The following is a 53,431-nucleotide window of genomic DNA, read 5'->3' on the forward strand; positions in this document are numbered from 1 at the left end:
CCGCGGTGACCACCCCGCCGGGGGTGAGGGTGGGCAGGCCGGCCATCTTCTCCAGGGTGGTGTCCCGGCGGGGGCCCTCGTCGTGGGAGACGCCGGCGATCGGCTCGATCTCCCGGGCGAAGCGCCCGGCGTCGATCGCGGCCGCGGCCCGCCGGTGGCTCTGCAGGGCGTACCCCTCCATCTCGGACCGGCTCAGCGCCCACTTGGCGGTGATGAGCTCCGCCGCCCGGAACTGGCTGATCTCCTGCTCGCCGTAGCGGGCCTGCCACCCGGCGGAGCCGCGGAACGGGTCGTCGAAGCCGTACTGCCGGCCGGCCAGCATCGCCGCCGAGATCGGGATCGCGCTCATGTTCTGCACGCCGCCGGCCACCACGAGGTCCGCCGTGCCGGACAGCACCGCCTGGGCGGCGAAGTGCACCGCCTGCTGCGACGAGCCGCACTGCCGGTCCACGGTCACGCCCGGGACGTGCTCGGGCAGGCCGGCCGCGAGCCAGCTGGTGCGGGCGATGTTGCCGGCCTGCGGGCCGAGCGTGTCGACGCAGCCGAAGATCACGTCGTCGACCGCGGCGGGGTCGATGCCGCTGCGGCGGACCAGCGCGGTCAGCACGTGCGCGCCGAGGTCGGCCGGGTGAACGCCGGCCAGCCCGCCACCGCGCCGGCCGACCGGGGTGCGGACCGCCTCGACCAGGAATGCCTCCGTCATACCAGGACCTTACCAAGCGAGCGCTTGATTGGTAAGGTGCCCTCCATGGATGCCGTGATCGTCTCAGCCGTCCGATCGCCGATCGGCCGCGCCTACAAGGGCTCGCTCGCCGGGGTGCGGGCCGACGACCTGGCCGCCCAGGTGGTGGCCAAGGCCCTCGCGAAGGTGCCCGGACTCGACCCGGCCACCCTCGACGACCTCATCCTCGGCTGCGCGCAGCCGGCCGGCGAGCAGGGCCACAACCTCGGCCGCCAGGTCGCCCTGCAGCTCGGCCTGGACATGGTGCCCGGCACCACGGTCCAGCGCTACTGCGCCTCCTCGCTGCAGGCGATCCGGATGGCCTTCCACGCCATCCGGGCGGGGGAGGGCCACGCGTTCGTCGCCGCCGGCGCCGAGGTCGTCTCGCACTACCCGGCTGGCAAGGCCGACGGCATGCCGGGCACCCGCAACCCGATCTGGCCCGAGCGCTCCTCCACGCGGCCGTGGCGCGACCCGCGGGAGCGCGGGGAGCTGCCCGACGTGTACATCGCGATGGGCGACACCGCCGAGAACGTCGCCGACCTGTGCGGCATCACCCGCCGCGAGCAGGACGAGTTCGCCGTGCGCAGCCAGAACAACGCCGAGAAGGCGCAGGCCGACGGCTTCTGGGAGCTCGACATCACCCCGGTGACCCTGCCCGGCGGCGGCGAGCTGCGCCGCGACGACGGCCCGCGGGCGGGTGTGACGCTGGACAAGGTCAGCGCCCTCGCCCCGGTGTTCCGCCCCGACGGTACCGTCACCGCCGGCAACTGCTGCCCGCTCAACGACGGCGCGGCGGCGGTCGTGGTGATGAGCGCCGCCCGGGCCCGGGAGCTCGGCCTGACCCCGCTGGCCAGGATCGTCTCGACCGGCGTGTCGGCGCTCAGCCCGGAGATCATGGGCCTCGGCCCGGTCGAGGCGAGCCGCCGGGCCCTGGCCCACGCCGGGATGGCCGTCGGCGACGTCGACCTCATCGAGATCAACGAGGCCTTCGCGGCCCAGGTGATCCCGTCGGTGCGGCAGCTGGGCGCCGACCCGGAGCGGGTCAACGTGCACGGCGGCGCGATCGCCCTGGGTCACCCCTTCGGCATGACCGGCGCCCGGATCGCCACCACCCTGCTCAACGGCCTGGTGCACCGCGACGCGACGATCGGCCTGGAGACCATGTGCACGGCCGGCGGGCAGGGCATGGCGATGGTCGTCGAGCGGCTGTCATGAGGCTGCGCGGCGGCTCAGGCCGTCGAGGAACAGCGAGGTGCAGTCCTCGGCCAGCCGGGTGATCGGGTAGGCCGGCGTGGGCTTGAACCAGCGCACCGACAGCCAGACCGCGTCGCGCATCAGCCGGTAGAGGATCTTCGGGTCCAGGTCGTCGCGGATCACGCCCTGCTCGATGCCGGCCTCGATGACCTGCAGCCAGGTCGCCTGGACCTCCTTGCCGGCGTTGCGCAGGTAGCCGAACCGCTCGATCTGGGCCAGGTAGTTGACGTCGTTCTGGTAGATCTCGGTGGCGTGCGGGTGCGCCTCGACCACCTCCAGGGAGGCGACGATCAGGTCGTGCAGCCGCGCGCGCGGATCGGTGTCGGCGGCCATCACCCGCTTGTAGCGGGTCCGCAGGTCGTCGAGGTACGAGCTGACGATCTCGTCGACCATCGCCTCCTTCGACTCGAAGTGGTGATAGAGGCTCCCGGAGAGGATGCCGACCTCGTCGGCGATCTCGCGCACCGTGGTCGCCGCCACGCCCTTGTTGGCGAACAGCGCCGCGGCGCTGGCGAGGATCCGCTCGCGCCGGTCCCCAGATTCCCGCGCCATTCCGTGTCCTTTGCAGAGAAGGTGATGTATCCCGCCGACCCAAGCACGGAGTGTACTCACCCGGTGAAAAACCGAGTGTAGCGTAATCAAGCAAGCGCTTGGTACGGTCATGGAGCAAGTCAGCCTGGGAGTGAGGCGGCCAATACAGCGATGGCGAACAAGCAGATGTCCCCGGAAGATGTCGTGGCGCGGTTGCGCTCCGGCATGACCATCGGGATCGGCGGATGGGGGTCACGGCGCAAGCCGATGGCCCTGGTCCGGGCGATCCTGCGCTCCGACCTCACGGACCTCACCGTGGTGAGCTACGGCGGGCCGGACGTGGGTCTGCTGCTGGCCGCGAAGAAGGTCCGCCGCCTGGTGTACGGGTTCGTGTCGCTCGACTCGATCCCGCTCGAGCCGCACTTCCGGGCGGCCCGGCAGGCGGGCGCGGTCGAGGTGACCGAGTACGACGAGGGCATGCTGCGCTGGGGCCTCTACGCCGCCGCCTGCCGGCTGCCGTTCCTGCCCAGCCGGGTCGGGCTCGGCTCCGACGTGCTGCGGGTCAATCCGGACCTGCGCACCGTCGCCTCGCCCTACGGCGACGAGGAGCTGGTGGCCGTGCCGGCGCTGCACCTCGACGCGGCCCTGGTGCACCTCAACCGGGGCGACGTGCACGGCAACGCGCAGTACCTCGGGCCGGACCCGTACTTCGACGACCTGTTCTGCACCGCCGCCGAGCAGGCCTACGTCTCGGTCGAGCGGATCGTGCCCACCGCCGAGCTGACCCGCGCGGCGCCCGTGCAGACCCTGCTGCTGCAGCGCTGGATGGTGCACGGCGTGGTCGAGGCGCCCGGGGGCGCGCACTTCACGTCCTGCGCCCCCGACTACGGCCGGGACGAGGCGTTCCAGCGCGAGTACGCGCAGGCCGCCGCCGACCCGCAGCGCTGGGACGCCTTCTACGAGCGCTACCTGGCCGGCGACGAGGCCGCCTACCGCAGCGCGGTCGAGCGCCGGGAGGTCGCCGCATGAACGCCACCGCAACCCGGGCCGAGGTCTGCGTCGTCGCCTGCGCCGAGGCGTGGCGCGGCGACGGGGAGATCCTGGCCAGCCCCATCGGCATCGTGCCGAGCATCGGCGCCCGGCTGGCCCGCGCCACCTTCGAGCCCGACCTGCTGCTCTCCGACGGCGAGGCGCAGCTCGTGCAGGGCACCTGGGCGATCGGCGCCGACCCGCCGGTGATCGAGGGCTGGATCCCGTTCCGCGCCGTCTTCGACCTGCTCTACGCCGGCCGCCGGCACGTCATGATGGGCCCGAGCCAGATCGACCGCTACGGCAACGCCAACATCTCGGCCATCGGCGACTACGCCCGCCCGACCCGCCAGCTGCTCGGCGTGCGCGGCGCCCCCGGCAACACGGTCAACCACCCGACCAGCTACTGGGTGCCGCGGCACGGCCGGCGCGCGTTCGTGGCCGCGGTCGACATGGTCAGCGGCATCGGCTACGACCGGGCCGCGGCGGACCCCACGGCCGGGCGGTTCCACGAGCTGCGCCGGGTGGTCAGCAACCTCGGCGTCTTCGACTTCGCCACCGACGACCACCGGATGCGGATCGTGTCGGTCCATCCGGGCGTGACGGTCGCGGAGGTGCTCGACGCCACCGGTTTCGATCTGGTGGTACCGGCGGAGGTGCCCGAGACGCGCCTGCCGACCGTCGCCGAGCTGACCCTGATCCGCGAGGTGCTCGACCCCGCCGGCGCCCGCGACCGGGAGGTGTCGGCATGAGCGAGCGGAGCGAGCGAATCATGTTGCAGCGCGTGTCGTGCCTCATGGCGACGCCGAGCGCCAGCGAGGTGTCGGCATGAGCGAGCGGAGCGAGCGAATCATGTTGCAGCGCGTGTCGTGCCTCATGGCGACGCCGAGCGCCAGCGAGGTGTCGGCATGAGCGCGGCGGCGCTGCACACGCGGATCTGCGACATGTTCGGGGTGCGGTACCCGATCGTGCAGACCGGCATGGGCTGGGTCTCCGACGCCCGGCTGACCGCCGCCACCGCCAACGCCGGCGGGCTGGGCATCCTGGCCAGCGCCACGCTGTCCTACGACGAGCTGGCCCGGGCGATCGCCGACGTGCACGCCCGCACCGAGGCGCCGTTCGGGGTCAACCTGCGCGCCGACGCGCCCGACGCCGCCCGCCGGGCCGACCTGCTCATCAAGGAGCGCGTCCGGGTCGCCTCGTTCGCGCTGGCGCCCAAGCCGGAGCTGATCGACAAGCTCAAGTCGGCCGGGCTGGTCGTGGTGCCCTCGGTCGGCGCCCGCCGGCACGCCGAGAAGGTCGCCGGCTGGGGCGCCGACGCCGTCGTCGTGCAGGGCGGCGAGGGCGGCGGGCACACCGGGCCGGTGCCGACCTCGCTGCTGCTGCCGCAGGTCGCCGACGCCGTCGACATCCCGGTCATCGCGGCCGGCGGCTACCGCGACGGCCGGGGCCTGGTCGCCGCGCTCGCCTACGGCGCGGCCGGGATCGCCATGGGCACCCGGTTCCTGCTCACCACCGACAGCCCGATCGCCGAGGCGGTCAAGCGCCGCTACCTCGCCGCCACCGTCACCGACACGGTGGTCACCGAGGCGCTGGACGGCGTGCCGCAGCGGGTCCTGCGCACCCCGTTCGTCGACGCCATCGCCCGGCCCGCTCTGCCCGGGCGGCGCCTGGTGCGCGCGCTGGGCAACGCCCGGGCGTTCCGCAAGCTCTCCGGCCGGTCCTGGCTGTCGCTGCTGCGCGAGGGCCGGGCGATGCGCGGGCACGGGCTGCGCTACGACCAGGTGCTGCTCGCCGCCAACACCCCGATGCTGATCCGGGCCGCCATGGTCGAGGGCCGCCCCGACGCGGGCGTGATGGCCAGCGGGCAGGTCGCCGGGCTCATCGACGACCTGCCCAGCTGCGCCGAGCTGATCGAGCGGATCATGGCCGAGGCCGAGGCCGTGCTGGAACGGCTCGCCTGATGCCCGCCTACTCGATCGAGGGCGTCGTCCCGGTCGTGCACCCGACCGCCTTCGTGCACCCGACCGCGGTGCTCATCGGCGACGTCCACGTCGGCGCCGGCTGCTACGTCGGGCCGCTGGCCAGCCTGCGCGGCGACTTCGGCCGGATCGTGATGCTGGAGGGCGCCAACTTCCAGGACTCGTGCGTCTTCCACACCTTCCCCGGTACCACCGCCGTGCTCGGCCGCGACGGGCACGTCGGGCACGGCGCGATCCTGCACGGCTGCACCACCGGCACCGGCGTGCTGATCGGCATGAACGCCGTGGTCATGGACGGCGCCGAGATCGGCGACGGCGCGTTCGTCGGCGCGCACGCGTTCGTCAAGGCCGGGTTCGCCGTGCCGCCGCGCACCCTCGCCGCCGGCTCGCCGGCCCTGGTCGTGCGCGAGCTGACCGCGCAGGAGCTGGCCTGGAAGGCCAACGGGACCAGGGTGTACCAGGACCTCGCCCGCCGCAGCCGGGACTCGCTGCGCGAGGTGACGCCCGTGCCCGGGGCCGAGCCCGGCCGGCCGTCCCTGCCGACGTCGGCGGAGATGGCGGTACCGCTGGACACCGCCCGTACCATCGCAGCAAACAAGCGCTTGGTAGAGTGATCGCATGCTGACCAGGACCCCCGGACACGGGCTGCTGGCGGGCCGGACCGTGCTGGTCACCGCCGCCGCCGGCACCGGCATCGGCTTCGCCACCGCGCAGCGCTGCGCCGAGGAGGGCGCCACCGTCGCGATCAGCGACCGCCACGAGCGCCGCCTCGCCGAGGCCGCCGAGCGCCTCGGCGCCCTCGCCGTGCCGTGCGACGTCACCGACGAGGAGCAGGTCCAGCGCCTCTTCGCCACCGTCACCGAGCGGCTCGGCGGACTCGACGTGCTGGTCAACAACGCCGGCCTGGGCGGCACCGCGAACGTCGTCGACATGACCGACGAGCAGTGGAGCACCGTGCTCGACGTGACGCTCACCGGCACCTTCCGCTGCACCCGGGCGGCGCTGCGGCACATGATGCCGCGCGGCCGGGGCGTGGTGGTCAACAACGCCTCGGTCATCGGCTGGCGGGCACAGGAGGGGCAGGCGCACTACGCCGCGGCCAAGGCCGGGGTCATGGCGCTCACCCGGGTGTCGGCCATCGAGGCGGCCAAGGCCGGGGTGCGGGTCAACGCCGTGGCGCCCAGCCTCGCGATGCACCCGCACCTGGCCAAGGTCACCACCGACGAGCTGCTCACCGAGCTCGCCGCCCGCGAGGCCTTCGGCCGCCCGGCCGAGCCCTGGGAGGTGGCCAACGTGATCGTCTTCCTGGCCAGCGACTACAGCTCCTACATGACCGGCGAGGTCGTGTCCGTGAGCAGCCAGCACCCCTGAGGAATCCCATGGTTGACGACAGCGCCGCCGGCCGGACCGGCGAACCGTTCACCCTCGACGTCGAGCGCGGCAAGATCCGCGAGTTCGCCCGGGCCACCGGCTCGGCCAACCCCGACTACCTCACCGCCGACGCGCCGGTCATCCCGCCGACGTTTCTCACCACCGCCTTCTTCTGGCAGGACGGGCCCGCCGACCCGTGGGCGGCCGTGGCCATGGACCAGCACCAGGGCCTGCACGCCGAGCAGGAGTTCGTCTTCCACGGCCCGCCGCCGCGGGCCGGCACGCGGCTCGTCGGTCAGTCCCGGATCGAGTCGGTGACCCGCAAGGAGGGCCGCTCCGGGCCCCTGGCCTTCGCGGTCATGGTCACCGAGTTCCGCGACGAGGCCGGCCGGCTCGTCGCCACCGCCCGGATGACGGGGGTGGAGACCGGATGAGCGCCCTGGTCGTCGGCCCGCTCACGCGCACCGACCTGGTCCGCTACCAGGGCGCGTCGGGCGACTTCAACCCGATCCACCACGACGAGGGCTTCGCCCGCGAGTCCGGCCTGGACGCCCCGCTGTCGCTGGGCATGCTGCAGGCCGGGTTCCTCGCCACCTGGGCCACCGACCGCTACGGCGCGCCGAATGTGCGGTCCTTCCGGGTCCGCTTCGCCGCCCGGGTCTTCCCCGGCGACACCCTCACCTGCGACGGTAGCGTGGTCGCCCGGCGCACCGGCGACGGCGGCGAGGCGCTGCTGGACCTGGAGATGACCTGCACCAGACAGGACGGCACGGTGGCCGTGTACGGCTGGGCCAGCTTCGCGGAGGACGTTGCATGATTGACGTTGTGATCGACGAGCGCGGCGTCGCCGAGATCGTCATGAACAACCCGCCGGTCAACGCGCTGCCGGTGCGGGGCTGGTTCGACCTCGCCGAGGCGCTGCGCGCGGCCGGCGCCGACCCCGCCGTGCGGGCCGTCGTGCTGCGCGCCGAGGGCCGCGGCTTCAACGCCGGCGTCGACATCAAGGAGCTGCAGGCGGCCCGGGACTTCGGCGCGCTGGTCGGGGTCAACCGGGGCTGCGCCGCCGCGTTCGCCGCCGTCTACGACTGCCCGGTGCCGGTCGTCGCCGCCGTGCAGGGTTTCTGCCTCGGCGGCGGGATCGGCCTGTGCGGCAACGCCGACGTCATCGTCGCCGCCGACGACGCCACCTTCGGGCTGCCCGAGGTCGACCGGGGCGCGCTCGGCGCCGCCACCCACCTGTCCCGGCTCGTGCCGCAGCACAAGATGCGGGCCATGATGTACACCTCGGCCACCGCGACCGCCGCCGAGCTGCACGCCTACGGCTCCGTGCTGCGCGTCGTGCCCCGCGCCGAGCTGCGCGGCGCCGCCCTCGCCGTGGCGCACGACATCGCCGCCAAGGACCCGGCCGTCATCCGGGCCGCGAAGGAGTCCCTCAACGGCATCGACCCGTGGGACCCCAAGCGCAGCTACCGCTACGAGCAGGGGTACACCTTCGAGCTCAACCTCACCGGCGTCGCCGACCGGGTCCGAGACGACTTCGGCCGGTGACCCGCCCATGACCGGCGTCGACCTCACCGACACCCCCGCCGAGGCCGCCTTCCGCGCCGAGGCCCGGGCGTGGCTGCGGGCCAATGTCCCGGCCACCCCGCTGCCCTCCGGCGACACCCGGGAGGGCTTCGCCGCCCACCTCGACTGGGAGCGGCGCCTCCACGCGGCCCGCTGGGCGGTCGTGTCGTGGCCGCGGGAGTACGGCGGGCGCGGCGCCTCCCTGTGGGAGTGGCTGATCTTCGAGGAGGAGTACTACGCCGCCGGGGCGCCGCAGCGGGTCACCCAGAACGGCATCTTCCTGCTCGCCCCGACGCTGTTCGAGTTCGGTACCGCCGAGCAGCGCGACACCCTGCTGCCCCGGATGGCGGCCGCGCAGGACCTGTGGTGCCAGGGCTGGTCCGAGCCCGGCGCCGGCAGCGACCTGGCCGCGATCGCCAGCCGCGCGGTCCGCGACACCGGCGGCGACGGCTGGCGGCTCTCCGGTCAGAAGACGTGGACCACCCGCGGCGCGTTCTGCACCCACCTGTTCGGGCTGTTCCGCACCGACCCGGATGCGCACCGGCACCGCGGCCTCACGTACTTCCTCGTCCCGCTCGACACCCCCGGCGTCACCGTGCGCGGCTTCGGCCGGCTCGACGGCGACGAGGGCTTCGCCGAGGTCTTCTTCGACGACGTCCACGTGCCGGACACCGCCGTCCTGGGCGGCGTCAACGAGGGCTGGCGGGTCGCGATGGCCACCACCGGCTCCGAGCGCGGCCTGACCCTGCGCTCGCCGGGCCGGTTCCTGCACACCGCCGAGCGGCTCATCGCCCTCGCCGTCGCCCGGCGGGACCGGCTGCGCCCGGCCACCCGCGAGCGGGTCACCCGCGCCTGGCTGCGCGCCCGCGCGTACCGCCACTTCACCCTGCACCAGGTGACCGGCCTGGTCGAGGGGCGCCCGCCCGGGGCCCGGGCCAGCCTCAACAAGCTGTACTGGTCGCAGCTGGACATCGACCTGCACGAGGTCGCCCTCGAGCTGCTCGGCGCCGAGGCGATCCTGGACACGCCGTGGACCCGCGGCTTCCTGTTCTCCCTGGCCGGGCCGATCTACGCCGGCACCAACGAGATCCAGCGCAACATCGTCGCCGAGCGGGTGCTCGGCCTGCCCAGGGCCTGAGAGGGGGCTCCGCCGTGCGCTTCGCCCCGACCGACGAGCAGCTGGCGCTGGCCGACGCCGTCCGCGCGCCGCTCGCCGCCGCCGACTGGGACGCCCTGGCCGGCATGGGCGTCTTCGGCGCGCTCGTGCCCGCCGGCCGCGGCGGCCTCGGGCTGGCCGAGACCGACCTGGCCGGGGTCCTCGAGGCGGCCGGGTATGCCGCCGTCGCCCTGCCGTTCTCGGCCACCGCGTTCGTCGCCGCCCCGCTGCTGGCTCTGGCCGGCGACCCGCGCGCCGCCGACGTCGCCGCCGGCCGGTCCCGGGTCGCCCTCGCCGGGCCGCGCGGCCTGGCCCCGTTCGGCGGCCACGCCGACTGGATCCTGCACCTCGACGGCGGCGTCGCCCGGCTCGGCGCGGCGGCCGGCGGGCCCGAGGCCACCGTCGACGCCACGCTCGACGCGGTCGCGTCCACCGGCGCCGAGGTCATCACCGACGACCCCGGGCTCGTCGGCGTGGCCCGGCTGCGGGCCGGGCTGGCCCTCGCCGCCGAGCTGGTCGGGCTCGGCCGCCGGATGCTCGACCTCACGGTGGGGTACGTCACGCAGCGCCGCCAGTTCGGCGCGCCGGTCGGCAGCTTCCAGGCGGTCAAGCACCACCTCGCCGACGCCGCGCTCGGCCTGGAGTTCGCCGCCCCCGAGGTGCTCGCCGCCGCCTGGGCCGTCGAGCACGGCACGGACGAGCGGCGGGCCGTCGACGCCGCGGTGGTGCTCGCCGCCGACGCCGCGCACGACGCCTCCCGGGCCGCGATCCAGTGCCACGGCGCCATCGGCTACACCGTCGAGTACGAGCTGCACCGCTACGCCAAGCGGGCCTGGGCGCTGGTCGCGCTCGCGGACACCGGCGCCCGCCTGGACCGCCTCGCCGCATCCCTCGGCCTAGGAATCGGAGACCTGCCATGAGCGACGACGACGTGGTGCTCTACCGCACCGAGGGGCCGGTCGCGGTCGTGACGATGCACCGCCCGCAGTACCGCAACGCCCAGAACTCGGCCATGACCTACGCCCTGGACGAGGCGTTCTACCGCGCCGCGGACGACGACGAGGTCAAGGTCGTCGTGCTGGCCGGGTCCGGCGAGCACTTCTCCGCCGGCCACGACATCGGCACCCCCGGCCGGGACATCGACACGACGTTCCCGCGCCGGGCCGGGCTGTGGTGGGACCACGTCGGCAAGCCCGGCGCGGAGAGCCGCTACGCCCGCGAGTCCGAGGTGTACCTCGGCATGTGCCGCCGCTGGCGGGAGCTGCCCAAGCCGACCATCGCCATGGTGCAGGGCGCCTGCGTCGCCGGCGGGCTGATGCTCGCCTGGTGCTGCGACCTGGTTGTCGCCGCCGACGACGCGTTCTTCGCCGACCCGGTGGTGCGCATGGGCATCCCCGGCGTCGAGTACTTCGCCCACCCCTGGGTGATGGGCCCCCGCTACGCCAAGGAGTTCCTGTTCCTCGGCGAGCGGGTGCCGGCCGGGCGCGCCCTCGCCCTGGGCATGGTGAACCGGGTCGTGCCGCGCGCCGACCTGGAATCCGCCACGATGGACATCGCCCGCCGGATCTCGGCCATGCCCCGCCTCGGCCTCGCCCTGACCAAGAAGGCGGTCAACCAGGCCGAGGACCTGATGGGCCTGCGCGCCGGCATGGACTCGGTGTTCGGCCTGCACCACGTCGCCCACGCCCACAACGCCGAGGTCGGCGCCGACTCCCTGGCCGGCCACGACGCCCGCTCCATGCGCGACGCCCAGCGCTAGCGCCTGTATCAAAGTCAGTCACAGCCATTCGTTGATCGCGGCGATGTACACCGCGGCTTCGTAGCCCCCCAGCCCGCCTCGCCGGCCGCGCGCGGCGCTGGTGGCCCCTGCGACCGGTGCGGCGCGCGGGAGGTGCGGCGTTTTGCGTTTTGCTTCCGCGATCATGCATTGGGGGCGTCCACTGGCTGGGATCCTCATGATCGTGGAGTGATAGTGCCGCTCCTGGTACATCATCGCTCCACGATCATGGAGATCCCGCCATTCGGGACGCTCCTCGGCATGATCGCGGAGAGAAAGCGCCGCCGGGGGCCCCTCGCGGTTCTTGGTCGTTCGGCCAACGACCGCCGGACTCTGGGGCCCGTTCGCCTTGAGCGGTCCGTTCCCCCTCGGGCGGTCCGCTCGCTTCGGCCGGTTCGCTTGCTTCGGCCGGCGCCGAGGGCGTCCTCGTGCATGCATCCGGCGGCTCCTGGCTCTTGGCGCCGCGGGCCTGGCAGGGCCGGGGCGCCCGTTCAGGGCAGGCCCGGCCCGGTGTCTGGCGGGAGCAACGGTCTTCAGGTGACGCGGCCCGAGTCAGGAAAAAGGCATTTTATCGGGCGGTCCGTGCTGAAGCGGCGGCGAAACTCGCGGCGAACGGCCGCGCCGACGGTTCGCTGAACCCGGTGCTGTGGGAAGGCTGAGCGCGAACTGCCCGACCCAGCGGACCGGACCGGCCGTTAAGGTGATCCACCCGCCCGCCGCCGCTGGTGATCATTAGCCCGGCGCGCACGCCGCCGCCCGTCGGGAGGGGCCATGGACACCAACCGCGCCGTCGCGTGGGTCTGCTGCAGTCTGCTGTGCCTGTTGCCGGTGGTCGCGGTCGTCCTCGCCCTGATGCGGCGCGGCCAGGGGACGCGGTCGCCGTCCGGGCCGATGAACACCGGCGGAAACCAGGGCTGGACGCCGCCGGCCGCCCCGGCCCACGTCCCGTGCCCGACGTGCAACGCCACCGGCAGCGTGCCGTGCAGCTGCGGCAACGGCCTCGTCTACGAGAACGGCCAGCCGCGCAACCACCACCTGTGCGGCGGCAGTGGCAAGATCAAGTGCATGATGTGCCTCGGTGCCGGCTACCGCTCGATGTGACCCCGGCCGGTCGGCCGGGGCCACCCGGGAGCCGTGTTACTCGACCCAGAGCTCGTAGAGGCCCGGCCCGGTCGCGCCGGACGGGACGACCGTCACGCAGTAGTAGTACGTCCACTGGCCTTGCTGCTTGCCGTAGTAGCCGACGCCGAGGCACTGGTCGCCCCAGTTGTAGACACCCTGCTTGTGGTACGCCTGAGCGGAGGCCTGCGCGGCCGTGCCGAGCCCGACCGAGCCGACGACAATGGCGGCGGTCAATGCCAGTCCAGTGACGAGACGCTTCATGTAGGAAAGTTAACTATTACGTCCGTCGATCCGCAAGCCCCCTGCCCGACGAGCCCGCGCTCCCATGCTCAGGCGGCGATCTCGATTCGGTTGCGGGCGCCGGCTTGGGCCGGACGGCGCCGAGGCGGGTCTTGACCGTGCCGAGCGAGATGAAGCGCCGCAGTGTCGCCGCGTCACGTCTGTGGCCGGCGGTGATCGATCCGGGGTGAATCATGGCTCGGCTCTGCCGGTTCTGCCGGTCCCGCCGGCTTTGCCGGCTCTGCCGGTTCCGCCGGTCCCGCCGGGCGGACCGGTGCGGATGTCTCACGCGTCGGGCGCGCCATGTGATCGGCGTGGCCGGGGCGGACGTATGTCTCCGTGATCATGCGTGGTGTCGCGGCCGAACCGCGGGTTTGTCATGATCCTGGAGACTTGTGGTACACGGGGGTACATCAGCGCTCCGTGATCATGAGAAACCGTTGGTGTCGGTGGCGGGTGCGGCATGATCGCGGAGACTTTCGGTCGCTGCGGCGTGGTTCGCGGCGTGCGGCGGCCGCCGGGTGGGACGTGATCGCCGATCGTGCCCGCCCCGCGACCCGGTTCACGTCGGCGGGCTCGGCGTGAGTCGAGTCCGCTGCCGCGGCGAGGCGGGTGGCGGTGATCGGGTCAGGCGGTCAGGCGTTCGCTGAGGTCCCACAGGCGGGCGGCGGCCTCGGGGTCGCGGGCCAGGGGGCTGGGGTCGCGGCGGCGGCCGCGGACGTAGTAGCCGCCGGTGGTCTCGGCCGCCTCCGGGGCGCTGGCCAGGTACACCGACGTGGCGGCGCCTTCGGCGACGGGGGACTGGAAGGGCGTGCTGAGCGCGACGAGCACGCGCATCGCGCCGGTCACCTCGCGGCCGAGGGCGGTACGGACCAGGCCGGGGTGCAGGCAGTTGGCGACCACGCCGGTGCCTGTCAGCCGCCTCGCCAGTTCGGTGGTGAACAGGATGTTCGCGAGCTTGGACAGGCCGTAGTCCGGGTTGCCCGCGGGCAGGGTGTCCCAGCGGATCGAGCGCACGGAGGCGTGGGCGTTGGATGAGACCGTCACCACCCGGGCGGGGGCGCTGTGCAAGAGGCGGTCGCGGAGCAGCTTGGTGAGCAGGAACGGGGCGAGGTGGTTGGTGGCGAACATGCTCTCGTAGCCCTCGCGGGTTAGGCGGCGCCGCGTGGCGATCACGCCGGCGTTGTTGACCAGCACGTCGAGGCGGTCGTGGCGGGCCAGGACCTCGGCGGCCAGGCGGCGTACCTCGGCCAGGCTCGACAGGTCGGCGGTCAGCAGGTCGGCGGCGGCGCCGGGGGCGCGGGCGTGAATTTCTTCGAGGGCCGCCCGGCCGCGGCCGGGGTCGCGGCCGGCGACGAGCACGGTGGCGCCCAGCTCGGCCAGGCGGGCGGCGGTCTCCCGGCCGATCCCGCTGGTCGCGCCGGTCACCAGGCACACCTTGCCGGACATGCTCGTCATGCGGACAACGCTGCCGGACCGACGAGCGCGATTCAACCGCCGTAGCGGTCGAGGAACTGCTTCGTGACGCCGTAGGCGGTCTGGCCGCCCCACGACGAGCCCCAGAACGGCGATGCCCGGCACGCCCGAGTTCCGGTCGGTGAGGGCGTAGGCGGCGATCACCGTCCGCATCGGCTGCTCGGGGCACGCCGCGCGAGGGCGGGAAGGCGCCGGTGGCGGCGGTGTGGGCGCCAGCAGCGCGAGGTTGCCGCGGGCCGAGTAGCCCGCCGGGCCGAGCTGGGCGGCCACCGGGCCGAGCTGGGCGGCCACCGGGCCGAGCTGGGCGGCCACCGGGCCGAGCTGGGCGGCCACCGGGCCGGGGTCGGCCGCGGCGGCGAGAGCCTCGCGTCCGGTGCGAGCGAGGCCCTCACCGCCGCGGTCGCGGCCAGCCCGGCCGCCGCGCGCGATCCGGTCGCCGCGGTGTTGTACGCGGCCGTCGCCCTGGCCGCCGTACTGCGCCGGGCCGCCGACCGGGACCCGGTGGAGCAGGCCCGGACCGGCCACGCGCTCGCCCGGAACCTCCTGCGCATGCTGGGCATCGACCCGCCGTGCATCGCAGAGCTCCTCGCGCGGCCGCTGTCTACGGGATCGTGACCGTGACCCGCGGGCCGCCCTTCGGGCGCGGCGTTGCTCTACGGGATCGTGACCGTGACCTGCGGGCCGCCCTTCGGGCGCGGCGTTGCTCTACGGGAACGTGACCGTGACCCGCAGGCCGCCCTCCGGGCGCGGCGTTTGTGACCGTGACCCGCGGGCCGCGCTCCGGGCGCGCCTTCTCTCTACGGGAACGTGACCGTGACCCGCAGGCCGCCCTCCGGGGGCGCCGCCGCGGCGACCGTCGCGCCGTGCGCCTGGGCGATGGCCCGCACGATCGCCAGGCCCAGGCCGTGGCCGTCGGAGGCGGCGCGGACGCGATCGGCGCCGAGGCGCTGGAAGGGCTGGAACAGCCGCTCCACCTGATCTGGAGGTACCACCGGACCGGTATTGGCCACCGTCAGCGCCGATCCGGCCGTGGTGACCGCGATCCGGCCGCCGTCGACGTTGTGCCGGAGCGCGTTGTCGACCAGGTTGGCGACCAGGCTTCCGGCGAGGCTCTCGTCCCCGGCGATCGGCACCGGGGACAGGTCGGTGGTGACCGTGATGCCCCGCCCGGACGCGGCGGCGGCGCGGGACGCGACCACCCGGCCGGCCACCGGAGCCAGGTCGAACCGGTCGGGGCGCTCGATGCCCTGCTCGCCGGTGGCCAGGGTGAGCAGCGCGTCGATGAGCCGGGCCTGCCCCGCGCCCAGGTCCAGGACCTCCCGGGCCGCCGCGCGCACGCTCTCGGTGGAGGCGTCCGGGTCGGCCAGGGCCACCTGTAGCAGGGCGCGCTGCGCGGTCAGCGGCGTGCGCAGCTCGTGCGAGGCGTTGGCGACGAACCGGCGCTGCGCGGCGAACGCGGCCTCTAGTCGGCCGAACAGGTCGTCGAGCGTGCTGGCCAGCTCGGCGAACTCGTCACGGCGGCCGGTCGGGCCGAGGCGGCGGTGCAGGTTGGTGGCCGAGATGTCCCGGGCGGTGTCGATCATGAGCCGCAATGGGCGCAGGAACCGGCCGGCGACGATCCAGCCCACGACGATCGAGACCAGCACCGTCACGACGAACGCGGCGGCCGAGAGACCCAGCGCGCGGGAGCCGTTTTCGACCGCGGTGGGTGGCTGCGGCGGCATGTCAGCCGCCGGCACGGTGTCGCGGATGCTGAGCAGCGGCACGAACGCCAGCAGGGCCGCGGCCGTGACCAGGAACGGGCCGGCGTAGAGCAGGGTCAGCTGCCCGCGCAGGGTCCGCCGCCGGGCCATCAGGCCGCGCCGATCCGGTAGCCGGCCTCGCGCACGGTATGGATGACCGGCGGGTCGCCCAGGCGCGCCCGCAGCCTCCGCACCGTCGTCTTGACCGTCGTGGTGAACGGATCCGCCGCCTCGTCCCACACCCGCTCCAGCAGCTCCTCCGCGGACACCGGCCGCCCGCTTGCGGCCATCAGGCACTCCAGCACCCCGAACTCCTTCGGGCTCAGCTCCAGTGGGCGCCCGGCCCGCTCGGCGGTGCGCCGGGCCGGGTCGAGGGTCAGGTCGCCGGCGGTGAGCACCGGCGGCAGAGCGGTGGCCGGCCGCCGCCCCAGCGCGCGGACCCGGGCGACCAGCTCGTCGAAGTCGAACGGCTTGGGCAGATAGTCGTCGGCGCCCAGGCCCAGCCCCTCGACCCGGTCGCGGACGGTGCCGGACGCGGTCAGCATCAGCACCCGGCTGGCCGGGTGCTCGGCCACGACGTGCCGGCAGACGTCGTCGCCGCCGACGCCCGGCAGGTCGCGGTCGAGCACGACCACGTCATACCGCGTGACGGCCAGCCGCTCCAGCGCGTCGCCGCCGTCGAGGACCACGTCGACGGCCAGGCCCGCCCGGCGCAGCCCGGTGCCCAGGGTGCGGGCCAGCACCTCGTGATCCTCGACGACGAGCACTCGCATGCCTCCACCATGCCAGGGTCGCGGTGACACCGGGGTGTCACCGGGCGCCGCGTAGAACAGGTGCCATGCACGACGCCACCATCACCGTCGAGGGGCTGCGCAAGCGCTTCGGCCGCACCCTCGCGCTGGACGGGATGACGTTCACCGTCCGGCCCGGCCGGGTCACCGGGTTCGTCGGCCCCAACGGCGCCGGCAAGTCCACCACCATGCGGGTCGTCCTCGGCCTCGACGCCGCCGACGCCGGCCGGGCGCTGGTCGGCGGGCGCGCCTACCGGAGCCTGGACCGGCCGCTGTGCCACCTGGGTTCGCTGCTGGACGCCGCCGCGCTGCAGCCCGGCCGCACCGCCCGCAACCACCTGCGCTGGCTCGCCCACTCCCAGGGCCTGCCCGCCCGCCGCGCCGACGAGGTGCTGGAGCTGACCGGTCTCGGCGCCGCCGGGCGGCGCCGGGCCGGCGGCTACTCGCTCGGCATGCGCCAGCGGCTCGGCATCGCCGCCGCCCTGCTCGGCGACCCGCCCGCGGTCATGCTCGACGAGCCGTTCAACGGCATGGACCCCGAGGGCATCATCTGGATGCGCACGCTGCTGCGGGACCTCGCCGCGCAGGGCCGGGCGGTGCTCGTCTCCAGCCACCTGATGGGCGAGCTGCAAGGCTGCGCCGACCACGTGGTGGTGGCCGGCCGCGGCCGGGTCATCGCCGACGCGGCCGTGGCCGACCTGCTGGCCCGCGCCGCCGACGGCAGGATCACGCTGCGTTCGCCGGCGATCGCCGATGCCGCGGGGGTGCTGCGCGAAGCCGGCGCGGCCGTCACCCCCGACGGCGACGGCGCGCTCACCGTCGCCGCCCTCGACCCGGGGGCCGTCGTCGCCGCGCTCACCGCCGCCGGGGTGCCGTTCTCGGAGGTGTCCGGCCGCCGGGCCACGCTCGAGGACGCCTACCTGGAGCTGACCCGCGACGCGGCCGAGTTCCGCGCCCAGGCGCCGGGGGAGGGGCGATGAGCCTCCTGCGGCTGCTGCGCGCCGAGTGGACCAAGCTGCGCACCGTGCCCGCCTGGGTGGCCGCCCCGCTCGCCGGCGCCGCGATCATCCTCGCCTTGGGACTGACCCCCAGCCGGCAGGGCTCCTGCGGGCAGCACGGCCCCGGCTCCGAGTGCGCGCCGCTGCGCGGGCCGGGCGGGCAGGAGGTCACCGACGGCCTCACCCTCGTGCACCGCACCCTCACCGGCGACGGCACGCTCACCGCCCGGGTCGCCGCGCTGACCGGCCGGCTGCCGGACGACGGGCCCGCCACCCGCGACGGCCTCGCGCCGTGGGCCAAGGCCGGCCTGATCGTCAAGGACGGCACCGCACAGGGGTCCGCCTACGCGGCGGTCATGCTCACCGGCGAGCACGGCGTGCGGCTGCAGTATGACTACGTGCACGACGAGGGCCAACCGGCCGACGCCAGGATCGCGCCAGCGCCGGTGTGGCTGCGGCTGACCCGGACCGGCGACGTGGTCACCGCCGAACGGTCCGCCGACGGCGTGGCGTGGACCGGCGCCGGCACCGCCCGGCTGCCCGGCCTGCCGCGGACGGTGACGGCCGGGTTGTTCGTCACCTCGCCGCAGTATGCCGCCCAGGTCAACCAGGCCGTCGTGCTCTCCGGCACCCAGGGCGGCCCGAGCCAGGCCATCGGCACGTTCGATCACCTCGCCACCGCCGGCGCCTGGTCGGGCGAGTGGCAGGGCACCGTCATCGGCGCCCGGGGCGGCCCCGCCGCCGGCCCGCGCACCGGCTGGGCACCGACCGCCGACGGGTTCGCCCTCACCGGCTCCGGCGACATCGCCCCGTCCGTCTCGGGCGGCGCCGGCCTCGGCGTCACGATCAGCCAGACCCTCGCCGGCACCTTCCTCAGCCTCGTCGCGGTCGTGGTCGTCGGCGCGCTGTTCGTCACCGCCGAGTACCGCCGCGGCCTGATCCGCACCACCCTGGCCGCCGCGCCCCGCCGGGGCCGGGTCCTGGCCGCGAAGGCCGCCGTGCTCGGCGCCGCCGGGTTCGTCCTCGGCCTGGCCGCCGCCGCACCGGTGGTCGCGTTCGGCCCGGGGGTGCTGCGCGGCAACGGCGTCTACGTGCACCCGGCCACGCTCGGCACCGAGCTGCGGGTGGTCGCCGGCACCGCGGCCCTGCTCGCCGGGTGCGCGGTCCTCGCCCTCGGCCTGGGCACGCTGCTGCGCCGGGGCGTCGCCGCCGTCGTCGCGTCGATCGTGCTGGTCGTCCTGCCGTATCTGCTGTCGGTCACCGTGCTGCCGCTGCGCGCCGCCGACTGGCTGCTGCGGGTCACCCCGGCGGCCGCGTTCGCGCTGCAGCAGAGCGAGCCGCGGTATGCCCAGATCGACAACGTGTATTCGCCCGTCGACGGCTACTTCCCGCTCGGCCCGTGGGCCGGCCTGGCCGTGCTGGCCGGGTGGGTCGCCGTCGCGCTGGCCGCCGCCTGGTATGCGCTGCGCCGGAGGGACACGTGAGGCGGGCCCTGCACGCGGAGTGGACGAAGCTGCGCACCGCGCGCGGGCTGCTGTGGCTGCTGCCCGCCATCGCCGCGGCGACGGCCGGGCTGAGCGCGGCGGCGGCCGCAGCCGTGTCGTGCGGCACGCCCTGCGCGGCCGACCTCACGAAGCTCAGCCTGACCGGCGTCCAGCTTGGCCAGGCGGTCGTGGCCGTCCTGGCGGTGCTGGCGATCGGCGACGAGTATGCCACCGGCACCATCCGGGTCAGCCTTGCCGCGGTGCCGCGCCGCACCGCGCTGCTGGCCGCCAAGGCCCTGGTCACCACCGCGGCGGTCGGCGCCGCCGCGACCGCGGGCGTGGCCGGCTCGCTGCTGGCCGGCGGGCTGCTGCTGCCCGGCCACGGCGGGCTGTGGCGCCCGGCGATCGGCTCGGTGCTGTACCTGATACTGATCGGGCTGCTGAGCCTCGGCGTGGCGACCGCGGTGCGCAGCTCGGCCGCCGCGGCCGGGATCGTGCTCGCGCTGCTGTATGCGTGGCCGGTCGCCGCCCGCGCGGTCACCGACCCGGCCTGGACCCGGCGGCTGGACCGGATCGGCCCGATGACCGCCGGCACCGCGATCCAGGCCACCCGCGACCTGGCCGCCCTGCCGATCGGCCCGTGGCCCGGCCTGGGCGTGCTCGCCCTGTGGGCCCTCGCCGCGCTCCTGGCCGGCTGGTTGCTACTCCTGCGCCGCGACGCCTGACCCGGTCCGGGAGTCCTGGGCCGCGGCGCCTGGCCCGGTGCGGGAGTCCTGCGCTGCGATGCCTGGCCCGGTCCGGGAGTCCTGCGCCGCGATGCCTGGCCCGGTCCGGGAGTCCTGCGCCGCGATGCCTGGCCCGGTCCGGGAGTCCTGCGCTGCGACGCCTGGCCCGGTCCGGGAGTCCTGGGCCGCGACGCCTGGCCCGGTCCGGGAGTCCTGGGCCGCGACGCCGGACCCGGTCCGGCGCCGGACGGCCGTGGCGATCACCCGCAGGCCGCTGCGGACGGCGCCGCTGATCGCCAGGGCGGTCGGCAGGACCGCGACCGCCAGGGCGGCCAGGCCTTCCCAGGCGGCGACGGTGGTCAGGCCGTCGGCCCGGATCGGCGCCACGCACAGCGCGACCAGGTGCGGCAGGCCGGGCAGGACGAACGTCACGAGGTAGTACAGGGCGACCGCGATACCCGGCACGTAGAGCCACAGGTAGCGCCGCGCCCAGGTCACCTCGCGCGGATCGGTGTCCGCCAGGTGCCGCTCGTCGGCCTCGCTCGCCCGGCGCAGGTACCGGCGCAGCAGCGCCCCCTTGGTCGCCCACAGCGTCTTGCCGCCGGTGGCGTTGACCAGCAGTGCGTAGACGTCGGTGCGCATGAACACCATCGCCTGGGCGATCAGGGCGGTGAACTGCAGCAGCACCAGCGTCCGCAGCAGCCGCACGGCGACCGGGCCGAGCCAGCCGCTCAGGGTGGCCGCCAGCGCCAGCGCCGCGGTCAGGACGACCACGTCCCAGGCCATCCCGGCCAGCAGCGGGCCGTAGCGGGCCCGCCGGGGCACGCTCCACAGCCGGGTCAGGTCGGCCTGGAAGGTCAGGAAGTACAGCCGCCGGCTCACCGACAGCCGGGTGCGCAGGCCGTGCGCGGCCGTCGCCAGCACGTGCGCGCCCTCGTGCACGGCCACCGCCACCATGCCCAGCACGCTCACGACGAGGATGTTGAGCAGCTGCGTGTCGAACGGGAACGCGTCGCGGTACGACGGCCGCAGCCGGGGCAGCGCGACCAGCAGCGCCGGCGCGGCCACCACGACGGCGGCGTAGACCGCCCAGGCGGCCCGGCCGAACAGCAGCGCGCCGGCCCGCCGCGCCGCCGTGCCCGAGTGCTCCCGCGGATCGGGCTCGCCGAGGAGGCCCTCATCGGAAAGTACCGTCAAGAAATCGACGACATCGACCGGCTCGCCGGCCAGCTCCGCGGCGCGGCGCTCGCACTCCGCCACGTCGAGGCCCTGCCGCAGCCACTCGATGATCCGCACGCCGAGCTCGGGGACCTCGACGTACGCGCCGGTGTGCGGGCTGCCCACCACGAAGCCATCCCCGTCGGCGACCACGGTCAGGGCCGCGATCCCGGACAGCGGCGGCAGCTCAACCGTCTGCGTCACGGCTCACGCCCCCCGGGTGCGGTCGCACAGCGGGCAGCGCGGGTGGCGCGTCCACGGGGCGCGAGTGGTGCGCATCCCGTCGGCCAGCTCGATGGTGTGGTACACCCCGGCCGCCACCGGCGGGTCGGTGCGGGTCAGGTAACGGCCGGCCTCGAGCGTGACGAACCCGGCGAGCAGCTGCGCGACCGGCCCGGTCGCCCGGTTGACCCGGCCCGCGGGCAGCACCACGGCCTGCGTGCTCAGCTCCGGCATGGTCTCGCCCTCGTCGGCGCGGTTGAGCTCCAGGCACATCCGGCACGGGCTGACGCCCGGCTCGACCGACCAGTAGAACAGCATCGAGTACTGCAGGCCGCCGGTGACGAACGGCACGCCGAGCTCGAAGCAGGCCTCGTTGACCAGGAGGTGTACGTCGTTGGGTGAGTCGATCGCGCAGACCACCAGCGACGCGCCGGCGCCCAGCCGGACCAGCGACGCCACGTCGGATACCCGCTCGTGCACCGCCTCCACGACGGTGCCGGGGGAGTAGCGCGCCGCCCAGTCCCGCGCCGCGTCGACCTTGTTCCGGCCGATGTCGTCGCGGCCGTAGGCGAACTGGCGGGCCAGGTTCTTCTCCTCGACCGCGTCGAAGTCGACCAGCCGGATCCGGCCCACGCCCAGGCCGAGCAGCGACTGCAGCACCCCGCTGCCCATGCCCCCGGCGCCGAGCAGCAGCACGTCGGCGGCGGCCATGGCCCGGTGGAAGTCGGCGCTGGTGCGCTCCAGCCCGGCGAACAAGTCGTAGAAGCGCAGGTTGCTCTCGTGCCGGCGGCGCGTGGCGGCGTCCAGCCCGGCGTCGGCGCCGGCCCGCAGCAGGACGCCGACCTCGTCGAGCGCGCCGACCGCGGCGCTCATGTCGGCCTCGGTCACCTCGAAGCCGCGCTCGCGCATGGCGGCCGGCAGTTCGGCGACGGTGCGGGAGCCCTGCGCGAGCACCTGCAGCAGCGTCGAGACGCTGCCGTCCTCGTCGTCCAGGTAGGTGGCCTCGAGCGCGTGCCCGAGGAGGATGACCTCCGCCGGCCGCTGCACGACGGAGATGGGCTTGAGTTGGGGCCGCATTGCAACGCTCCTGTCCGCGCCGTTGATCCGCGTCTTCGACAAAAAAGAGCCGGCCCGGCGGAGGCCGCCGGGCCGGCCGATCTATGGACTTACACGGCACCCTGGGGCGCGTCCGGGTCCAGGTGGATCCGGGTGGCCTCGATCTGCTCGACCTTCTTGACCTTGATCTTCACGTTCGCTCTCCCATCGATGAGGGACTTTGCGTTATGTACCGGGCGGTTGCCCGGCCGGGAAGTAACTTATTCGCTGCGGACAATGGGAAACAGTCACCGATGCGACCCGCGCCAGGTCAGGAACCCTACGTATCAGAACAGGCCGGAGCCCGGTCGCGGCTGCGACCGGGCTCCGGACGTCTGTGTGTGCTGCGGTCGGCCGATCAGGCGTCGACCAGCTCCTTCGCCTGCTCCGGGACCGCGAAGCCCTTGCTGTTCGGGGTGCGGGCGGCGTGGAGGAGGCCGGCGGCGCCGAGGATGAACAGCAGGCCGGCGGCGAGGTAGGCGACCAGGGAGGCCTGTTCGGCCTTGGTGCCGAACTCGCTGAAGCCGTAGGAGGTCAGCAGCATGCCGCGCAGGCTCTCGCCCTTGAAGACGGTCTCCCGGTCGGTGTTGCTGGCGGTGAGCTGCTTCTGCAGGTCGGCGATGGCCGGGTCGTCGGGGTTGGCCTTCTGCGCGGCGGCGATCTTGGTCTTCAGTTCGGTCTGGACGTCGCCGAGCTGGGCGTAGGTCTTGCCGCCGCCGATGGACTTGAGGTGCAGTCCGATGAACTCGTTGGCGTAGCATTCGGCCTGCTTGCCGGTGGTCAGCTGCTGGCCGGCGTACTTGACCAGGCAGGCGGACTCCTTCTCCTCGGGGGTGAGGGTGTCGGCGGTCTTGAAGCTGATCTGCTGCTGGCTGAGCTGGTCCTTGACGTAGTTCTTGGCGAAGTTGGCGTTGCTGGTCAGGACCAGGCCGGCGACCAGCAGGAGCCCGGCCAGGATCACCAGGCCGGCGCCGACGATGATGTCGAGGGTCTTGCGCTTCATGGGGGCCCTCCCTGGGCTCGGGTCTCTGCTGCGGTGGTGCCATCAGCATGCTGGCGATACCCCACCGCCCCACAGAGGACTACGGCCCGCCGTCGGGGGACCTCCGTCGTCCCGCCGGGGCCGGAGGTCCTGCCACGGATGCCCTGGACACAGGTAAGGTGCCAGAAACGCTGTGATCGACAGGACTGGGACGTGGACAGACGCGCACTGTTTCGAGGTGGTCTGCTCGTGACCGCCGGCGCGGCCATCGGGGCGGCCGCCGCCACGATCCCGCGCGTCTGGCCGCGGAACCATCTGCCGTTCGACGGCGGATACGCCCCGGCCGCCGACCGGGTCGACGACTACGACGTCCAGGGGCGCATCACGGCCACCTGGCACGTGGAGACGTCCGAGCCGGTGGTGGCGTTCACGTTCGACGACGGGCCGGGCCCGAAGTGGACCTCCGAGGTGCTGGACGCGCTCGATCACTACCAGGTGCCGGCGACGTTCTTCCTCGTCGGGCAGAACGTGGCGGCCCACGGCGACCTGCTGCGCGGCCGGCTGGACCGGCACGAGGTCGGCAACCACACGTGGTCGCACCCCGACCTGGCGACGATGGACGCGCCGGCCGTCGGCAAGCAGTTGGCCCGCGCCCACGACACCATCCAGGCGGTGACCGGGCGCGCGCCGAAGCTCTTCCGCCCGCCGTACGGCCACATCGGCGGGTCCACGCTCATGGCGGCCGACAAGGCCGGCTACAGCCTGGTGCTGTGGTCACGGAAGATGAACGAGGACAAGTACGTCCAGGACCCACCCGGGCAGGCGCAGGACATCGTCGAGCACGCCCGCCCCGGTCAGATCATCCTGGCCCACGACGTCGGCCCCGCCAACCGGTACGTGGCCCTCAGTCAGCTCGGCGCCATGTTCACCGGGCTGCGCCAGCGCGGCTTCCGCTTCGTCACCGTGTCCGAGCTGATAGCGCTCGGCCGGCCGGCCTCCGACGCGGGCTGATCCCCCCGCCACGCCCCAGACCGTCGCCGTGGCGGTGCCGGTTCGCGGGCGGTGTAGGGCGCGGGCGGTGGGGTAGTCGCCCCGCGTGCCTGTGGGGCGGTGGTTGCGGGAGCGGGAGCTGGCCGGGGAACTGGCGGCCGAGTTCGCCGGCACGATGGTGCTCATCCTGTTCGGGTGCGGCTCCGTCGCGCAGGTCATCGCGGCCGGGCTCGGTGGGCACGACAGCATCGCCTGGTCGTGGGGGCTCGGGGTGACGTTCGGCGTGTACGTGGCCGGGCGGCTCAGCGGCGGGCATCTCAATCCGGCGGTGAGCATCGCGATGGCGATGTTCAGCGGGTTCGAGTGGCGCAAGGTGCTGCCGTACTCGCTGGCGCAGACCGCCGGCGCGTTCATCGGTGCGTTGCTCGTGCGCTGGAACTACAACTCGATCCTGGCCGCCGCCGACCCGCGACATACCGAGAAGACGCAGATCGTCTTCTCCACGCTGCCGGGCAACGGCACGCTGCCGGTCGGCTGGCCCAACGCGTTCCTCGACCAGATCATCGGCACGGCGATCCTGCTGTTCCTCATCATGGCGCTCACCGACCCGCGCAACCTGCCGCCCCGGGCCGGCCTGGTCCCGCTGCTGGTCGGGCTCGTCGTGGTGGTGATCGGCATGGCGTGGGGCGCCGCGGCCGGATACGCGATCAACCCCGCCCGTGACTTCGGCCCCCGGCTCGCGTCGTTTTTCACCGGGTACGGCGGCGCGTGGGTCGACCGGACCGGCTACCCGTACTTCTGGGTCCCGATCGTCGCGCCGGTCCTCGGCGGCGCGGCCGGCGCGGGCCTGTACCGGCTGGCGATCGGCCGCCGCCTGCCGGTCGCGGAGCCCGAGGTGGGAAGGGCGAGCGTGCACCATGGCTGACTACATCGGCGCCATCGACCAGGGCACGACGAGCACGCGGGCGATGGTCTTCGACCACCGCGGCGCGGTCGTCGCCCGGCACCAGATCGAGCACAAACAGATCCTGCCGCGGGCCGGCTGGGTGGAGCACGACCCGGCCGAGATCTGGCGGCACACCCAGGACGTGATGCGGGAGGCCTTCCGGGAGTACCACATCCGGGCTCTCGGCATCGCGAACCAGCGCGAGACTACCGTGGTCTGGGACCGGCGCACCGGCGAGGCCTTCGGCAACGCGATCGTGTGGCAGGACACCCGCACCGACCGGATCGCCGAGGCGCTCGAGCGGGACGGGCGCGGCGAGGTCATCCGGCGCAAGAGCGGGCTGCGGCCGGCGACCTACTTCGCCGGCGGCAAGCTGCGGTGGATCCTCGACAACGTCGACGGGGCGCGGGCGGCGGCCGGGCGCGGCGACGCGCTGTTCGGCACCATGGACACCTGGGTGCTGTGGAACCTCACCGGCGGCGCGGTCCACGCCACCGACGTGACCAACGCCAGCCGGACCATGCTCATGGACCTGGAGACCCTGGACTGGGACGACGAGCTGCTGTCGTTGTTCGGGGTACCACGGGCAATGCTGCCGCGGATCCGCCCGTCCGCCGACCCGGGCGGCTACGGCACCACCGCCGCCGGGATCCCGGTCACGGCCGCGCTCGGCGACCAGCAGGCGGCCACCGTCGGCCAGGTCTGCTTCGCCCCCGGCGAGGCCAAGAACACCTACGGCACCGGCAACTTCCTGCTGCTCAACACCGGCACCAAGCCGGTGCGCTCCGAGCACGGGCTGCTCACCACCGTGGCGTACCGGTTCGGCGAGCAGCCGCCGGTGTACGCGCTGGAGGGGTCGATCGCGGTCACCGGCGCGGCCGTGCAGTGGCTGCGCGACCAGCTGCGCATCATCGACACCGCCGCGCAGAGCGAGGAGCTCGCCGCCCGGGTGCCGGACAACGGCGGCATGTACTTCGTGCCCGCGTTCTCCGGGCTGTTCGCGCCGTACTGGCGCGCCGACGCGCGCGGCGCGATCGTCGGGCTGTCCCGGTTCGACACCGACGCGCACCTGGCCCGCGCCACCCTGGAGGCGATCTGCTACCAGTCCCGCGACGTCGTCGAGGCGATGCAGCAGGACTCCGGCGTGACCCTCGAGGTGCTCAAGGTCGACGGCGGGGTGACCGCCAACGACCTGTGCATGCAACTGCAGGCGGACATTCTGGGGGTACCGGTGAGCCGGCCCGCGGTCGCCGAGACGACCGCGCTCGGCGCCGCCTACGCCGCCGGGCTGGCCGCCGGCTACTGGAACGACACCGACGAACTGCGCGCGAACTGGAACGAGTCGCACCGCTGGATGCCCGGCTGGCCCGCGAGCCGGCGCGACGAGGGGTACGCGGACTGGCAACGGGCGGTGGCGCGCAGCCTGGACTGGATCGAGATCGGAGCCTGATCGTGCACACACCGGCGTTGTCACCGCAGGCCCGCGACCGTACCGTCGCGGCCCTGTCCGGCGCGGAACTCGATGTCGTGGTCGTCGGCGGCGGCGTGGTCGGGGCCGGCTGCGCGCTCGACGCGACCACCCGCGGCCTGTCCACGGCCCTGCTGGAGATGCGCGACTGGGCCAGCGGCACGTCGAGCCGCTCCAGCAAGCTCATCCACGGCGGCCTGCGCTACCTGGAGATGATGGATTTCCGGCTGGTCCGCGAGGCACTGCGCGAGCGGGGCCTGCTCCTGCGCCGCCTGGCACCCCACCTGGTCCGACCGGTGCCGTTCCTCTACCCGCTCACCCACCCGGTGTGGGAGCGCGGCTACGTCGGCGCCGGCGTGCTGCTGTACGACACCATGGCCAGCGGCCCGGGCGCCCTGCCCCGGCACCGGCAGCTGACCCGCCACGGCGCGCTGCGGGCCTGCCCGGCGCTGCGCCCCGACGCCCTCACCGGCGCCGTGCAGTACTGGGACGCGCAGGTCGACGACGCCCGGCACACGCTGTTCGTGGTCCGCACGGCCGCCGCCTACGGCGCGCAGGTGCTGTCCCGGGCCCAGGTCGTCGGCTTCCTGCGGGAGGGCGGCCGGGTGACCGGCGTGCGGGTGCGCGACCTGGAGCACGACCGGGAGTTCGAGGTCCGCGCCCGGCAGGTGATCAACGCGACCGGCGTGTGGACCGACGACACCCAGGCGATGATCGGCGAGCGCGGCCAGTTCCGGGTCCGCGCCTCCAAGGGCATCCACCTGGTGGTGCCCCGCGACCGGATCCGCTCCACCACCGGCATGATCCTGCGCACGGCGACGAGCGTGCTGTTCGTCATCCCGTGGGGCCGGCACTGGATCATCGGTACCACCGACACCGACTGGACCCTGGACAAGGCGCACCCCGCGGCGACCCGGGCCGACGTCGACTACCTGCTGCACGAGGTCAACCAGGTGCTGGTGACCCCGCTGCGCCGGGACGACGTCGAGGGCATCTACGCCGGCCTGCGCCCGCTGCTGGCCGGCGAGTCGGAGCCGACGTCGAAGCTGTCCCGCGAGCACGTGGTCGCCGCGCCGGTGCCCGGCCTCGTCGCGGTCGCCGGCGGCAAGTACACGACGTACCGGGTGATGGCCGCCGACGCCGTCGACGCGGCGGTCCACGGCCTGGACAGCGCCGCGCCCCCGTCCTGCACCGACCGGGTCCCGCTGGCCGGCGCCGACGGCTTCGCGGCGCTGTGGAACCGGCGGGAGGCCCTCGCCGCCGGCAGCGGCGTGCACGTGGTCCGCGTCGAGCACCTCCTGGGCCGCTACGGCACTCTCGTCGACGAGGTCCTCGACCTGGTCCGGGCCGACGCGAGCCTGGCCGGGCCGGTGCCGGGCGCCGACGACTACCTCCTCGCGGAGGTCGCCTACGCGGTGCTGGCCGAGGGCGCCCGCCACCTCGAGGACGTGCTGACCCGCCGGACCCGCATCTCGATCGAGACCTTCGACCGCGGCCTGTCCGCGGCCCGCCCGGTGGCCGAGCTCATGGCCCAGGCGCTGGAATGGCCGGCCGAGCAGGTCGAGCGGGAGGTGGACAGCTACCGGCGCCGGGTGGAGGCGGAGCGGGCCTCGCAGGAGGAGCCCGACGACCTGGCCGCCGAGCACATCCGCCTGGAGGCCCCGGACGTGGTGCCGGTCGTGCCGGTCGCTTAGGAAAGAGTGCCGGCCGGGCGCCACGGCAGAATGCCGGGGGGAGTGGCGCCCGGCCTGGAACCCGGCAAGGGGGGTTCGCCGGACCTCCAGATTGACGCTCATCGCCCGATCCGGGAAGGGCCGAAGGTCCCGTTCCGGTCGCCGGCCTACCGGCGCGGACCGCGGTGCGGGTGGGCCGGTTGCGCGAGGGCGAGGAGTGCGGCCGGCCACTCGCGCTGGCCGGGGGAGTCGGGGACGGCGAGGCCGCGGGCCCGTTCGATGCGTTGCCAGGCGTGCTCCGGCGCGAGGCCGTCGAGGACCAGGATGCCGGCGGCGAGCAGTGAGGCGCGGCCGATGCCGAACCGGCAGTGGGTGACGATGTGGTCGCCGGCGCGGAGCCGTTCGGTGAGCCGTCGCAGGCCGGGCAGGACGGCGGCCGGGTCGGGGACGCCTCGGTCGGCGATCGGGATCGACACGAATTCCAGGCCGGCGCCGGTGGCGGCGCGGGGTTCGCCCGCGAGGTCCACCTCGTCGAGCTCGGCGGCGGGGAGCGCGCAGACGAGGATGTCGACGCCCGCCGCGCGCAGTGCGGTCAGCTCGTCGGTGAGCCAGTCGCCGCCGCGGGGTTTGGCCATGGTGCTGAGCCGGCCGGGGCCGGGCCGGTCGATGGTGAACAGGGTGGGGCGCATCCGCTGCGGCACCTACCTTTCCGGGGTCGTCATGCCTCGCCGGTGGTGGCGAAGCCGCGGAGCATCGCGGTGAGGCCGGCGTCGAACCAGGCGTCGTAGAACGGGGCGGTGGCCGGGTCCGGGGGCTCGCCGCCGACCTGGGCCAGGACGTGGCCCAGGGTGAACACCGCCACCGACTGGACCACGGTGATCGCGTGCTCCTGGTCGATGCCCTCGGCGGCGAACTGCTCGAACAGCGGCGCGACCAGCCCGAGGCCGGTGCCGGCGTCGATCGGGTGGGTGGCCAGCAGCGCCACCGCGCGGGGGTGGTCGAGCAGCATCCGGCGGTAGGCGACGGCGAAGGAGCGCAGCGACACGGCCCACGCGTCGCGCACAGCGTAGCTCGTCGACGTGGTGAGGCGGGCGACGACGCCGGACAGTACCGCATCCCGGTTGGGAAAGTGCCGGTAGAGCGACATCGCGGCGACGCCCAGCGCCGCGCCGAGGCGGCGCATGGTGAGCGCCTCCAGGCCCTCGGCGTCGATGACGGCCACCGCCGCGGCCAGGATGTCGTCCCGGTGCAGCAGCGGTGGCCGGCCCGGCTTGCGCGGCAGCGTCACACCGACATCGTGGCAAGCAGCGTCGTGGCGGCCATGGCCAGGGTCAGCCCGCCGACGACCATGTGCTGCACGTCGATGACCACGGCGTGCCCGGCGGCCGGCAGGATCTTCCAGGTGCGCGCGTAGTCCCGCTCGTAGCCGGCCTGGACCGAGGGCAGCTTGACGCCGAGGTACGGCAGCCACCAGCTGTACAGGTGCCCGGCCAGCACCAGGGCGCACAGCCCGAGCGCCAGCCACGCCGACCACGGCCGGCGCAGCCCGATGAGCACCGCGATGAGCAGCGGGAACGGGTAGTTGATCGTGGCCGCCAGGGCGCGGTGGCGCAGGTTGGTCACGGACAGGTCGTTGAGCGGGAACATCGGCACCCACTCGGTGAGGATCAGCCAGGCGAGCCAGACGAGCGGGACGAGGACGGCGAGAGTGGTCACGACAGTTTCCTTACTTTGTAAGCTTACCTTGTACGCAAATGATGGCGCATCGATGCGGGGCTTCGCAACGGAGAACACCGTCGGGTGGGCTACAGCAGGCCGTGGTCGCGGGCGTAGACCGCGGCCTGGGTGCGGTCGCGCAGGCCGAGCCGGCCCAGGATGCGCGAGACGTGGTTCTTCACCGTGCCCTCGCTGAGGTACATCCGGGCCGCGATCTCCCGGTTCGTCGAGCCGGTCGCGACCAGCCGCAGGATGTCCAGCTCCCGGGCGGTCAGCTCGGCCGGGCCGGCCGCGGGCAGGGCGGCGGCGAGCCGCCGGGCGACGGCCGCGTCGAGCGGGGCGACGCCGCGGTGGGCCAGCCGCACCGCGTCCGCGAGCTCGGCGGCGCCGAGGTCCTTGAGCAGGTACCCCTCGGCGCCGGCCCGCAGGGCCAGGGTCACGTAGGCGTCGTCGTCGAACGTGGTGAGCATGACGACCCGGCAGGCCGGTTGCGCCCGGCGCAGCGCGCGGGTCGCCTCGACGCCGTCCAGGCCGGGCATGCGCACGTCCATGAGCACGACGTCGGGGGCGAGCTCGGCGGCCCGCTCGAGCGCCTCCCGGCCGTCGGCGGCGGTGCCGACCACCTCGATGCCGGGCTGGATGCCCAGCAGCGACGCGATGCCGTCGCGGACCAGTTGCTGGTCGTCGACGACGAGCACCCGCACGGGCGCCGGCGGCGGCTCAGCCACCGGGGATCCGGACGGTGACGGTGACGCCCCGGTCGGCGTTGGCGACGGATACGGTACCGCCGAGCAGCCGGACCCGCTCGCGCATGCCCTGCAGCCCGAACCCGTCGCGGTGCGGCTCGGCCAGCCCGACGCCGTCGTCGGCGACGACGAGGCTGGCCGCGCCCGCGCGGAAGTCGGCGACGATGGACACCGCGCCGGCCGCGCCGTGCCGCCGGGCGTTGGTGAGCGCCTCCTGCGCCGCCCGGTAGACGGCCATGCGCACCGGCGGGTCCAGTGCCTCCTCGTCGCCGTCGACGGCGAGGCTGATCCGCATCCGCTCGTCGGCGGCGTGCCGGGCCAGGTCGTGCAGCGACAGGGGTGCGTCGCGCAGGGCGCGCACGGAGTCGCGGACCTCCTCCAGGGCGCGCCGGGCCGACCAGCGGGCGTCGGCGATCGCCCGGTGCGCGGCGGCGGCGTCGCGGTCCCGGAACGCCTCGGCCTTCTCCAGCTGTACCGTGATCGCCGTCAGATGGTGGCCGAGGCTGTCGTGGATGTCGCGGGCGAGGCGGTTGCGCTCCTGGGCGGCGGACAGCCCGGCGACGTCGCGCATCGCCGCCTCCAGCTCGGTGCGGGCGTGCAGCTCGCCGACCGCGACCGCGGCCATGGACAGCGCGAGGACCAGCCCCACCGCGTACATGAGCAGGTCGGAGCGGTGCTCGCCGCCGATGAGCGCGTAGTAGCCGGCCAGCGCCGCCGCGCCGCCGAGGCCGAGGGCGAGGGCGACGCGGCGGCCGAACGTGAAGTACGCCCCGAACGGCACGACGATGAACAGGGCGCCGGTCAGCCCGCTGCGGTCGAACGCGGCCACCACCAGCAGCAGCGCCAGCCGCGCGGCGAGCAGCACGCGGCGGGGCCGGTGCCGGTCGAGCCACTCGACGCCGGCCAGGCCCAGCACGCCCGCGGCGAACCCGGCCGCCTGCGCCAGCGGCGGCCGGGCGGCCAGGCCGGCGGCGAGGACCGCCGCGCACAGCAGGAACGGCACCCACTGGACCGGGCGGGCGGGTGCGGGCATGCCGTCAGGCTACTTGGGTGACGGCTCGGGAGGGCGCGGCGGCGATCGACAGCCAGATCACCGACGCGGCCGCGGCGATGTGCACCAGGCTGGTCCAGGGCGTGTCGTCGAGCGGGGCGAGCGCGGCGAGCAGGGTCAGCCCGAGGCCGTAGCCGGCCGCGGGCAGCCGCGGGAACACCCCGGCCCGCAGCATGGAGACGCTGAACAGCAGCGTCCCGGCCACGAACACGCCCGCGCCGCCGAGCAGCACCGGCCCGGCGGGCCCGGCCCGCAGCGCCGCGGCCGCGGCGTCGTCGAGCTGGAACACGACCACGTTGAGGGCGAACGCGACCCCGGTGAACAGGCCCAGGCCGAGCAGGTTCAGGGCGTAGGCGACCGCGCCGAAGCGCCCGGCGCGGTCGCGCTGGTGCAGGTAGAGGGCGGTGACGGTGGGCGCGGCGAAGGCGACGCCGAGGCCGAGCACGAGCGAGGTCGGCTCGGTCTCGCCGGTGAACGCCTCGATCGCGCCGGGCACGCCGATGGACAGGCCGAGGACGACGCCGCACCCGGCGCCGAATCGTTGCAACCACATGCCCGGGGACGCTATTGCCGGTGACCCGGGCGGGGGCAGTGCCGGCCGGCCAGACCCGCGCCGCCGCCCGGCACGTGCCGCCCGGCCTACATCGCGGCGATCTGGATGAGGTTGCCGCAGGTGTCGTCGAACACGGCGGTGGTGACCGGCCCCATCTCGGCCGGCGGCTGGGTGAACACGACGCCGGCGGCGAGCAGCCGCTCGTACTCCTTGTGCACGTCCTGCACCGCGAACGACGTCCACGGGATGCCGTCGGCGGTCAGCGCCTCGCGGAATGGCCGCACCGCCGGGTGGCCGGCCGGCTCCAGCACCAGCTCGACGCCGTCGGGCTGCTCGGGCGAGACGACGGTGAGCCAGCTGACGCCGTCGCCGAGCGGCATGTCGGTCTTCTGCACGAACCCGAGCACGTCGGTGTAGAACCGCAGCGCCTTGGCCTGGTCGTCGACGAACATGCTTGCCAGATTGATCCTCATCGGTCCTCCTTGGGGCGCCAGCGTTCGGCGATGGCCCGCAGCGGGCCGGTGTCGATGTGGTGGAACTTGTACCGCCCCTCCCGGCGGGTGCGCACCAGCCCGGCCGCCTCGAGGACGTCGAGGTGCTGGGAGATCGCCTGCCGGGACGAGCCGATCGCGTGCTTCATGGCCAGCCGGGCGCACAGCTCGAACAGCGTCTGGCCGTCGCGCTCGGCCAGCTCGTCGAGGATCGTGCGCCGGGTCGGGTCGGCGAGCGCCCGGAAGACGTCGCCGTCCGCCACGCCGCCCAGCATAGGCAAGTGACCGCTTGCCTATCAACCCCCGGCGCGCCAGGGTTCACCCGGTCGCAGTGACGCAGGGCCCGCCGGCCCAGGACCGAAGACCCTTTCGCGAGTCGCCTCGCGCGGAGTGTGCTGGATCCAGCGCACACGGCGCCCGGCGGCGGAGGTGACCCGATGATCACGGCTCTGGACCTGTTGATCGAACAGCCGTTCACGACCGGAATCCCCCAGCAGTTCCTGGCCCGGATGGCGCACTACTCGCACCGGGTCAGCTTCCGCGCCGGGACCCGGATCTTCAGCGAGGGCGGCCGGGCGGGCCACTTCTGGCTGATCCGGGACGGCTTCGTCGAGCTCGACGCCAACCTGCCGGCCCGCGGCTCCGTCACCGTCGACACCCTCGGCCCCGGACAGCTGCTCGGCTGGTCGTGGATGTTCGCGCCGTACCGCTGGCACTTCGGCGCCACCGCCGCCACGCCGGTCCTCGCGATCGGCTTCGACGCCCCCGGCATCCGCTCCCTGTGCGACGCCGAGCCCGAGTTCGGCCTCGCCCTGACCCGCCGCCTCTCCGAGGTCCTGGTCGAGCGGATGCAGGCCACCCGGATGCGGCTGCTCGAGCCCGCCTGAGACGGCCGGCCGCGCCGCCGCCGAGGGGCGGCGGCGCGGTCACCGGCGGCGGCGCGTGCCGGGGTCAGTCGTTGTGGGCCTGCCGCCAGTCACGGACCGCGTCGCGCATCCGGTCGAACACGGCCACCGGCGGGCCGAGCAGCAGGTTGCCGACCGGGGACTCGCCCGCGCCCGGGTGCGGCCGGGTCGGTGCCACGGACTCGGCGGCCCGCACCGCGCCGGTCATGCGGCGCAGCCGTTCCGGGTCCTCGTGGCTGCGCAGCTGCGGGAACTCGTCCCGCTCCTCGTGCGTGGCGTGGGCGAGCACGTCCCGCTCCAGCCGCGCGAACTTCGTGTCGAACTCGGGCGCGTCGACGCCGAGGTCGTAGAGCTCCGACAGTGCGTGCTTGGCCTCGCTCTCCTCCTGCAGCCGGGCGTCGACCACGGCGTCCCCGGCGTCGTTGCGGGCCACCGGGTGCACCACCTGCTCCTCGGCGCTCTCGTGGACGGCGAGCAGCCGGACCAGCCGCTGGAACGCGTCCCGCCGGGCGTCGCCCCGCGCGCCCTTCACCTCGGCGAACAGGGCCTTGACCTGGTTGTGCTGGGCGAGCAGCAGGTCGATGACGTCCTGTTCCTGCTGGGTCGTGGTCATCACGTACCTCCAGGGTGCTCCAGTACACGGACCCTCTGCCCATACCCCGCGGGCGGCCGGGCAAGCGGGAAACGCGGCCGCGGGTAGGGTGTGCCCGGCGGTACGACAGGTGGCTGGGAGCCCGCATGGACACTTCGATCGACCGGTACCTGCGGCGCGCCGACGGGGTGCCCGCCGAGATCTGGGTCGCGCCGAGCCGCGGCCAGCTGTTCTGGCTGCGGCACGCGCCCGCGCTGTTCGCGCCGCCGGTGGAGGGCGGCAGTGCGCCGGTGCGCTGGTGGGGGATCGCCACCGTGACACCCAGCACCAACGTGACCGTGCTCAACCTGCGGTACCAGAGCTATCTGAACCTGATCTTCCATCGGACCGCCCTGGCCCGGATCGGGCACGCGGTGTGCATGCCGCTGATCGTCGCCTCGATGCTCGCCGCGTGCCACGCCGTGCCGTTCGGGGCGCCGGCCGCCGCGGCCGGGCTGGCCGTGTGGTGGGTGTGGTGGGCGGTCAGGGAGCGCGACGCGCTGTGGGGCGCGAGCGGCGTGGCGCTGGTCGCGGTGCTCTACGCCCTGGCCGAGGTGGCCCACCGCGCGCTCGCCGGGCCGGCCCCGCTCGCCCAGCCCCTGGCCTGGGTGGTGCTCGGGTCGCTACTGCAGGCCGGCTCGCACGTGCTCGAGCCGCTCCCGCCGCGGGTGACCCGCTCGCCGCGCTGGGTGCCGGTCGGGGAGTACGTGTTCGGCGCTCCCGGCCGCCGCCACCGGCCGGGGACCGTGCTGCGCCGGCTCGGCCACCTCGCCGCGCAGACGGTCTTCGGCACCCTCGACGAGCTGGTCGCCTCGCCCCGGCTGCTGCCGGTGCTGCTGCTCGGCCTGCTCTGGCGGCTCGGCCACGACCGGGACCGCCGGGCCGCCTGGCGGGCGCAGGCGGCCCGGGCGATCGCCAGCGGCAACCCGGGCCTGGACTTCATCGGCATCGGCGGCAGCACGCCGCTGCGCATCCCGGCCTGACCGTTACCGGCCGCGCTCCTTGGCGACGGCCTCGCGCACGGCCGGCGCCACCTCGGCGGCGAACCGCTCGGTGGCGGTGATGTCGTCGCCGCCGACGATGAACCCGGAGATGCCGTGGTCGAGGGCGAGGCCGGCCAGCCGCTCCACCGACTCGGCGGGCGGCCCGTCGAGGCGCATGAAGTTCAGCAGCCGCCGCACCGCGGCCGGGGAACGCCCCGCCCCGGCCGCCGCCTCGTCGATGCGGGCGTTGAGCCCGGGCAGCGAGCCGGCGCCGTCGGGCAGGTACTCCAGCGTCGGTAGCCAGCCGTCGCCGACCGCGCCGGTGAGCGCCAGGATCTTCGGCTTGTAGGCGCCGATCCAGATCCCGATGTCGTGCGCCGGCTTCGGCCCCCGCTTCGCGCCCGCGACGCTGTAGAACCGGCCGTCGTGGCGCACCCCGCCGCGGGTCTCGGTGTCCCACAGGTCGCGGATGATCGCGATCGCCTCGCCGAGGGCCTCGATGCTCTGCCCGGCGCCGAGCCGGCGCCCACCCATCGCGGCGATGGCGTCCCAGAAGCCGCCGGCGCCGATGCCGAGCTCGAACCGGCCGCCGCTGAGGATGTCGAGCGTGGCCGCGGCCCGGGCGAGCACGGCCGGCGGGCGCAGCGGGAGGTTGAGGACGTTGCCGCTGAGCCGGACCCGCTCGGTGCGGGCGGCGGCGTAGGACAGCAGCGTCCACGTGTCCAGGAACGCCGGCTGGTAGGGGTGGTCCTGGAAGGTGACCAGGTCCAGCCCGGCCCGGTCGGCGGTGGCGGCCAGGTCGAGCGCGTGCCGCGCGCCCTGGGCGCTGGGCGTCACGAAGCTGCCGAACAGCAGGTCGTGTCCGTAGTCGGTCATGCCGGAGCCTCCTCGAGGCGCGGGTCGATGTTGAAGTTGTCGCGGAAGAGGTTGTCCGGGTCGTACCGCCGCTTGAGCTCGCGCAACCGCGCCAGCACCGGCGGCGGGAACGCGTCGTGCAGGCGCTCGGGGCGCGGGTCGGTCTCGAAGCTCAGGTACAGCCCGTCGAAGTGGTGGGCGAGGGCGTCCCAGGCCGCGTCGAGCGCCGCCCGGTCGGTGCCCATCGCGGCCACCTGGAACGCCGGCGTGCGGTGCGCGAACGCCGTCTCCCCGGCCGGCGTGTCGGCGATGGCCCCGCCCATGGCGCGCAGCTCGAAGAAGTACACCCGGCCGCTGCGCAACAGCATGGCCGCGTCCCGGGCGAACCCGGGGGTGAGCGCCGGCAGGAACGCCGACCGGGCGACCGGCTCACCCGCGCCGTGGTGCCCGTCCGGGCCGACGTCCTCGGCCAGGGCCATGACGTCCCGGTACCGCGTGAGCGCCACCTGCTGCTGCGCGAGCAGCCCCAGCTCCGTGAACGGGGTCAGCCGCTCGACGACGACGTCCGGGTCGCCCGAGTCCACCATCCCGAACAGCTGCACCGCCGACTGCCCCGCGCGGGCCCGCCCGGTGACGAGGAAGACCGTCGTGTCCCGGGGCGCGGCGGCGGCCAGCTCGCCGTAGCGGCCCAGGGCCGCCTCGAGGTCCGGCGTGATCAGCACGAGGTGGGCCCAGCCGACCTCGCGCACCTCGCTGACCTCGAACTCGAACGCCGTGGCCACCCCGAAGTTCGCGCCCGCGCCGCGGACCGCCCAGAACAGGTCCGGGTGCTCGGTGCGGCTCGCCCGCACCGGCGTGCCGTCGGCCAGCACCAGCTCGACCGCGCGCAGGTGGTCGATGGTCAGGCCCTGCTCGCGGGAGAGGAACCCGATCCCGCCCGCGGTGGCCAGCCCGCCGACCCCGACGCCGCCGTAGTCGCCGGAGCCCAGCGCCCAGCCGTAGGGGTCCAGCGCGGCCGCGACCTGTTTCCACGTCGCGCCCGGCCCGATGCGCACCAGCCGCCGGTCCGGGTCGAGGACCTCGATGCGGTGCAGCCCGCCGACGTCGACGACCAGCCCGCCGTCGTTGGTCGAGCGGCCGCTGATGCCGTGCCCGCCGCTGCGGATGCCCAGCGGCAGGTGCCGGTGCCGGCGCGCGAACGCGAGGGCGTCGGCGACCTCGGCCGGGGTGCGCGGGCGCAGGACGAGCCCCGGGGCGCCACCCCGCAGATAGGTCGAGGTCTTGCCGCGGTACTGCGGGTCGCCCGGCTCGATCGCGGCGTCGGCCAGCGACGCGGGCAGCCCGTCGTAGTCGATGCCGTCCCGGCGGCGCGCCCGGGCGGCCGCCGAGCGCCGCGGCCGGCCCCCGCCGTCCGGCCCGCCGGCGAGCGCGGCCAGGCGGTCGACGTCGGCCTCGGCGCGCACCGGCACCACCACCGGCCGCCCGCCCTCGGCCAGGGCGCGCAGCCGCTGCGGCCCGGCGTCCCGCTCCGCGGTCACCCACGCCGCCGCCGACGTGATCAGCCGGGTGCCGGCGAGCACGTCGAGGCTCTCCCGCGCCTTGGCGACCACCGCCGGGTAGGGCGCCCGCGCGTCGGCCGGGTCTGGCGCCGGCACCGGCGGGTCGGCCAGCCCCACCTGGATGCGCTCGGTCCGCCCGGCCAGCCACGCCGCCACCGTCCACGGGTCCGGCCCGCCGTTTTCGCCGTTTTGGCCGGCACCGTCTTCTTGATTGCCGGTGCCGGCTTCGGACAGGACGACCAGGCTCAGCCCGCCCCGCTCCGCCCGGTGCGCCAGCCCCGCCAACGCCTCCGGATCGCACCACGCCGTGGACAGGTCCACCGCGATCCCCAACTCCATGGCCATCCGTCCTCCGCCTAACGTCTGTGCGTTAGATCGTATCCTAGGCAGACGATTGGCCCAACAGCAGGTTTCGGGTAGCGTATTCACGGTGAGCAAGGCGACAGCGGCCGATGCGGCCGAGGACTTCGGCGGGGCACTGGGGGTGCTGCTGCGCTCGTACGTCGAGCTCGTCACGCCCCGGCTGGGCGAGTTCCCGCACGGCGAGCGCGGCTACCAGACGCTGTGTGAGGTGATCCGGGGCCGCCAGCCCAGCCAGGCAGCCTTGGCCGCGCGGCTGGGCATCGACCGCACGGTGATGACCTACCTCATCGACGACCTCGTCGAGGCCGGCCTGGTCGAGCGCCGCCTCAACCCGGCCGACCGCCGCCAGCGCCAGGTCGTGGCCACGACCCGCGGCCGCAAGGCCTTGTCCGCCCTGTGCGAGCGCGTCGCCGAGGCCGAGCGGGCGGTGCTGTCGGGCCTGGACGCGCCCGAGCGCGAGACCTTCCGCCGCCTGCTCATGAAGGCCGCCTCGGGCGGCGGCGGGGCCGCCCACTCGCTCGAGGCCTGCGAGGCCATCACCGACGCCCTCGCCCGCTGAGCCTCATCCACGCTCACGCCCCGGCCCGTCGACACCCGCCACGCCCGCGCCGCCGTCGCCGGGCGCGCCGTCTCCGCCGCGGCCCGGCAGCGATCGTCGCCGCGCCGCGCGGCCTCCCCGCCGGCCCGTCGAGCGCGCGGCAGCCCCGCCGCCGTGCTCGGGCGGCGCGGGTGTGGCCGGTTATCCCGTTTTCGCGCCGCGCAGGACCTCGAGGCGGTGGTGGTACTCGGCCTCGTCGATCTCGCCGCGGGCGTAGCGCTCGGCGAGCAGCTGTTCCGCGCCGTTCGTCGGCCGGTGCGGCGGCGGGGGCGCGGGCGGGACCGGGCCGGTGCGCCGCACGGCGAGGACGACGAGCGCCGCCGCCGACGCGGCCAGGGTGAGCAGGATCAGCAGGCCGGCCGGGAACATGGCCAGCCCGTTGTGGTACCACATCATCGGGAGCCTCCTAACGGACCACGGCGACCGGGCAGGCGGCGTGGTGGATGACGGCCTGGCTCACCGAGCCCAGCAGCAGCCCGGTGAAGCCGCCGCGGCCGCGGGAGCCGACGACGAGCAGCTCCGCGCCGGCCGAGAGATCGTTGAGCACGGCGGCGCTGCGGCCGCGCACGACGGCGCGGCGGACGTCGACGTCCGGGTACTTCCCGGCCCAGCCGGTGATCGACTCGGCCAGCGCCCGGCGCTCCTCGTCGCGCAGGTCGTCCTGGTCGTAGACGAGCGGCAGCAGCTCGCCGGGCTCGGTCTGCTCCGGGTAGAGGTACGCGTGGACCGCGGTCAGCCCCACCCCGCAGAACGACGCCTGCTCGAACGCGAAGCGCAGCGCCCGGTCGGCGTCGTGCGAACCGTCGACGCCGACCACGATCCGGCCCGCCTCGGGCCCGGCCGGGCGATCGGCGTGGCGCACCACGACGACAGGGGAGGCCGCGTGCGCGGCCAGCTCGATCCCGACCGAGCCGACCAGCAGGCCGGTGAAGCCGCCGAGCCCCCGGTGGCCGACCACGGTGACGTCGGCGTCGCGGGACGCGTCGACCAGTGCGGCGGCCGCCTGCTGCACCGGCATGTCGGTGCTGATGTCGACGTCGGGCGCGACGGCGCGGGCCTTGGCGACCGCCTCGTTCACGACTTCCTCCGCGGCCTCGCGCATCGTCTGCCCGTAGTCGACGGGCAGCGGCACGGCCATCGGCGCGTACACCATCGGCCACAGGTAGGCGTGCACGATCCGCAACGGCCGCCGCCGGCGCCGCGCGTCGGCCGCCGCCCACTCCACGGCGTTCAGGCTGTCCGGTGAACCGTCGACACCGACGACCACCGCGGTGGCGGTACTCATGGCGATCATCCCCTCGGATCCCGCTGACACCTCCAGCGTGGCGCGGCCGATCCGGCCGCCACCAGGGTCGTTGGTCACGTCCCGCCCACCCGCTTCGGGCTCGCCCGGAGTGTTCCCGTCCGCGGCGGATTTGTGCGGAGTGTTCCCGCGCGGGGCGGATTTGCGCGCAGTGTTCCCGCGCGGGGCGGGTTTGCGCGCAGTGTTCCCGCGCGGGGCGGATTTGTGCGGAGTGTTCCCGCGCGGGGCGGGTTTGCGCGCAGTGTTCCCGCGCGGGGCCGATTTGCGCGGAGTGTTCCCGCGCGGGGCGGGTTTGCGCGGAGTGTTCCCGCGCGGGGCCGATTTGCGCGCAGTGTTCCCGCGCGGGGCGGATTTGCGCGGAGAGCGGCGGCGGGGGCCGTTGCGGATGCCTCACCCGTCGGGCGCACCATCCGATCGGCGTGCCTGGGCGGACGGAATGTCTCCGTGATCATGCTGCCCGCGGTGGCCGCACCACGGGTTTGCCATGATCCCGGAGACTTTCGGTACACGGGTGTACATCAGCACTCCGTGATCATGAAAAACCGTTGGTGTCGGTGGCGGGTCGGGCATGATCGCGGAGACTTCCGGTCCCAAACGCGGTCCCAACGCGGTGCTTCGGAGCGTGCAGCACCCGATGGGTGCGGCGTGAGGCCGACCGGGGCCGCCCGGGGGCGTTGGGACACGCAGGCTAGATCCGCGCGGGGTGAGGGTCAGTCGCCGAGGCGGGCGCAGAGCTTGCGCAGGTGGGCGTCGACCTGGGCGCGGTCGTAGCCGCGCAGCGCCACCGCCAGGTCCGGCCGGTCCAGGGCGGCGCGGGCCTCGGCCCGCTGCGCCGGGTCGCCGGAGAGCAGGGCGTCGGCGGCGAGGCGCAGCAGGTGGTCCACGCGGCCCGGCTCGTAGCCGCGCAGGACCGTGACGAAGTCCGGCCGGTCGCCGCGGCGGGCGATGCGGTTGTCGAGGCGGCCACCGGAGTACCGCTGCAGCAGACCGACGATCTCCTCCCGGGACTGGCGGACGTCGTCGAGCTTCAGCACGACCCGGCCGCCCGGCTCGAGGACGAGGTGGGCGCCGGAGGTGGCGGGCGGCACCGGCTCGTCCAGCACGATCCGGTCGACGGCCGACCACGGCACCGGGCCGTCGCGCAGGGTCAGGCCGGCCGCGTCGATGCCGAACACGAACGGGCGCAGCTCGTCGCGGAGGAGCACGGCGCCCAGGCCGATAGCCAGGGCGCCGCACACGGCGTAGAAGACCCTCGTCGCGGTGTTCACCGCGCCCACGGCGCAGACCAGCGCGACCAGCCCGAACGCGACGACGAGCAGGGCGAGCCCGAGAGACCGCCGCCGGCGCTGCAGCTGCATGGCTCGACGATAGACGCCGCTACCGGCTCCGCAGAGCGCGGGCGGTGCCGGCAGCAGGGCCCGCGAGGGCCGATAGACGCCGCCGCTACCCGGTGCGCAGGGCGCGGGCGGCCCAGCCGGCCGGCAGTCGTGCGCCGGCCAGAGCGATGGCCAGGCCGCCGAGGGCGAACGGGACGGGGCCGGTCACGCGGCGTTCGGCGGGTCCGGCAGGCGGCTGAGCCGCAGGCCGAACTCCGTGCGGTACGCCGCCAGCGTCTCCTCGTCGCTCAGGGTGCGCTCCTCGCGGCCGTCCGCGGTGGTGCGGATCAACGTGCGGCTGGACAGCGTGATCCGGCCGTCGGCGGTCGGCCGGGAGCACGTGGTCGAGCGGGTGAAGGGCGAGTTCGGCGACGTCTGGTGGTACCAGCAGGCCGGACCGAAGTCGGACAGCTCGTAGGGGCGCTGGTCCAGGCGGTACTCGCGGCCGCCGTCGCAGGCGATCTCCAGCTCCGGCGGGCCGGCCGGGATGGGGTGCGGGGTGACCGTGAACGTGCCGCCCGGATCGTTCTGCGGTTCGGTGGTGTCGAGGCGGAGCGGGTGGTGGGCGAAGCGGCCGAAGCCGGCGTCGACCAGCCACGGCACGCCGTCGAGGCTGACCCGCAGGGCGAGGTGGTCGAACGGGAAGCCGTACCGTTCGCCGCCCCCAGGTGCGCGCCGAGTGCAGCGTCACGGTGTAGCCGAGGTGGCGCAGCAGCAGGGCGAACGCGCCGTTGAGCTCGTAGCAGAACCCGCCCCGGTGGCGGCGCACGACCTTGTCGAGGAGGGCGTCGTCGTCGAGCCGGATCGGCTCGCCCAGGTGGATGCTGAGGTTCTCGAACGGTACCGCGCCAAGGTGAGCCCGCTGCAGCGTGCGCAGCGCCGCCAGGTCGGGACGCTCGGGCCGGGGCACGCCGATGCGGGCCAGGTACTCGTCCACGACGCCGACCCTAGTCGCGCGCCTCCAGCTGCACGTAGTCCAGGTCGCCGGCGTAGTAGTCGCAGCCGACGTCGATCTGGTCGCACGCGGTCTTGCCGCCGATGGACAGCGGCCAGGCGTTGGCGATGTATCCGGTACGGCCGGCGCGGCGGGCCTCGACGGTGCCGTCCACGGTCAGCGCCAGGCCGGTCCCGGTCCGCTCGCAGCGCACCGTGTGCCAGGCGCCGTCGTTGAGCCGGCTGCGGGAGGAGACGATGACGGTGCCGCGGTCGCCGCGGAACAGGCATTGGACGATACCGTTCGGGATCTGCAGCTTGAAGTTCCCGCCCTCGACGGTGGCCTGTCCTTTCTGGACGATGTTGCCGAAGTGGTACTGCGTGCGCAGCCGGACCGTCACCGCGTAGTCCCGGTCGCCGGGGTTGAGGTCGGCGGCGCTGGGCACGGTGGCGAGGTGCCACGGATGGGTGGGCGGGGTGTCGGGCTGGAGCCGCGTGAACCGGTAGCCGGTGGCGCCGGCACCGTTCACGCCGGTGAGGACCTCGGACCCGACGGTGCCGTCCAGCCCGTGGCCCGAGGTGTCGGTCATGGTCCGCGTGCCGCCGCTCTCATTCATGTCGTACCGCGCGATGACGTGCCCGCCGTCGGTCTCGGCGACGGCCGCCGTCGCGCCACTGGTCCACGCCTCGCCCGCGACGAGCACCGCCGTGGCCGAAAACGCGATCGCAAACCGCCCTGGACTCCGCATGCCGATGCCTCCCGCTCGCCTGCGCATATCGTAAGCTGCCCGACATTTCGGATATATCCGATTTGAGGGATTTTCTCGGCTCTCGCGGGGTCGGGTCGAGGACCAGCGCGATCGACGCCGCCTCCGCCTCGGGTCGGCGCCGGCCGGTGGTGCGGCGGCCCTCGGGCTTCGCCTCGGGTCAGCGCCAGCCGGTGGTGCGGCGGCCCTCGGCGGCGGCCACGGCGACGCCCAGCTGCCAGTCGCTCACCTCGCCGTCCGCCGCGGCCGCCTGCGGTCCGGCGGTGCGGACCGTTTCGAGGTACCACTCCTCGTCCGCGGGCCGCATCAGCAACCGCAGCCAGGCCACGTTGCGCCCGCGCCGGCACTCCTCGACGGTCAGCACCGAGCGCAGCGCCTCGACCGGGTCCTCGCCCGGCAGCAGCAGGCGCAGCAGGGGAGCGGCGGGCGGTACCTCGGCGCCGGCGGCCAGCAGCCGGGCGGTGAGTGCGTGCCCGGCCCGGGCCAGGTGCAGCGCGCGGCGACCGGCGGTGGTCGGCCCGCGGACCGGGTCGGGGGAGGCGTGGACCGGATCGCGCAGCGCGGCCGTGTAGGCGGCCATCTCCCCGGCCGCCATCGCCCGGTCCAGGTCGCCGTCGCGGACCGCCCGCACGCACTCGCCGAGCTCGTTCTTCGCGCTCGGCAGCGGGTGGCGCGGGTCGGCGAGCCACGCGTGCACCGCGTCCAGCGCCGCCGCCTCGTCCTCGTCGGCGCCCGGGTCGAGCGCGCCCGCGGCCTGCCGCAGGATCTCGCGCAGCAGCCGGTTGTGCGGCGGGTAGCCTTCCGCCTCCGCCGCCCGCGCCGGCCCGGCGAGCAGGGCGCCGAGCGCGTGCCGGTCGCGGTCGAAGTTGGCGTACCGGTGCAGGCGCTCGATCAGCGGCCGCAGCTCGGCCGCGTAGCGCAGCAGGGGACGGTACTGCAGCAGCGCGGCGAGGACGGCCTCGTCCGGCTCGGCGAGCATCCGCAGCCCGATCGCGGCCCCCGCGACGGGACCGGTCTGCGCGTCGGTCGCGTCGCGCAGCGCCTCGGCGGCCGCCCCGCGCACCCCCGGGTCGGGGTCGCCGAGCAGCCCGGCGATGGCCCGGATCGCGTTCGGGTCGCGCCGCCGGTGTGCCAGGCAGGCCAGCAGCGCCGCCCGGACCCCCGCGTCCGGCTCCCGCCGCGCCGCCGTGGCGAACGGCTCGACGCCGGCCGCCGTGAACCGCAGCATCGTCGCCGCCTCGGCCCGCACCTGGGGCGCCGGGTCGATGTGCATCAGCCGGAGGTACGTCGTGTCGTCGCGCACGTGGGCCGGCACCTGCAGCCCCTCGAGCCGCACCAGGGGGTCGGGGTCGACGAGCAGCCGGTTCGCGTAGTCGGCGGTCCGGTGGATCGACAGCACCGCCCGGGCCGCCCGCAGCCGCACGCGGGGCTCGGGGTGGCGCTCCAGGCTCTGGCGCAGCGGCTCGTACCGGTCGCCGAGGTAGTACAGCAGCGTCGCCGCCCGGTCGTCGTCCGCGCTCAGGTCCTCGGCGGCCGCCGCGACCCGCGGGTCGATCCGCGAGCCGCGGGCCAGGATCTCCCCGAGCGCGACCGCGGCCGCGTCGCCGACGTGCTCGTACGACTCGCCGAGGCCGCCGGTCACCCGCACCTCGGCGGTGTCGCGCAGCGCCACTTCCAGCAACGCGTCGACGAGCCGCGGGTCACCCGACTCCGCCGCCCGCCGGGCCGCGCCGAGCCGGACGCCGGGGTCGGGCGCGCGCAGCGCCTCGCGAAGCCGGTCATACAGCGCCATCGCGCTCCACGATAGACGGACGCCCCCACTCGGCCCCCGTCCGCCGTTGTTCGTCCAGTTGTACCTATGTCATGCTGGACGGCATGTTTCTGGACATCGTGATCCTCAGCCACCTGCAGCGCGGCCCGGTTCACGGTTACGAGCTCAAGCGCCGGGTCACCGCGACCACCGCGTATGCCCTGCACAACAACACGCTCTACCCGGCCCTGCGCCGCTTCGAGGAGGCCGGCGCGGTGGTCAAGACGGCCGAGCAGCAGGAGGGCCGGCCGCCCCGGCACGTCTACGAGCTGACCGACGTCGGTCGCGAGCTGCTGCACGACATGCTCGCGGAGCTGCCACCGGAGCTGGCGTCGGAGGAGGCCGAGTTCCTCACCCGGCTCGGCCAGTTCTCGCAGCTGACCCCGCCGGAGCGGCGGCGCGTGCTGCAGGCCCGCGCCGACGCCCTGCAGGCCCAGGCCCGGCACATGGAGGCCCTGGCCGAGCAGACCGCGGCCAGCCAGCGCAACCGCTACTGGGGCGGCCTGGTCGTGGCCGAGCTCGCCGGGCGCGTCGAGCGCGAGATCGCCTGGATCGCCAGCCTCACCGCCCTGGCCGGCACCGAGACCGCCCCCGCCGCGACCGGCACCTCCCCGGCCCTGGCCGGCGGCGCACCAACGGACCGTAAGGGCCCGAAACGGTCCGCCGGCGGCGCCGGGGCGGTGGCCGGGTCAGTCCGCCGGCTGCGGCATGACGGGGCGTAACCGCTGCACCGTCGCGGCCAGGGCCTCGCCGAAGTGCGGATCGGTCCAGACGGCGTCCTCGATGGCCTGGACCACCCGGCGGCGGGTGCCGGCGGTCGGCGTCGGCGACTCGACCGCCTCCAGCTCCAGGCTGCGCAGCGCCGGGTCGTCGTCCAGTTTCGACTGCACCAGCCCGGCCAGCCCGCGCAGCTGCTCCTCGACGGCCGGCTCCACCTGCTCGGCCCGGCCACGGCTCCACAGGTGCGATGCGAGCCAGCCGACCGCGAGTTCCACCATCGTCACGATAAATATGTTTGCATAATTATCGGCCGTCGAGGATGGCCGCGAACCGCTCTTCCGCGAGGTCGAGCTGGCGGAAGATGTGTTGTTTGACGGGCGGGGAGAGCGGCGTATCGGGGCGGCCGACCAGTTCACGCAGCACGGGGACCATGGGGCGGTACTTCGTTGCCGAACGTTCGACTTTCGGTCCCGTGGTGTGGATCACACCGACGCCGTTGTCGGTGAAGTCGGAAACCTTGATGACGCGTGCCCACGGTTCGCCGTCGAGGCTTTCCCGCACGTGCTCGCGATACTGTTCGTACTTGTCGAGCGACGGGTCGTAGATCGGGTTCGTGACCGCGCCGACGAGCTGTGCGGTCCGCCCGCCGAACCGTTCCGCGAGCACCGCCAGCGCCTCCTCGGCGGTCGCGTCCGGGTGCCCGGCCAGCTCGTCGGGATGGTCCTCGACCGTATCGTGCAGGACCGCCGCCACGATCACGTCGACGTCGGAGACCTCGTAGTGGTGCATGATGCGGATCGAGACGCGCAGCAAATGGTTGAGGTACGGCTCGCGCACCCGGCGGTCGTCGCGGTGCAGCCGGGCCGCGAGGTCGAGCGCGGCGGCGAGCCGGTCGCGGTCCGGCCCGGGAAATCGTCCGATCTCGATGCGGAACCTTTCCCGCAGCCCGGCCTCGCCGTAGATCTCCGTGATCGCGTGCATCGGCATGGTTCCGAGGTACGACGGAAACTCCATACCCAATGAATATCATCGACGGGTCCAACGGCCCTGGCGGTCTGCGGGAGTCCGTACCAAATACCACCTCGGACCGAATGGTCCCATACCGGGACCGGTCCTCATCGGACGGTCGGCGGCCCGATCGGCTTCCGGGCGGGGCAAACGGCCGGACCGTAGAATCCCCGTCGTGAACCCCCGTCACCTTCGCTGGATCGTGCCCTCCGCCACCGTCGTCGTCGCCGCGGTCGTGGCGGTGGTGCTGGTGACCCAGGTCGGGGGGAGCGCCGCCTGTGCGGCCGGGGGCAGCGCGTCGTACTACACCGCCGGCCGCAACGGCATGTGCAACCTGGGCGCGCCCGCGGACGACGCCTACGCGGCGATCGGCCGGGCCGAGTACGCCGGCGGCCAGGCCTGCGGCACGTATCTGGACGTGACCGGACCAAACGGCACCACCCGCGTGCAGGTCGTGGACCTCTGCCCGGGCTGCCCGGCCGGCAAGATCGACCTGAGCAAGGGCGCGTTCGCGCGGATCGGCGCGCTGAGCGCCGGGATCATCCCGGTCTCCTACGGTCCGGTCCGGGACCCGCAGGTCGGCCCGCTCCTGGTGAAGCTCAAGGGCGGCACGGCCCACTCGGCGCTGACCGCCGTGATCGGCAACCATGGCAACCCGCTGTCCACTGTGGAGCTGCAGACGCCGGCCGGCTTCGTCGCCCTGCGGCACGGCGAGGACAACTCGTGGACCGGACCGGCGGGCGCGGTCGGCGCACCGGTGACGCTGCGCATCTCCGACGTCTACGGCCACCAGGCGCTCGTCCCGGGCCTGGCCCTCGGCCAGAACGACTTCCAGCAGACCCGGACGCCGCTCTACGGCGGCCCGTCACCGTCGCCATCCCCGTCGCCGTCACCGTCCGCAGTGGAGTCCGCCTCCGGCCCGCCCGTCACCGCGGCCGCCGGCCCGACGACCTCGCTCGCACCGCCGCCGAAGTGCTAGGACGAGGTCAGAGCCGGCGAACCGTTTCCGCGTCCTCGGCGCCGTCGAAGTAGCGGTCCACGACCCGGGCGAACCGCCGCTCGGCCGGCTCGGCGTGCGCGAACAGCGTCATCGACGACCGCAGCTTCATGGCGTCGATCTCGCCGAGGATCGCCGTCGCGGTGTGGCGCTCGTCGGCGAGCAGGGCCTCGGCGCACTCCAGCAGCCGCGGGCCGAGGACCGGATGCTGCAGGTACGCCCGGGCCTCGTCGAGCGAACCGATGGCGTAGCGCCGGGCCGTCGAGCTGTCACCGAGGCCCGCGATCTGCGGGAAGACGAACCACATCCAATGGGTGCGTTTCCGTCCCTGGCGCAGCTCGGCGAGCGCGGCGGCGTAGACGTGGGCCTGCGCCTCGACGAAACGGTCCAGGTGGTACGGATCCTCCATACCACCCACCGTACCGTTTCCGCGGTGCCGTTCAGCCGGGCTGGTCGAAGGTGGCGTCGAGCTCCGCGATCCGCCCCGCCGACCAGCGCAGCCGCAGCGTGCCGCCGCCGCCCGCGCTCCACGCGACCTGCGCCACGTCGGCGTCGCCGTCGGACTCGACCGACCGCACGGTCAGCGTGTCGTCCGGCGGCGCCTCGGTGTAGGCGGCGGCGATCGCCTCGCGGCCCACGTACGGGCTACCAGGGTCGCCCGTGATGCGCAGCGTGGCGCCCTCGCCGAAGCGGTCCAGGTAGCCGCTCCAGTCGCCGGTTCGCACGCCCTCGTTGAACAGCCGGCACTGCTCCAGCACTCGCTCTGCCATGCCGCTCTGTGTACCACCCGGCATCGATCACTGTCGACCATTACTTCCAGGTCGCGTTGACGGTCTGCGGCGACGTGCCGGTGTTCAGCGTGCGGTTCGCGCCGCTCTCCCAGGTCACCGAGCCGTCCGGGTTCTTCTTGATGAACTTGTACTCGACGTACGTGTTGGCGGGCAGGGTCACGGTGGCCGACCAGACCGGATAGTTCGCCGAGGACAGGGCGGCCGCGCTGCCGGGGTCCCAGTTGCCCAGCGCCGGGATCGAACCGACGACAAAGACGTTCTGGCCCCAGTACGTGGTCACGGTGGCGTTGAAGGTCACCGCCGGGTTCGCCGGCGTCGTACCGCTGACCCGCGCACCGGCGTGGATGGCCACGGCGTCCTTTGTGGACACCCCGACCGTGGCCTGCCCGCTGCCGTTGACCGTCACCGTCGGTCCGGAGCAGCTCTGCGCGGCGGCGTTGTAGTCGCCGTGGATGACGTCGCAGTAGACCCCGGCCGGCAGGCCCGTGGAAAAGGTCCGCGCGGCGATCGGAGCGTTGCCGTTGTCGATGGCGATCCAGCCATTGGTACCCCGGCTGAAGGCGATCGCGTTCGCACCGTCCGACCACCAGTTGCCGACCGTGGTGTCGGCCCGGGTCGCGTTGTGGAAGCCGACCATGTTCTTCACCGCGCGCTGCCGGTGCTGGCACTCCCAGCCGCTGCCGCAGGTGACCCCGGTGACGTAACCGTTGCCGTCGGCGGGCGGCGACGCGTCGTTGTTGGTGAAGCTGAACGAGCTCATCACGTTGGGCGTGCCGAAGTTCCAGGCCAGCATGAACACGGTGGCCAGGGTGTCGGTCGCGCCGGCCTTGTAGTTCAGCGTCGAGCCGTTGCGCTCGGTGTCGTGGTTGGACACGAAGACCGTCGACTTCGCGCTCGGCTCCAGGCCCCAGCTCGGGCCGAAGGTCTGCAGGCCGGCGATGCTGCCGGAGAACTGGTTCTTCAGGTCGGTGGCGTAGTTGAACTCGAGGATGCCGCCGATGCCCTCGTACGCCGCCGGCGCCAGGTTTCCGGTACCGCCCGGCATGACCTCCTGCGCCCAGTACACGTTCTGGTTCGTCAGCTTGCCCTTGACGGCCGAAAGGTCCGCCGGGGCGATGTGCTTGGCCGCGTCGACGCGGAAGCCGTCCACGCCGACCGAGAGCAGGTCGTTGAGGTACCCCGCGATCTTCGTCCGCACGTAGTCGGTGCCCGTCTTGAGGTCCGACAGGCCGACCAGCTGGCAGTTCCAGACCTCGGTCTGGTTGTTGTAGTCGTGGATCTGGTTGTCGGACTGCGGGCAGTCGGCGGGGTAGAAGTGGAAGTCCGACGAGCCGTAGCCGGCGCTGGGGTAGCTGTAGTTGTTGGTGAAGCCGGCCCCGCCGTAGGCGGTGGTGCTCGCCTGGTTGGCGCCGGTCATGTGGTTGACGACCGCGTCGACGTAGACCTTGACGCCCGCCGCGTGGCAGGCGCTCACCATCGACACGAACTGCGCGCGGTTCCCCATGCGGCTGTTGAGGTCGTAGGCGGCGGGCTGGTAGATGTCCCACCACGGGTGGCCGGCGACGCTGATCGAGTCCTCCGGCGGCGCCACCTGCACCGCGCCGTAGCCGGCCGGGCCGAGCACGGTGGTGCACTCGTTGGCCACGGAGTTCCACGGCCACAGCCAGAGGTTCGCGATGACGTCGTTGCCGCCGGTGGCGGCCTCGGCCCTCCGGCCGCCGGCCAGCAGCGGCACGAGCAGGGCCGCGCACAGCAGCACGCCGGCGCCGGCGGCGATCGTGCGGGGCAGGGATCTGGCCGCGCGCGGCAGCGGGCCGGCGCCGAGAGCGGCGAGCGGGCGGGGCAGGGATCTGGACGGGCGGGGCAGGCGCACGGGAGCCTCCGGAATGGCGGTAGCGGAGTGGGCTGTGCCGTCGACCCGGTGGCGGCCGGGATCGATGACGATGAGCGTGTTCCCGCCGAAACCTCCTGTCAAGAACCTTGCAAGAATTGCCCGCAGTCACTTCTCCGGACGCCGCTGAGCTGCGGAAATGCTCGGGAAGACCTGACGGTTCTTGCAAAGATCCGCCCGGTCCCGCTCGGTCAGCGGCGCGCGATGCCGGTCGAGCCGCGGACCACCAGCTCCGGCGCGAAGAGGTACTCCGAGTGCGGGCTCGGCTGCCCCTTGATCGCGTCGATCAGCGACTGCACCGCCGCGTTGGACATCGCCGGCACCGGCTGGCGCAGCGTGGTCAGCGGCGGGTCGGTGAACGCGATGAGCGGCGAGTCGTCGTAGCCGACCACCGACACGTCCCCGGGCACCGACAGGCCCCGCGCCCGGGCCGCCCGGACGGCGCCGAGCGCCATGAGGTCCGAACCGCAGACCAGGCCGGTGATACCGCTGCCGAGCAGCCGGTCGGCGGCGGCGTGCCCGCCCTCGACGCCGAACATCGACAGCTCGATGTGGCCGGGCAGGCCGTGGCGGAGCATCGCCGCGCGGTACCCCCGAATCTTGCGTTGCACCGGCAGGTAGCGCTCGGGACCGGAAATGAGGCCGATGCGGGTGTGCCCGAGGGAGGCCAGGTGGTCGACCGCGAGCTCACTGGCCCGCGCGTCGTCGCAGGAGACGCAGGGCGCCTCGAGCCCGGCGACGAAGCCGGTGACCATGACGATCGGCAGCGGCCGGCCGATGAGCTTGCGGTAGCGGTCGTGGTCGGCGGTGGTGTCGGCGTGCAGGCCGGAGACGAAGATGATGCCGGCGACCGCCCGGTCCAGCAGCATCTCGACGTATTCGTCCTCGCTCACCCCGCCCGGCGTCTGCGTGCACAGCACCGGCGTGAACCCGTGCCGGGCCAGCGCCGACTCGATGACCTGCGCGAACAGCGGGAAGATCGGGTTCTCCAGCTCCGGCGTCACCAGCCCGACCAGCCCCGCGCTGCGCTTGCGCAACCGCTCGGGCCGCTCGTAGCCGAGCACGTCGAGCGCGGTGAGCACCGCGTGCCGGGTGTCCGCACTCACCCCGGGCCGGCCGTTGAGCACCCGCGAGACGGTGGCCTCACTGACCTCGGCCTGCCGCGCGATGTCGGCGAGCCGAGCCCGTGGAGCGTCCGCCGCCATGCGTCGAGACTACGACTCCCCGCAAGCTCTTTCAATTCCCGCAAGCCCTTCCGAGCTTTTGCCGCACCCGCGCGACCGCGATGCGCAGGGCACAGCGCAGCGACCGGCCGGAAGTCTCCGTGATCATGCCGCGCCCGCCACCGACACCAACGGTTTTCATGATCACGGAGCGTTGATGTACACCCGTGTACCAGAAGTCTCCGGGATCATGACAAACCCGCGGGCCGGCCGCAGCACCACGCATGATCCCGGAGACATATGTCCGCCCTTGCCGCACAGATCGGACATTCGCCCGACGGCTGATATATCCGTAGTATCCGCCGCGGCCCGCCCGCGGGTGGAACCGTGCGGCAGGGCGGACCGAGGGCGCGGACGGTCAGGGCCTGGCCGGGTCGAGCTCCGGGTCGAGCGAGGACGGTTCGTCGCCGTGAACGCCCGGCCGGTGCTCAGGAGCCGCCGCACCGGAGGTCGCCGCGCCGGGAGCCGCCGCGCCGGAGGTCGCCGCGCCGGGAGCCGCCGCGCCGGAGGTCGCCGCGGCGGGAGGTGCGGGCGTCGGCGGCGAGTCGGCGGGCGGGAGCAGGGTGGGAGACGGGGCGGTGTGACGGGCCTGGCGGGGGATGAGCAGGGCGACCAGCATGGCCAGCCCCGACGCCACCCCCAGCGCGGCGAACGCCGCCGTGAAGGACGGCTCCGCCGGCAGGCCGTCGGCGCGCAGGTGGGCGGTGACGATGGAGCTGACCACGGCGGTGCCGATGGAGGCGCCGATGGTGCGGATGTTGGCGTTCATGCCGCTGGCCGCGCCGGTCTGGGCGGCGGGGACGCTGTGGACGATGAGGCTGGTCATGGAGGCGTAGGCGAGGCCGATGCCGACGCCGAAGACGCCGGCGCCGACGGCGACCTGCCACGGGTGGTGGTGGGCCAGGGCGAAGGCGGCGCTGGCGGCGGTGGCCAGCAGGGAGCCGGCGACGATCTGGGCGCGGCCGCTGAACCACGTGGTCATCGGGCCGCTGAGCATGCCGGCGACGGCCATGGTGACCAGCATGGGGAGCATCAGCAAACCCGCCACGCCGACCGAGGCGCCGAAGCCGTAGCCGGTGGTGGCCGGGATCTGCATGAACTGCGGGAGGAACGCGAACACGCCGAACATGCCGGCGCCGAACAGCAGCGCCACGACGTTGGTGGTCCAGACGGTGGGCAGGCGCATCATCCGCATGTCGATGAGCGGGGTGCGGGAGCGGACCTCGACCGTGACCCAGGCCGCCAGCAGCACGGCGGCAAGGGCCAGCAGGCCGAGGGTGGCGGGGGAGGCCCAGCCCCACGCGTTGCCCTTGCTCAGCGGCAGCAGCAGGGCGACCAGCCAGCCCGACAGCAGCGCCGCGGCGGGCCAGCTCACCCGGCCCGCCGAGCGGACCGGGGACGGCGGGACCAGGCGCCAGGCCAGCACGCCCGTGACGGTGACGACGCCGAGCGGGATCCAGAACAGCCAGCGCAGTTCAGCGCGGCGACGACCGGGCCGGCCAGCACGATGCCGGCGCCGCCGCCCAGGGCGATCACGGCCGACATGGCGCCGACCGCGGA

General features: G+C 74.2%; 58 protein-coding genes and 2 pseudogenes (2 of these 60 only partly in view). 25 read left to right on the forward strand and 35 right to left on the reverse strand.

All coding sequences use genetic code 11. The annotated features are described in order from the left end of the window. Positions 1-703, reverse strand: the 5' portion of a protein-coding gene (locus tag ACQPXD_RS27320; protein ID WP_432843443.1) for an acetyl-CoA C-acetyltransferase. The gene continues 449 nt to the left of window position 1, outside the view; only the first 703 of its 1,152 coding nucleotides appear in the window; its start codon is at positions 701-703; its stop codon lies off the left edge, out of view. A gap of 45 nt (positions 704-748) precedes the next feature. On the opposite strand from ACQPXD_RS27320, the gene ACQPXD_RS27325 reads away from it, so the two are divergent. Then, positions 749-1,939 carry an acetyl-CoA C-acetyltransferase gene (locus ACQPXD_RS27325; protein WP_432843445.1) on the forward strand — a complete coding sequence of 397 codons (1,191 nt, stop codon included), beginning with the start codon at positions 749-751 and terminating at the stop codon, positions 1,937-1,939. Here the strand turns inward: ACQPXD_RS27325 and ACQPXD_RS27330 are convergent. Continuing rightward, positions 1,934-2,530 carry a TetR/AcrR family transcriptional regulator gene (locus ACQPXD_RS27330; protein ID WP_432843447.1) on the reverse strand — a complete coding sequence of 199 codons (597 nt, stop codon included), beginning with the start codon at positions 2,528-2,530 and terminating at the stop codon, positions 1,934-1,936. The two genes, ACQPXD_RS27325 and ACQPXD_RS27330, sit on opposite strands and share 6 nt — an antisense overlap. A 150-nt stretch (positions 2,531-2,680) precedes the next feature. On the opposite strand from ACQPXD_RS27330, the gene ACQPXD_RS27335 reads away from it, so the two are divergent. From ACQPXD_RS27335 to ACQPXD_RS27385, 11 genes are all read left to right on the forward strand, one after another. Further along, entirely contained in the window at positions 2,681-3,538 is an 858-nt protein-coding gene (locus tag ACQPXD_RS27335; RefSeq protein ID WP_432843449.1) for a CoA transferase subunit A, read from the forward strand. Further along, positions 3,535-4,290 carry a CoA-transferase subunit beta gene (locus ACQPXD_RS27340; RefSeq protein WP_432843451.1) on the forward strand — a complete coding sequence of 252 codons (756 nt, stop codon included), beginning with the start codon at positions 3,535-3,537 and terminating at the stop codon, positions 4,288-4,290. The genes ACQPXD_RS27335 and ACQPXD_RS27340 overlap by 4 nt, the downstream gene beginning before the upstream one ends. A 156-nt stretch (positions 4,291-4,446) precedes the next feature. Continuing rightward, positions 4,447-5,502: an NAD(P)H-dependent flavin oxidoreductase gene (locus tag ACQPXD_RS27345; RefSeq protein WP_432843453.1), complete on the forward strand. Its 1,056-nt coding sequence runs from the start codon at positions 4,447-4,449 to the stop codon at positions 5,500-5,502. Continuing rightward, the gene (locus ACQPXD_RS27350) at positions 5,502-6,134 is read left to right on the forward strand and encodes a hypothetical protein (RefSeq protein WP_432843455.1); all 633 of its coding nucleotides are present in this window, start codon (positions 5,502-5,504) and stop codon (positions 6,132-6,134) included. Before ACQPXD_RS27345 ends, ACQPXD_RS27350 begins: the two co-directional genes overlap by 1 nt. Positions 6,135-6,138: 4 nt before the next feature. Beyond that, positions 6,139-6,891 carry an SDR family oxidoreductase gene (locus ACQPXD_RS27355; protein ID WP_432843457.1) on the forward strand — a complete coding sequence of 251 codons (753 nt, stop codon included), beginning with the start codon at positions 6,139-6,141 and terminating at the stop codon, positions 6,889-6,891. A gap of 8 nt (positions 6,892-6,899) precedes the next feature. After that, a complete protein-coding gene (locus ACQPXD_RS27360; RefSeq protein WP_432843459.1) occupies positions 6,900-7,325 on the forward strand; it encodes an FAS1-like dehydratase domain-containing protein in 426 nt (141 codons plus the stop codon). Beyond that, positions 7,322-7,708: a MaoC/PaaZ C-terminal domain-containing protein gene (locus tag ACQPXD_RS27365; protein WP_432843461.1), complete on the forward strand. Its 387-nt coding sequence runs from the start codon at positions 7,322-7,324 to the stop codon at positions 7,706-7,708. Before ACQPXD_RS27360 ends, ACQPXD_RS27365 begins: the two co-directional genes overlap by 4 nt. Then, positions 7,705-8,439, forward strand: a complete 735-nt coding sequence (locus tag ACQPXD_RS27370; RefSeq protein ID WP_432843463.1) for an enoyl-CoA hydratase family protein — start codon at positions 7,705-7,707, stop codon at positions 8,437-8,439. The genes ACQPXD_RS27365 and ACQPXD_RS27370 overlap by 4 nt, the downstream gene beginning before the upstream one ends. Before the next feature lie 7 nt (positions 8,440-8,446). Next, complete coding sequence (locus tag ACQPXD_RS27375) at positions 8,447-9,595, forward strand: acyl-CoA dehydrogenase family protein (RefSeq protein ID WP_432843465.1); 1,149 nt, start codon at positions 8,447-8,449, stop codon at positions 9,593-9,595. Between the two features lie 14 nt (positions 9,596-9,609). Then, entirely contained in the window at positions 9,610-10,533 is a 924-nt protein-coding gene (locus ACQPXD_RS27380; RefSeq protein WP_432843467.1) for an acyl-CoA dehydrogenase family protein, read from the forward strand. Beyond that, positions 10,530-11,372, forward strand: coding sequence for an enoyl-CoA hydratase (locus ACQPXD_RS27385; RefSeq protein ID WP_432843469.1), 843 nt, complete (start codon positions 10,530-10,532; stop codon positions 11,370-11,372). Before ACQPXD_RS27380 ends, ACQPXD_RS27385 begins: the two co-directional genes overlap by 4 nt. Positions 11,373-11,390: 18 nt before the next feature. On the opposite strand, the gene ACQPXD_RS27390 is transcribed toward ACQPXD_RS27385, so the two are convergent. After that, positions 11,391-11,606: a hypothetical protein gene (locus ACQPXD_RS27390; RefSeq protein WP_432843471.1), complete on the reverse strand. Its 216-nt coding sequence runs from the start codon at positions 11,604-11,606 to the stop codon at positions 11,391-11,393. A gap of 555 nt (positions 11,607-12,161) precedes the next feature. On the opposite strand from ACQPXD_RS27390, the gene ACQPXD_RS27395 reads away from it, so the two are divergent. Next, the gene (locus ACQPXD_RS27395) at positions 12,162-12,491 is read left to right on the forward strand and encodes a hypothetical protein (RefSeq protein WP_432843473.1); all 330 of its coding nucleotides are present in this window, start codon (positions 12,162-12,164) and stop codon (positions 12,489-12,491) included. A 36-nt stretch (positions 12,492-12,527) separates the two neighbouring features. On the opposite strand, the gene ACQPXD_RS27400 is transcribed toward ACQPXD_RS27395, so the two are convergent. The 4 genes from ACQPXD_RS27400 to ACQPXD_RS27415 all read right to left on the reverse strand — a co-directional run bounded on the left by ACQPXD_RS27400 (position 12,528) and on the right by ACQPXD_RS27415 (position 16,782). Then, a complete protein-coding gene (locus ACQPXD_RS27400) occupies positions 12,528-12,773 on the reverse strand; it encodes a hypothetical protein (RefSeq protein WP_432843475.1) in 246 nt (81 codons plus the stop codon). 645 nt (positions 12,774-13,418) lie between these two features. Continuing rightward, the gene (locus ACQPXD_RS27405) at positions 13,419-14,792 is read right to left on the reverse strand and encodes an SDR family oxidoreductase (protein ID WP_432843477.1); all 1,374 of its coding nucleotides are present in this window, start codon (positions 14,790-14,792) and stop codon (positions 13,419-13,421) included. Between the two features lie 272 nt (positions 14,793-15,064). After that, a complete protein-coding gene (locus ACQPXD_RS27410) occupies positions 15,065-16,120 on the reverse strand; it encodes a sensor histidine kinase (protein ID WP_432843479.1) in 1,056 nt (351 codons plus the stop codon). Further along, on the reverse strand, positions 16,120-16,782 hold the full coding sequence (locus tag ACQPXD_RS27415; protein ID WP_432843481.1) for a response regulator transcription factor: 663 nt from the start codon (positions 16,780-16,782) through the stop codon (positions 16,120-16,122). Before ACQPXD_RS27415 ends, ACQPXD_RS27410 begins: the two co-directional genes overlap by 1 nt. A 65-nt stretch (positions 16,783-16,847) precedes the next feature. Between ACQPXD_RS27415 and ACQPXD_RS27420 the strand changes: the two genes are divergently transcribed. From ACQPXD_RS27420 to ACQPXD_RS27430, 3 genes are read left to right on the forward strand one after another with little or no spacing between them, the layout of a single operon-like run. Then, positions 16,848-17,780: an ATP-binding cassette domain-containing protein gene (locus ACQPXD_RS27420; RefSeq protein WP_432843483.1), complete on the forward strand. Its 933-nt coding sequence runs from the start codon at positions 16,848-16,850 to the stop codon at positions 17,778-17,780. Continuing rightward, a complete protein-coding gene (locus ACQPXD_RS27425; RefSeq protein ID WP_432843485.1) occupies positions 17,777-19,282 on the forward strand; it encodes an ABC transporter permease subunit in 1,506 nt (501 codons plus the stop codon). Before ACQPXD_RS27420 ends, ACQPXD_RS27425 begins: the two co-directional genes overlap by 4 nt. Beyond that, on the forward strand, positions 19,279-20,007 hold the full coding sequence (locus tag ACQPXD_RS27430) for an ABC transporter permease (protein WP_432843487.1): 729 nt from the start codon (positions 19,279-19,281) through the stop codon (positions 20,005-20,007). Before ACQPXD_RS27425 ends, ACQPXD_RS27430 begins: the two co-directional genes overlap by 4 nt. Here ACQPXD_RS27430 and ACQPXD_RS27435 read toward each other — a convergent pair. From ACQPXD_RS27435 to ACQPXD_RS27445, 3 genes are all read right to left on the reverse strand, one after another. Further along, positions 19,984-21,429 carry a hypothetical protein gene (locus ACQPXD_RS27435; protein ID WP_432843489.1) on the reverse strand — a complete coding sequence of 482 codons (1,446 nt, stop codon included), beginning with the start codon at positions 21,427-21,429 and terminating at the stop codon, positions 19,984-19,986. The two genes, ACQPXD_RS27430 and ACQPXD_RS27435, sit on opposite strands and share 24 nt — an antisense overlap. Before the next feature lie 3 nt (positions 21,430-21,432). Continuing rightward, positions 21,433-22,524, reverse strand: coding sequence for a HesA/MoeB/ThiF family protein (locus tag ACQPXD_RS27440; RefSeq protein WP_432843491.1), 1,092 nt, complete (start codon positions 22,522-22,524; stop codon positions 21,433-21,435). Positions 22,525-22,900: 376 nt separating this feature from the next. Beyond that, entirely contained in the window at positions 22,901-23,545 is a 645-nt protein-coding gene (locus ACQPXD_RS27445) for a hypothetical protein (RefSeq protein WP_432843493.1), read from the reverse strand. 192 nt (positions 23,546-23,737) lie between these two features. Here ACQPXD_RS27445 and ACQPXD_RS27450 point away from each other — a divergent pair, with 192 nt between their 5' ends. The 4 genes and pseudogenes from ACQPXD_RS27450 (at position 23,738) to ACQPXD_RS27465 (ending at position 28,622) form a co-directional block, all read left to right on the forward strand. Continuing rightward, positions 23,738-24,535, forward strand: a complete 798-nt coding sequence (locus ACQPXD_RS27450) for a polysaccharide deacetylase family protein (RefSeq protein WP_432843495.1) — start codon at positions 23,738-23,740, stop codon at positions 24,533-24,535. A 91-nt stretch (positions 24,536-24,626) separates the two neighbouring features. Next, positions 24,627-25,471, forward strand: a pseudogene (locus tag ACQPXD_RS27455) (MIP/aquaporin family protein); the annotation flags it as partial. A gap of 11 nt (positions 25,472-25,482) precedes the next feature. Further along, entirely contained in the window at positions 25,483-26,910 is a 1,428-nt protein-coding gene (glpK, locus tag ACQPXD_RS27460; RefSeq protein ID WP_432843497.1) for a glycerol kinase GlpK, read from the forward strand. 2 nt (positions 26,911-26,912) lie between these two features. Beyond that, on the forward strand, positions 26,913-28,622 hold the full coding sequence (locus ACQPXD_RS27465) for a glycerol-3-phosphate dehydrogenase/oxidase (RefSeq protein ID WP_432843499.1): 1,710 nt from the start codon (positions 26,913-26,915) through the stop codon (positions 28,620-28,622). A 146-nt stretch (positions 28,623-28,768) separates the two neighbouring features. Here the strand turns inward: ACQPXD_RS27465 and ACQPXD_RS27470 are convergent, their stop codons facing one another. The 8 genes from ACQPXD_RS27470 to ACQPXD_RS27505 form a co-directional block, all read right to left on the reverse strand. Continuing rightward, positions 28,769-29,290 (reverse strand): protein-tyrosine phosphatase family protein, encoded by a 522-nt coding sequence (locus tag ACQPXD_RS27470; RefSeq protein ID WP_432843501.1) that lies wholly within the window; start codon positions 29,288-29,290, stop codon positions 28,769-28,771. 29 nt (positions 29,291-29,319) lie between these two features. After that, positions 29,320-29,889 (reverse strand): TetR/AcrR family transcriptional regulator, encoded by a 570-nt coding sequence (locus ACQPXD_RS27475; protein ID WP_432843503.1) that lies wholly within the window; start codon positions 29,887-29,889, stop codon positions 29,320-29,322. After that, positions 29,886-30,317: a hypothetical protein gene (locus ACQPXD_RS27480; protein WP_432843505.1), complete on the reverse strand. Its 432-nt coding sequence runs from the start codon at positions 30,315-30,317 to the stop codon at positions 29,886-29,888. The genes ACQPXD_RS27475 and ACQPXD_RS27480 overlap by 4 nt, the downstream gene beginning before the upstream one ends. Positions 30,318-30,406: 89 nt before the next feature. Continuing rightward, entirely contained in the window at positions 30,407-31,045 is a 639-nt protein-coding gene (locus ACQPXD_RS27485; RefSeq protein WP_432843507.1) for a response regulator, read from the reverse strand. Continuing rightward, positions 31,038-32,096, reverse strand: a complete 1,059-nt coding sequence (locus ACQPXD_RS27490; protein ID WP_432843509.1) for a sensor histidine kinase — start codon at positions 32,094-32,096, stop codon at positions 31,038-31,040. The genes ACQPXD_RS27485 and ACQPXD_RS27490 overlap by 8 nt, the downstream gene beginning before the upstream one ends. Before the next feature lie 4 nt (positions 32,097-32,100). Further along, positions 32,101-32,667, reverse strand: a complete 567-nt coding sequence (locus ACQPXD_RS27495; RefSeq protein WP_432843511.1) for a hypothetical protein — start codon at positions 32,665-32,667, stop codon at positions 32,101-32,103. 86 nt (positions 32,668-32,753) lie between these two features. After that, entirely contained in the window at positions 32,754-33,140 is a 387-nt protein-coding gene (locus ACQPXD_RS27500; protein WP_432843513.1) for a VOC family protein, read from the reverse strand. Continuing rightward, entirely contained in the window at positions 33,137-33,433 is a 297-nt protein-coding gene (locus tag ACQPXD_RS27505) for an ArsR/SmtB family transcription factor (protein WP_432843970.1), read from the reverse strand. Before ACQPXD_RS27505 ends, ACQPXD_RS27500 begins: the two co-directional genes overlap by 4 nt. Before the next feature lie 162 nt (positions 33,434-33,595). On the opposite strand from ACQPXD_RS27505, the gene ACQPXD_RS27510 reads away from it, so the two are divergent. Beyond that, entirely contained in the window at positions 33,596-34,045 is a 450-nt protein-coding gene (locus ACQPXD_RS27510; protein ID WP_432843515.1) for a Crp/Fnr family transcriptional regulator, read from the forward strand. 64 nt (positions 34,046-34,109) lie between these two features. On the opposite strand, the gene ACQPXD_RS27515 is transcribed toward ACQPXD_RS27510, so the two are convergent. Further along, entirely contained in the window at positions 34,110-34,676 is a 567-nt protein-coding gene (locus ACQPXD_RS27515) for a hemerythrin domain-containing protein (RefSeq protein ID WP_432843517.1), read from the reverse strand. 125 nt (positions 34,677-34,801) lie between these two features. Between ACQPXD_RS27515 and ACQPXD_RS27520 the strand changes: the two genes are divergently transcribed. After that, positions 34,802-35,677: a hypothetical protein gene (locus ACQPXD_RS27520; RefSeq protein ID WP_432843519.1), complete on the forward strand. Its 876-nt coding sequence runs from the start codon at positions 34,802-34,804 to the stop codon at positions 35,675-35,677. Positions 35,678-35,680: 3 nt separating this feature from the next. On the opposite strand, the gene ACQPXD_RS27525 is transcribed toward ACQPXD_RS27520, so the two are convergent. After that, entirely contained in the window at positions 35,681-36,553 is an 873-nt protein-coding gene (locus ACQPXD_RS27525; RefSeq protein ID WP_432843521.1) for an LLM class flavin-dependent oxidoreductase, read from the reverse strand. Further along, positions 36,550-38,436 carry an LLM class flavin-dependent oxidoreductase gene (locus ACQPXD_RS27530; RefSeq protein ID WP_432824203.1) on the reverse strand — a complete coding sequence of 629 codons (1,887 nt, stop codon included), beginning with the start codon at positions 38,434-38,436 and terminating at the stop codon, positions 36,550-36,552. The genes ACQPXD_RS27525 and ACQPXD_RS27530 overlap by 4 nt, the downstream gene beginning before the upstream one ends. Positions 38,437-38,521: 85 nt before the next feature. Between ACQPXD_RS27530 and ACQPXD_RS27535 the strand changes: the two genes are divergently transcribed. Then, a complete protein-coding gene (locus tag ACQPXD_RS27535; protein WP_432824204.1) occupies positions 38,522-39,013 on the forward strand; it encodes a MarR family winged helix-turn-helix transcriptional regulator in 492 nt (163 codons plus the stop codon). A gap of 180 nt (positions 39,014-39,193) precedes the next feature. Here ACQPXD_RS27535 and ACQPXD_RS27540 read toward each other — a convergent pair whose 3' ends face one another. From ACQPXD_RS27540 to ACQPXD_RS27565, 6 genes and pseudogenes are all read right to left on the reverse strand, one after another. Then, positions 39,194-39,448, reverse strand: coding sequence for an SHOCT domain-containing protein (locus ACQPXD_RS27540; protein ID WP_432824205.1), 255 nt, complete (start codon positions 39,446-39,448; stop codon positions 39,194-39,196). Between the two features lie 10 nt (positions 39,449-39,458). Then, the gene (locus ACQPXD_RS27545; protein ID WP_432843972.1) at positions 39,459-40,346 is read right to left on the reverse strand and encodes a universal stress protein; all 888 of its coding nucleotides are present in this window, start codon (positions 40,344-40,346) and stop codon (positions 39,459-39,461) included. A gap of 719 nt (positions 40,347-41,065) precedes the next feature. Continuing rightward, entirely contained in the window at positions 41,066-41,713 is a 648-nt protein-coding gene (locus tag ACQPXD_RS27550; protein ID WP_432824206.1) for a hypothetical protein, read from the reverse strand. A gap of 183 nt (positions 41,714-41,896) precedes the next feature. Continuing rightward, a pseudogene (locus tag ACQPXD_RS27555) lies at positions 41,897-42,668 on the reverse strand (arylamine N-acetyltransferase family protein). A gap of 10 nt (positions 42,669-42,678) precedes the next feature. After that, positions 42,679-43,413, reverse strand: coding sequence for a laminin G domain-containing protein (locus ACQPXD_RS27560; RefSeq protein ID WP_432824207.1), 735 nt, complete (start codon positions 43,411-43,413; stop codon positions 42,679-42,681). A 178-nt stretch (positions 43,414-43,591) separates the two neighbouring features. Next, on the reverse strand, positions 43,592-45,223 hold the full coding sequence (locus tag ACQPXD_RS27565; protein WP_432824208.1) for a HEAT repeat domain-containing protein: 1,632 nt from the start codon (positions 45,221-45,223) through the stop codon (positions 43,592-43,594). 83 nt (positions 45,224-45,306) lie between these two features. Between ACQPXD_RS27565 and ACQPXD_RS27570 the strand changes: the two genes are divergently transcribed. Beyond that, the gene (locus ACQPXD_RS27570; RefSeq protein ID WP_432824209.1) at positions 45,307-45,963 is read left to right on the forward strand and encodes a PadR family transcriptional regulator; all 657 of its coding nucleotides are present in this window, start codon (positions 45,307-45,309) and stop codon (positions 45,961-45,963) included. On the opposite strand, the gene ACQPXD_RS27575 is transcribed toward ACQPXD_RS27570, so the two are convergent. Together ACQPXD_RS27575 and ACQPXD_RS27580 are read right to left on the reverse strand one after the other, a co-directional pair. Further along, positions 45,931-46,245, reverse strand: a complete 315-nt coding sequence (locus ACQPXD_RS27575; protein WP_432824210.1) for a hypothetical protein — start codon at positions 46,243-46,245, stop codon at positions 45,931-45,933. The genes ACQPXD_RS27570 and ACQPXD_RS27575 overlap by 33 nt on opposite strands. A 19-nt stretch (positions 46,246-46,264) precedes the next feature. Further along, a complete protein-coding gene (locus ACQPXD_RS27580; RefSeq protein ID WP_432824211.1) occupies positions 46,265-46,975 on the reverse strand; it encodes an HD domain-containing protein in 711 nt (236 codons plus the stop codon). Between the two features lie 169 nt (positions 46,976-47,144). On the opposite strand from ACQPXD_RS27580, the gene ACQPXD_RS27585 reads away from it, so the two are divergent. Then, positions 47,145-47,948, forward strand: coding sequence for an expansin EXLX1 family cellulose-binding protein (locus ACQPXD_RS27585; RefSeq protein ID WP_432824212.1), 804 nt, complete (start codon positions 47,145-47,147; stop codon positions 47,946-47,948). A gap of 7 nt (positions 47,949-47,955) precedes the next feature. Here ACQPXD_RS27585 and ACQPXD_RS27590 read toward each other — a convergent pair whose 3' ends face one another. The 6 genes from ACQPXD_RS27590 to ACQPXD_RS27615 all read right to left on the reverse strand — a co-directional run. Continuing rightward, positions 47,956-48,375 (reverse strand): DUF1810 domain-containing protein, encoded by a 420-nt coding sequence (locus tag ACQPXD_RS27590; RefSeq protein ID WP_432824213.1) that lies wholly within the window; start codon positions 48,373-48,375, stop codon positions 47,956-47,958. A 31-nt stretch (positions 48,376-48,406) separates the two neighbouring features. Further along, positions 48,407-48,736: a nuclear transport factor 2 family protein gene (locus ACQPXD_RS27595; RefSeq protein WP_432824214.1), complete on the reverse strand. Its 330-nt coding sequence runs from the start codon at positions 48,734-48,736 to the stop codon at positions 48,407-48,409. Between the two features lie 40 nt (positions 48,737-48,776). Beyond that, on the reverse strand, positions 48,777-50,630 hold the full coding sequence (locus tag ACQPXD_RS27600; protein ID WP_432824215.1) for a carbohydrate-binding module family 20 domain-containing protein: 1,854 nt from the start codon (positions 50,628-50,630) through the stop codon (positions 48,777-48,779). Between the two features lie 209 nt (positions 50,631-50,839). After that, the gene (locus ACQPXD_RS27605) at positions 50,840-51,853 is read right to left on the reverse strand and encodes a LacI family DNA-binding transcriptional regulator (protein WP_432824216.1); all 1,014 of its coding nucleotides are present in this window, start codon (positions 51,851-51,853) and stop codon (positions 50,840-50,842) included. A 376-nt stretch (positions 51,854-52,229) separates the two neighbouring features. Next, positions 52,230-53,297 carry an MFS transporter gene (locus ACQPXD_RS27610; protein ID WP_432824217.1) on the reverse strand — a complete coding sequence of 356 codons (1,068 nt, stop codon included), beginning with the start codon at positions 53,295-53,297 and terminating at the stop codon, positions 52,230-52,232. Beyond that, positions 53,243-53,431: the final stretch of an MFS transporter gene (locus tag ACQPXD_RS27615; RefSeq protein ID WP_432824218.1), read on the reverse strand. The gene runs 399 nt beyond the window's last position; only the last 189 of its 588 coding nucleotides appear in the window; its start codon lies beyond the right edge, outside the window; it ends in the stop codon at positions 53,243-53,245. The genes ACQPXD_RS27610 and ACQPXD_RS27615 overlap by 55 nt, the downstream gene beginning before the upstream one ends.

The organism is Dactylosporangium sp. CA-092794 (assembly GCF_050948465.1).
Taxonomy (GTDB): domain Bacteria; phylum Actinomycetota; class Actinomycetes; order Mycobacteriales; family Micromonosporaceae; genus Dactylosporangium.

Excerpts from the sequence above, each read along its gene's own strand:
- ACQPXD_RS27325 (WP_432843445.1), top strand. The coding sequence starts at position 749 with ATGGATGCCGTGATCGTCTCAGCCGTCCGATCGCCGATCGGCCGCGCC.
- ACQPXD_RS27330 (WP_432843447.1), bottom strand. The coding sequence starts at position 2,530 with ATGGCGCGGGAATCTGGGGACCGGCGCGAGCGGATCCTCGCCAGCGCC.
- ACQPXD_RS27335 (WP_432843449.1), top strand. The coding sequence starts at position 2,681 with ATGGCGAACAAGCAGATGTCCCCGGAAGATGTCGTGGCGCGGTTGCGC.
- ACQPXD_RS27340 (WP_432843451.1), top strand. The coding sequence starts at position 3,535 with ATGAACGCCACCGCAACCCGGGCCGAGGTCTGCGTCGTCGCCTGCGCC.
- ACQPXD_RS27345 (WP_432843453.1), top strand. The coding sequence starts at position 4,447 with ATGAGCGCGGCGGCGCTGCACACGCGGATCTGCGACATGTTCGGGGTG.
- ACQPXD_RS27350 (WP_432843455.1), top strand. The coding sequence starts at position 5,502 with ATGCCCGCCTACTCGATCGAGGGCGTCGTCCCGGTCGTGCACCCGACC.
- ACQPXD_RS27355 (WP_432843457.1), top strand. The coding sequence starts at position 6,139 with ATGCTGACCAGGACCCCCGGACACGGGCTGCTGGCGGGCCGGACCGTG.
- ACQPXD_RS27360 (WP_432843459.1), top strand. The coding sequence starts at position 6,900 with ATGGTTGACGACAGCGCCGCCGGCCGGACCGGCGAACCGTTCACCCTC.
- ACQPXD_RS27365 (WP_432843461.1), top strand. The coding sequence starts at position 7,322 with ATGAGCGCCCTGGTCGTCGGCCCGCTCACGCGCACCGACCTGGTCCGC.
- ACQPXD_RS27370 (WP_432843463.1), top strand. The coding sequence starts at position 7,705 with ATGATTGACGTTGTGATCGACGAGCGCGGCGTCGCCGAGATCGTCATG.
- ACQPXD_RS27375 (WP_432843465.1), top strand. The coding sequence starts at position 8,447 with ATGACCGGCGTCGACCTCACCGACACCCCCGCCGAGGCCGCCTTCCGC.
- ACQPXD_RS27385 (WP_432843469.1), top strand. The coding sequence starts at position 10,530 with ATGAGCGACGACGACGTGGTGCTCTACCGCACCGAGGGGCCGGTCGCG.
- ACQPXD_RS27390 (WP_432843471.1), bottom strand. The coding sequence starts at position 11,606 with ATGATGTACCAGGAGCGGCACTATCACTCCACGATCATGAGGATCCCA.
- ACQPXD_RS27395 (WP_432843473.1), top strand. The coding sequence starts at position 12,162 with ATGGACACCAACCGCGCCGTCGCGTGGGTCTGCTGCAGTCTGCTGTGC.
- ACQPXD_RS27400 (WP_432843475.1), bottom strand. The coding sequence starts at position 12,773 with ATGAAGCGTCTCGTCACTGGACTGGCATTGACCGCCGCCATTGTCGTC.
- ACQPXD_RS27410 (WP_432843479.1), bottom strand. The coding sequence starts at position 16,120 with ATGGCCCGGCGGCGGACCCTGCGCGGGCAGCTGACCCTGCTCTACGCC.
- ACQPXD_RS27415 (WP_432843481.1), bottom strand. The coding sequence starts at position 16,782 with ATGCGAGTGCTCGTCGTCGAGGATCACGAGGTGCTGGCCCGCACCCTG.
- ACQPXD_RS27420 (WP_432843483.1), top strand. The coding sequence starts at position 16,848 with ATGCACGACGCCACCATCACCGTCGAGGGGCTGCGCAAGCGCTTCGGC.
- ACQPXD_RS27425 (WP_432843485.1), top strand. The coding sequence starts at position 17,777 with ATGAGCCTCCTGCGGCTGCTGCGCGCCGAGTGGACCAAGCTGCGCACC.
- ACQPXD_RS27440 (WP_432843491.1), bottom strand. The coding sequence starts at position 22,524 with ATGCGGCCCCAACTCAAGCCCATCTCCGTCGTGCAGCGGCCGGCGGAG.
- ACQPXD_RS27445 (WP_432843493.1), bottom strand. The coding sequence starts at position 23,545 with ATGAAGCGCAAGACCCTCGACATCATCGTCGGCGCCGGCCTGGTGATC.
- glpK (WP_432843497.1), top strand. The coding sequence starts at position 25,483 with ATGGTCTTCGACCACCGCGGCGCGGTCGTCGCCCGGCACCAGATCGAG.
- ACQPXD_RS27470 (WP_432843501.1), bottom strand. The coding sequence starts at position 29,290 with ATGCGCCCCACCCTGTTCACCATCGACCGGCCCGGCCCCGGCCGGCTC.
- ACQPXD_RS27490 (WP_432843509.1), bottom strand. The coding sequence starts at position 32,096 with ATGCCCGCACCCGCCCGCCCGGTCCAGTGGGTGCCGTTCCTGCTGTGC.
- ACQPXD_RS27495 (WP_432843511.1), bottom strand. The coding sequence starts at position 32,667 with ATGTGGTTGCAACGATTCGGCGCCGGGTGCGGCGTCGTCCTCGGCCTG.
- ACQPXD_RS27500 (WP_432843513.1), bottom strand. The coding sequence starts at position 33,140 with ATGAGGATCAATCTGGCAAGCATGTTCGTCGACGACCAGGCCAAGGCG.
- ACQPXD_RS27505 (WP_432843970.1), bottom strand. The coding sequence starts at position 33,433 with ATGCTGGGCGGCGTGGCGGACGGCGACGTCTTCCGGGCGCTCGCCGAC.
- ACQPXD_RS27510 (WP_432843515.1), top strand. The coding sequence starts at position 33,596 with ATGATCACGGCTCTGGACCTGTTGATCGAACAGCCGTTCACGACCGGA.
- ACQPXD_RS27515 (WP_432843517.1), bottom strand. The coding sequence starts at position 34,676 with ATGACCACGACCCAGCAGGAACAGGACGTCATCGACCTGCTGCTCGCC.
- ACQPXD_RS27520 (WP_432843519.1), top strand. The coding sequence starts at position 34,802 with ATGGACACTTCGATCGACCGGTACCTGCGGCGCGCCGACGGGGTGCCC.
- ACQPXD_RS27525 (WP_432843521.1), bottom strand. The coding sequence starts at position 36,553 with ATGACCGACTACGGACACGACCTGCTGTTCGGCAGCTTCGTGACGCCC.
- ACQPXD_RS27530 (WP_432824203.1), bottom strand. The coding sequence starts at position 38,436 with ATGGCCATGGAGTTGGGGATCGCGGTGGACCTGTCCACGGCGTGGTGC.
- ACQPXD_RS27540 (WP_432824205.1), bottom strand. The coding sequence starts at position 39,448 with ATGATGTGGTACCACAACGGGCTGGCCATGTTCCCGGCCGGCCTGCTG.
- ACQPXD_RS27545 (WP_432843972.1), bottom strand. The coding sequence starts at position 40,346 with ATGATCGCCATGAGTACCGCCACCGCGGTGGTCGTCGGTGTCGACGGT.
- ACQPXD_RS27550 (WP_432824206.1), bottom strand. The coding sequence starts at position 41,713 with ATGCAGCTGCAGCGCCGGCGGCGGTCTCTCGGGCTCGCCCTGCTCGTC.
- ACQPXD_RS27560 (WP_432824207.1), bottom strand. The coding sequence starts at position 43,413 with ATGCGGAGTCCAGGGCGGTTTGCGATCGCGTTTTCGGCCACGGCGGTG.
- ACQPXD_RS27565 (WP_432824208.1), bottom strand. The coding sequence starts at position 45,223 with ATGGCGCTGTATGACCGGCTTCGCGAGGCGCTGCGCGCGCCCGACCCC.
- ACQPXD_RS27570 (WP_432824209.1), top strand. The coding sequence starts at position 45,307 with ATGTTTCTGGACATCGTGATCCTCAGCCACCTGCAGCGCGGCCCGGTT.
- ACQPXD_RS27580 (WP_432824211.1), bottom strand. The coding sequence starts at position 46,975 with ATGGAGTTTCCGTCGTACCTCGGAACCATGCCGATGCACGCGATCACG.
- ACQPXD_RS27590 (WP_432824213.1), bottom strand. The coding sequence starts at position 48,375 with ATGGAGGATCCGTACCACCTGGACCGTTTCGTCGAGGCGCAGGCCCAC.
- ACQPXD_RS27595 (WP_432824214.1), bottom strand. The coding sequence starts at position 48,736 with ATGGCAGAGCGAGTGCTGGAGCAGTGCCGGCTGTTCAACGAGGGCGTG.
- ACQPXD_RS27605 (WP_432824216.1), bottom strand. The coding sequence starts at position 51,853 with ATGGCGGCGGACGCTCCACGGGCTCGGCTCGCCGACATCGCGCGGCAG.